The sequence below is a fragment of the Halorubrum aidingense JCM 13560 genome, from assembly GCF_000336995.1.
Classification (GTDB): Archaea; Halobacteriota; Halobacteria; order Halobacteriales; family Haloferacaceae; genus Halorubrum; species Halorubrum aidingense.
Genome location: NZ_AOJI01000019.1, coordinates 110,231 through 167,807, shown reverse-complemented (window position 1 = coordinate 167,807; position 57,577 = coordinate 110,231). Strand labels below are relative to the sequence as shown.

48 protein-coding genes, 1 tRNA gene, 2 rRNA genes and 1 pseudogene (1 of these 52 only partly in view) are annotated in these 57,577 nt (G+C 68.2%); 25 read left to right on the top strand and 27 right to left on the bottom strand.

Annotated features, from left to right (window positions below):
* The 3 genes from C461_RS15945 to C461_RS06760 form a co-directional block, all read left to right on the top strand.
* Positions 1–172 (top strand): 23S ribosomal RNA (locus C461_RS15945); the annotation flags it as partial.
* A gap of 142 nt (positions 173–314) precedes the next feature.
* Positions 315–436 (top strand): 5S ribosomal RNA (gene rrf, locus C461_RS06765).
* 282 nt (positions 437–718) lie between these two features.
* Positions 719–1,600 (top strand): hypothetical protein, encoded by an 882-nt coding sequence (locus C461_RS06760; RefSeq protein WP_152418360.1) that lies wholly within the window; start codon positions 719–721, stop codon positions 1,598–1,600.
* 30 nt (positions 1,601–1,630) lie between these two features.
* Here C461_RS06760 and C461_RS06755 read toward each other — a convergent pair whose 3' ends face one another.
* Positions 1,631–1,912 (bottom strand): hypothetical protein, encoded by a 282-nt coding sequence (locus tag C461_RS06755; protein WP_007999794.1) that lies wholly within the window; start codon positions 1,910–1,912, stop codon positions 1,631–1,633.
* 113 nt (positions 1,913–2,025) lie between these two features.
* On the opposite strand from C461_RS06755, the gene C461_RS06750 reads away from it, so the two are divergent.
* Positions 2,026–2,913, top strand: a complete 888-nt coding sequence (locus tag C461_RS06750) for a DMT family transporter (protein ID WP_007999793.1) — start codon at positions 2,026–2,028, stop codon at positions 2,911–2,913.
* Between the two features lie 48 nt (positions 2,914–2,961).
* On the opposite strand, the gene C461_RS06745 is transcribed toward C461_RS06750, so the two are convergent.
* Positions 2,962–3,459 carry an SRPBCC family protein gene (locus C461_RS06745; RefSeq protein WP_007999792.1) on the bottom strand — a complete coding sequence of 166 codons (498 nt, stop codon included), beginning with the start codon at positions 3,457–3,459 and terminating at the stop codon, positions 2,962–2,964.
* A gap of 99 nt (positions 3,460–3,558) precedes the next feature.
* Here C461_RS06745 and C461_RS06740 point away from each other — a divergent pair, with 99 nt between their 5' ends.
* Positions 3,559–4,485, top strand: a complete 927-nt coding sequence (locus tag C461_RS06740; protein ID WP_007999791.1) for a DNA-3-methyladenine glycosylase family protein — start codon at positions 3,559–3,561, stop codon at positions 4,483–4,485.
* A 75-nt stretch (positions 4,486–4,560) separates the two neighbouring features.
* Positions 4,561–4,932 carry a DUF555 domain-containing protein gene (locus C461_RS06735; protein ID WP_007999789.1) on the top strand — a complete coding sequence of 124 codons (372 nt, stop codon included), beginning with the start codon at positions 4,561–4,563 and terminating at the stop codon, positions 4,930–4,932.
* Positions 4,933–5,049: 117 nt separating this feature from the next.
* Here C461_RS06735 and C461_RS06730 read toward each other — a convergent pair whose 3' ends face one another.
* The 6 genes and pseudogenes from C461_RS06730 to C461_RS06705 form a co-directional block, all read right to left on the bottom strand.
* Positions 5,050–5,283, bottom strand: a complete 234-nt coding sequence (locus tag C461_RS06730; RefSeq protein ID WP_007999788.1) for a UPF0058 family protein — start codon at positions 5,281–5,283, stop codon at positions 5,050–5,052.
* A gap of 207 nt (positions 5,284–5,490) precedes the next feature.
* Positions 5,491–5,670 (bottom strand): DUF7836 family putative zinc-binding protein, encoded by a 180-nt coding sequence (locus tag C461_RS15090; RefSeq protein WP_080506266.1) that lies wholly within the window; start codon positions 5,668–5,670, stop codon positions 5,491–5,493.
* Positions 5,671–5,732: 62 nt separating this feature from the next.
* A pseudogene (locus C461_RS06725) lies at positions 5,733–6,817 on the bottom strand (transcription initiation factor IIB).
* Between the two features lie 275 nt (positions 6,818–7,092).
* A complete protein-coding gene (locus tag C461_RS06715) occupies positions 7,093–8,049 on the bottom strand; it encodes a mechanosensitive ion channel family protein (RefSeq protein ID WP_007999782.1) in 957 nt (318 codons plus the stop codon).
* A gap of 57 nt (positions 8,050–8,106) precedes the next feature.
* The gene (locus C461_RS06710; RefSeq protein WP_007999781.1) at positions 8,107–9,414 is read right to left on the bottom strand and encodes a Zn-dependent hydrolase; all 1,308 of its coding nucleotides are present in this window, start codon (positions 9,412–9,414) and stop codon (positions 8,107–8,109) included.
* 68 nt (positions 9,415–9,482) lie between these two features.
* Positions 9,483–9,827 (bottom strand): hypothetical protein, encoded by a 345-nt coding sequence (locus tag C461_RS06705; protein WP_007999779.1) that lies wholly within the window; start codon positions 9,825–9,827, stop codon positions 9,483–9,485.
* 96 nt (positions 9,828–9,923) lie between these two features.
* Between C461_RS06705 and C461_RS06700 the strand changes: the two genes are divergently transcribed.
* Positions 9,924–10,127: a PLDc N-terminal domain-containing protein gene (locus tag C461_RS06700; RefSeq protein ID WP_007999777.1), complete on the top strand. Its 204-nt coding sequence runs from the start codon at positions 9,924–9,926 to the stop codon at positions 10,125–10,127.
* Positions 10,128–10,202: 75 nt separating this feature from the next.
* On the opposite strand, the gene malQ is transcribed toward C461_RS06700, so the two are convergent.
* The 3 genes from malQ to malA form a co-directional block, all read right to left on the bottom strand.
* Positions 10,203–11,690 (bottom strand): 4-alpha-glucanotransferase, encoded by a 1,488-nt coding sequence (gene malQ / locus C461_RS06695; protein ID WP_007999775.1) that lies wholly within the window; start codon positions 11,688–11,690, stop codon positions 10,203–10,205.
* A 75-nt stretch (positions 11,691–11,765) separates the two neighbouring features.
* Complete coding sequence (gene gghA, locus C461_RS06690; RefSeq protein ID WP_007999773.1) at positions 11,766–14,516, bottom strand: glucosylglycerol hydrolase; 2,751 nt, start codon at positions 14,514–14,516, stop codon at positions 11,766–11,768.
* Positions 14,513–16,612: an alpha-amylase MalA gene (gene malA / locus C461_RS06685; RefSeq protein WP_007999771.1), complete on the bottom strand. Its 2,100-nt coding sequence runs from the start codon at positions 16,610–16,612 to the stop codon at positions 14,513–14,515. Before malA ends, gghA begins: the two co-directional genes overlap by 4 nt.
* Positions 16,613–16,840: 228 nt before the next feature.
* Between malA and C461_RS06680 the strand changes: the two genes are divergently transcribed.
* On the top strand, positions 16,841–21,571 hold the full coding sequence (locus tag C461_RS06680) for a glycoside hydrolase family 15 protein (RefSeq protein WP_007999769.1): 4,731 nt from the start codon (positions 16,841–16,843) through the stop codon (positions 21,569–21,571).
* A gap of 47 nt (positions 21,572–21,618) precedes the next feature.
* Here the strand turns inward: C461_RS06680 and C461_RS06675 are convergent, their stop codons facing one another.
* The 6 genes from C461_RS06675 to C461_RS06650 all read right to left on the bottom strand — a co-directional run bounded on the left by C461_RS06675 (position 21,619) and on the right by C461_RS06650 (position 28,826).
* Complete coding sequence (locus C461_RS06675; protein WP_007999767.1) at positions 21,619–22,107, bottom strand: hypothetical protein; 489 nt, start codon at positions 22,105–22,107, stop codon at positions 21,619–21,621.
* On the bottom strand, positions 22,100–23,977 hold the full coding sequence (locus C461_RS06670) for a MutS-related protein (protein WP_007999765.1): 1,878 nt from the start codon (positions 23,975–23,977) through the stop codon (positions 22,100–22,102). The genes C461_RS06675 and C461_RS06670 overlap by 8 nt, the downstream gene beginning before the upstream one ends.
* A gap of 67 nt (positions 23,978–24,044) precedes the next feature.
* Positions 24,045–25,193, bottom strand: coding sequence for an acyl-CoA dehydrogenase family protein (locus tag C461_RS06665; RefSeq protein WP_007999763.1), 1,149 nt, complete (start codon positions 25,191–25,193; stop codon positions 24,045–24,047).
* Positions 25,194–25,254: 61 nt separating this feature from the next.
* Complete coding sequence (locus C461_RS06660) at positions 25,255–27,096, bottom strand: AMP-binding protein (protein ID WP_007999761.1); 1,842 nt, start codon at positions 27,094–27,096, stop codon at positions 25,255–25,257.
* A gap of 42 nt (positions 27,097–27,138) precedes the next feature.
* Positions 27,139–27,573 (bottom strand): universal stress protein, encoded by a 435-nt coding sequence (locus tag C461_RS06655; RefSeq protein ID WP_007999759.1) that lies wholly within the window; start codon positions 27,571–27,573, stop codon positions 27,139–27,141.
* A gap of 110 nt (positions 27,574–27,683) precedes the next feature.
* Positions 27,684–28,826 (bottom strand): transcription initiation factor IIB, encoded by a 1,143-nt coding sequence (locus C461_RS06650; protein ID WP_007999756.1) that lies wholly within the window; start codon positions 28,824–28,826, stop codon positions 27,684–27,686.
* 331 nt (positions 28,827–29,157) lie between these two features.
* Here C461_RS06650 and C461_RS06645 point away from each other — a divergent pair, with 331 nt between their 5' ends.
* Both C461_RS06645 and C461_RS06640 read left to right on the top strand, forming a co-directional pair.
* Positions 29,158–29,556, top strand: coding sequence for a hypothetical protein (locus C461_RS06645; RefSeq protein WP_007999754.1), 399 nt, complete (start codon positions 29,158–29,160; stop codon positions 29,554–29,556).
* A 4-nt stretch (positions 29,557–29,560) separates the two neighbouring features.
* Positions 29,561–30,184 carry an METTL5 family protein gene (locus tag C461_RS06640; RefSeq protein WP_007999753.1) on the top strand — a complete coding sequence of 208 codons (624 nt, stop codon included), beginning with the start codon at positions 29,561–29,563 and terminating at the stop codon, positions 30,182–30,184.
* A gap of 47 nt (positions 30,185–30,231) precedes the next feature.
* Here C461_RS06640 and C461_RS06635 read toward each other — a convergent pair whose 3' ends face one another.
* The 3 genes from C461_RS06635 to C461_RS06625 form a co-directional block, all read right to left on the bottom strand.
* On the bottom strand, positions 30,232–32,058 hold the full coding sequence (locus C461_RS06635) for a rhomboid family intramembrane serine protease (protein WP_007999751.1): 1,827 nt from the start codon (positions 32,056–32,058) through the stop codon (positions 30,232–30,234).
* A gap of 111 nt (positions 32,059–32,169) precedes the next feature.
* A complete protein-coding gene (locus tag C461_RS06630) occupies positions 32,170–32,448 on the bottom strand; it encodes a UPF0058 family protein (RefSeq protein WP_007999749.1) in 279 nt (92 codons plus the stop codon).
* Between the two features lie 121 nt (positions 32,449–32,569).
* Positions 32,570–32,785, bottom strand: coding sequence for a ribbon-helix-helix domain-containing protein (locus tag C461_RS06625; protein WP_007999746.1), 216 nt, complete (start codon positions 32,783–32,785; stop codon positions 32,570–32,572).
* Between the two features lie 309 nt (positions 32,786–33,094).
* On the opposite strand from C461_RS06625, the gene C461_RS06620 reads away from it, so the two are divergent.
* Together C461_RS06620 and C461_RS06615 are read left to right on the top strand one after the other, a co-directional pair.
* Positions 33,095–33,775 (top strand): sulfite oxidase-like oxidoreductase, encoded by a 681-nt coding sequence (locus C461_RS06620; RefSeq protein ID WP_007999744.1) that lies wholly within the window; start codon positions 33,095–33,097, stop codon positions 33,773–33,775.
* Positions 33,776–33,852: 77 nt separating this feature from the next.
* Entirely contained in the window at positions 33,853–35,202 is a 1,350-nt protein-coding gene (locus C461_RS06615) for an isochorismate synthase (RefSeq protein WP_007999743.1), read from the top strand.
* A 32-nt stretch (positions 35,203–35,234) separates the two neighbouring features.
* Here C461_RS06615 and C461_RS06610 read toward each other — a convergent pair whose 3' ends face one another.
* Complete coding sequence (locus C461_RS06610; protein ID WP_007999741.1) at positions 35,235–35,975, bottom strand: proteasome assembly chaperone family protein; 741 nt, start codon at positions 35,973–35,975, stop codon at positions 35,235–35,237.
* Between the two features lie 106 nt (positions 35,976–36,081).
* On the opposite strand from C461_RS06610, the gene C461_RS06605 reads away from it, so the two are divergent.
* Positions 36,082–37,014 (top strand): RsmB/NOP family class I SAM-dependent RNA methyltransferase, encoded by a 933-nt coding sequence (locus tag C461_RS06605; RefSeq protein ID WP_007999739.1) that lies wholly within the window; start codon positions 36,082–36,084, stop codon positions 37,012–37,014.
* A complete protein-coding gene (locus C461_RS06600) occupies positions 37,011–37,541 on the top strand; it encodes a DUF7122 family protein (RefSeq protein WP_007999737.1) in 531 nt (176 codons plus the stop codon). Before C461_RS06605 ends, C461_RS06600 begins: the two co-directional genes overlap by 4 nt.
* An 894-nt stretch (positions 37,542–38,435) precedes the next feature.
* On the opposite strand, the gene C461_RS06595 is transcribed toward C461_RS06600, so the two are convergent.
* On the bottom strand, positions 38,436–39,953 hold the full coding sequence (locus tag C461_RS06595; protein ID WP_007999736.1) for a DUF790 family protein: 1,518 nt from the start codon (positions 39,951–39,953) through the stop codon (positions 38,436–38,438).
* A 78-nt stretch (positions 39,954–40,031) separates the two neighbouring features.
* A complete protein-coding gene (locus C461_RS06590) occupies positions 40,032–41,327 on the bottom strand; it encodes a glycosyltransferase family 2 protein (RefSeq protein WP_007999734.1) in 1,296 nt (431 codons plus the stop codon).
* An 89-nt stretch (positions 41,328–41,416) separates the two neighbouring features.
* Here C461_RS06590 and C461_RS06585 point away from each other — a divergent pair, with 89 nt between their 5' ends.
* From C461_RS06585 to C461_RS06565, 5 genes are all read left to right on the top strand, one after another.
* Positions 41,417–43,165: a tRNA uridine(34) 5-carboxymethylaminomethyl modification radical SAM/GNAT enzyme Elp3 gene (locus C461_RS06585; RefSeq protein WP_007999731.1), complete on the top strand. Its 1,749-nt coding sequence runs from the start codon at positions 41,417–41,419 to the stop codon at positions 43,163–43,165.
* A gap of 100 nt (positions 43,166–43,265) precedes the next feature.
* Complete coding sequence (gene rqcH, locus C461_RS06580) at positions 43,266–45,461, top strand: ribosome rescue protein RqcH (RefSeq protein ID WP_007999729.1); 2,196 nt, start codon at positions 43,266–43,268, stop codon at positions 45,459–45,461.
* A gap of 94 nt (positions 45,462–45,555) precedes the next feature.
* On the top strand, positions 45,556–45,951 hold the full coding sequence (locus C461_RS06575; RefSeq protein WP_007999727.1) for a DUF5820 family protein: 396 nt from the start codon (positions 45,556–45,558) through the stop codon (positions 45,949–45,951).
* Between the two features lie 215 nt (positions 45,952–46,166).
* Positions 46,167–47,666, top strand: coding sequence for an amidophosphoribosyltransferase (gene purF, locus C461_RS06570; RefSeq protein WP_007999724.1), 1,500 nt, complete (start codon positions 46,167–46,169; stop codon positions 47,664–47,666).
* Positions 47,667–47,893: 227 nt separating this feature from the next.
* A complete protein-coding gene (locus C461_RS06565) occupies positions 47,894–48,589 on the top strand; it encodes a halocyanin domain-containing protein (protein WP_007999722.1) in 696 nt (231 codons plus the stop codon).
* Between the two features lie 102 nt (positions 48,590–48,691).
* Here C461_RS06565 and C461_RS06560 read toward each other — a convergent pair whose 3' ends face one another.
* A complete protein-coding gene (locus C461_RS06560) occupies positions 48,692–49,252 on the bottom strand; it encodes a DUF420 domain-containing protein (RefSeq protein ID WP_049906403.1) in 561 nt (186 codons plus the stop codon).
* Positions 49,253–49,474: 222 nt separating this feature from the next.
* Between C461_RS06560 and C461_RS06555 the strand changes: the two genes are divergently transcribed.
* Positions 49,475–49,559 (top strand) — tRNA-Leu (locus C461_RS06555).
* 546 nt (positions 49,560–50,105) lie between these two features.
* Positions 50,106–51,989 carry a Glu-tRNA(Gln) amidotransferase subunit GatE gene (gene gatE, locus C461_RS06550; protein WP_007999719.1) on the top strand — a complete coding sequence of 628 codons (1,884 nt, stop codon included), beginning with the start codon at positions 50,106–50,108 and terminating at the stop codon, positions 51,987–51,989.
* A gap of 154 nt (positions 51,990–52,143) precedes the next feature.
* Here gatE and C461_RS06545 read toward each other — a convergent pair whose 3' ends face one another.
* Complete coding sequence (locus tag C461_RS06545) at positions 52,144–52,626, bottom strand: Lrp/AsnC family transcriptional regulator (RefSeq protein WP_007999718.1); 483 nt, start codon at positions 52,624–52,626, stop codon at positions 52,144–52,146.
* A gap of 183 nt (positions 52,627–52,809) precedes the next feature.
* Here C461_RS06545 and C461_RS06540 point away from each other — a divergent pair, with 183 nt between their 5' ends.
* Positions 52,810–53,751: a DMT family transporter gene (locus tag C461_RS06540; RefSeq protein ID WP_007999717.1), complete on the top strand. Its 942-nt coding sequence runs from the start codon at positions 52,810–52,812 to the stop codon at positions 53,749–53,751.
* A 127-nt stretch (positions 53,752–53,878) separates the two neighbouring features.
* Here the strand turns inward: C461_RS06540 and C461_RS06535 are convergent, their stop codons facing one another.
* A complete protein-coding gene (locus C461_RS06535) occupies positions 53,879–54,433 on the bottom strand; it encodes a hypothetical protein (RefSeq protein WP_007999716.1) in 555 nt (184 codons plus the stop codon).
* 211 nt (positions 54,434–54,644) lie between these two features.
* On the opposite strand from C461_RS06535, the gene C461_RS06530 reads away from it, so the two are divergent.
* Entirely contained in the window at positions 54,645–55,682 is a 1,038-nt protein-coding gene (locus tag C461_RS06530) for a biotin--[acetyl-CoA-carboxylase] ligase (RefSeq protein WP_049906402.1), read from the top strand.
* A gap of 62 nt (positions 55,683–55,744) precedes the next feature.
* On the opposite strand, the gene C461_RS06525 is transcribed toward C461_RS06530, so the two are convergent.
* Positions 55,745–56,305 carry a universal stress protein gene (locus C461_RS06525; RefSeq protein ID WP_049906401.1) on the bottom strand — a complete coding sequence of 187 codons (561 nt, stop codon included), beginning with the start codon at positions 56,303–56,305 and terminating at the stop codon, positions 55,745–55,747.
* Between the two features lie 197 nt (positions 56,306–56,502).
* On the opposite strand from C461_RS06525, the gene C461_RS06520 reads away from it, so the two are divergent.
* Positions 56,503–56,958, top strand: a complete 456-nt coding sequence (locus C461_RS06520; protein ID WP_007999712.1) for a 6-pyruvoyl trahydropterin synthase family protein — start codon at positions 56,503–56,505, stop codon at positions 56,956–56,958.
* Positions 56,958–57,577: the 5' portion of a 7-carboxy-7-deazaguanine synthase QueE gene (locus C461_RS06515; RefSeq protein ID WP_007999710.1), read on the top strand. The gene runs 238 nt beyond the window's last position; only the first 620 of its 858 coding nucleotides appear in the window; it begins with the start codon at positions 56,958–56,960; the stop codon falls past the right edge of the window. The genes C461_RS06520 and C461_RS06515 overlap by 1 nt, the downstream gene beginning before the upstream one ends.

Here is a 57,577-nt window from a genome sequence, read left to right as displayed (position 1 = left end):
GTAGCCACGCGACACGGGGTAAGAGCTGAACGCATCTAAGCTCGAAACCCACATGGAAAAGAAGTACCGATGAGGTCACTCGTAGAAGACGAGTTCGATAGACTCGGGATGTACGCACCGAGGCAACGAGGTGTTGAGTCCACGAGCACTAACAGACCGAAGCCACAGTCATACGGCACTGACACCACAGTTCGTATGAGTTCAGGCGGTAACTGGATCGCACATATACACGGTCGGCAGACGAACCACCGACACAGGCGTCTCATCACGCGACAGCGCGTGATGAGTCTCGGTTCGAGTCCGAGAGTCGGCGTGAAGGCGGCCATAGCGGTGGGGCGACACCCGTACCCATTCCGAACACGGAAGTTAAGCCCACCAGCGTACCGGGAAGTACTGGAGTGAGCGATCCTCTGGAAACCGCGGTTCGCCGCCTACCCATTCATCGGGAGACATCTCCCAGACACAGCCCACGGACATCGCGTCCGTGGGCTGTTTGTATTTATAGAGCGAGCGAGAGCGNGCCTACCCATTCATCGGGAGACATCTCCCAGACACAGCCCACGGACATCGCGTCCGTGGGCTGTTTGTATTTATAGAGCGAGCGAGAGCGCAGAGGAGTCAACACACCCACACCGCGACCGCAATCGTTCGATCAAATTTCAATATTGAGAGTGACACCCATAAGTTTATGAATTTTGTAGCTGAAGTCAACGTATCGATGGCCGTTCCGAAAGCACGTGAGCCAACCGTCACGCTACGGGTATCCGGCGACAGCCGACCACGTGTTCGTGAGGGCCCAATCCCGGAACGGGTGATTACTGTGCTATTCAACGAGGGGGTTGAGGGATGGCGCCGCGGGTGGCGTCAGTACGGCGGGATGCCCACTCGCGAAGCGGTCGTCGCTGCGAGCGATCTCACACGCGGTGCCGCGGCGACGACACAGATCGCACCTGACGGACGTCTTGCGTACACTGTGCTTGGAGCCCCGGTTGGGACCGATCGCGTGCTCTCGTCTGTCGGTGATCATCTCTCCGGCACTGACGCGTCCGACGTCCACCTGATCGTCGACGATATCGCCCCGGTGTTGGCCAATCGCGGGGCCGCTGCAGTCGAGGCGTTCATCTGCAGACTTCGAAATCAGTTTCCGGATTCGATCGGAACCGTCACGATCGGCTGCTCGATCGATGCCGAAACGGATCCGGAATTTGCTTCGATCTTTGATCTGGTTGATACTGTCACGGGCAGTGAACCGATAATCGGCGAGAATATCGGAAAACTGAGACGGGATGATCCGACGACTTTCGGCTACGTCCGCCGACATTGGGCGGAAGCCCAGCGAGGAATAGAGGCGTGTAACCGCAACTATCCGCAATCAAAACAGATCCACGCGATGCTGTCGGAGCCAGAGACAACACCGCGGACGCTCGGTGCGACGCTGTCCGGATTGGTGACGCTTGATGTGCTTGAGACGTGGAGTGAGACGGTCGGACCAACCAGGTACGATCTCACTGCGTATCGCGCGAAGCGCTTGTGGGAGGTCGGAATTTATTTTGCCCGATTAGCGAGCAGTCGGGGTCTCGAGCACACCGAAGGAGAGTAACCGCTTCTCCCAGCGGCCGTCACCGCCGAGCTACGGCTCTGCGGCTGGGACCGTGAGATCGTGAGAAACGACAGTCCCGTCCGGTTCCAGCGAAACCGTTCCGAGTGTCACGGTATCTCCGGTTTCGAAACGGCTTGCTATCGTTTCGAGCACCTGCTGCTGGTCGAGTTGCGACCACACCGTTTCCGCGACGAGTGATTGGAACGCTTCTGGATCAGTCCACCCCGAGTCGACCTCCGATGGAACGTGGACGACGACTTGGAGTTCGGTGTCCGTCAGATGAATTCCCACGCCGAAGGTGTCCGCACACATAGTACACCGTTTGCACCGGCCGCTCAAATTCCCGTCGAACGGCCGAATACGGTCTGCAGAGAGAGTGGGTCGAAACCGGTAAACCGTGTCAAATAAATCGTCCACCAGAACCGATGGCGACCGATCCCCGCGTCTCACCAAGGGCGGGGCTCCTCCTGGCGATTGTCGCGGTGAGCGCTGGAGCAATCCTCGTCAGACTGAGCGACGCTCCGAGTTCTGTCGCCGCATTCTATCGGGTTCTGTTCACGACACTACCGTTGATACCGATCGCGGTATGGCGCTACTGGGACCACTTCACGCGCATCACGCGCCGAGATCTGCTGTTTGCGGTGTGTTCTGGTGTCGCTTTGGCGCTCCACTTCGCGGCGTGGTTCGAAAGCTTGTCTTGGACGAGTGTCGCCGCGAGCGTGACGCTTGTTCAGGCGCAACCCGTGTTTGTCGCGCTCGGCGCATGGCTCCTGCTTCGGGAGCGAGTGACCCGCCGGATGGTTGTCGGCATTCTCGTTGCCGTGATCGGAATGATCAGCATGTCGGTCGGGGACTTCGTCGGCGGAGTTCGTATCGGACCACGACCGCTATACGGCAACACGCTCGCGCTGTTCGGTGCGGTGATGGCTGCGGGATACGTTCTCACTGGTCGATCGCTTCGACAACGACTCGCGCTCGTGCCCTACGTAGTGGTCGTGTATAGCGTCTGCACCGTTTCGCTGTTCGCGATCGTGTACGCTGAAGGGCATGCACTCAGCGGGTATCCGCCTCGAGAGTGGGCGATCTTCGTCGGCTTGGCGATCGGTCCGGGGCTGTTCGGGCATACTGTTCTCAATTGGGTACTCGGCCATCTCGAATCGAGCGTCGTCTCGGTATCGTTGCTGGGTGAACCCGTCGGAGCAACGATCCTCGCGCTCGTGTTCTTATCGGAGGTCCCAACGCCTATCACGATCATCGGTGGAGCTGTCGTGCTCATCGGAATCGCGATCACGTCGTCTGCAAGCGGTACGTAACGGAACCGAACAGGGTGTATTGAGGTGGCGGGCGCGGGCCGACTCAGACTACGGCTCGAACCGCGCGATCGTCCGTTTGTGTCGATCCCGAAACATGCCCTCGAATCCGATCTTCGCGAACGGGCCGACCGCATCACCGAGCGGACCAAGAGGGAGGCGGTACCGAACGGTGTCGACGAGAAGCGTCTCGTCGCCGTCCGCGTAGAACGCGTGCGTGTGCTCCCACCTGCGGAACGGCCCACCGATCATGGTGTCGACGAAGTGTGCGCTCGCTTCGACCGGTGCGTCGCCGTCGGGCTCACGTTCGACGATCCGTGAGGTCCAGCGTTGTCGCGGTCCGACACCGAAAGGCTGCAGCGACATTTCGATTTCCGACCCCTCTGCGAGCACGTCGGGGTCGGGGGTCCCGTCTGGTCCAACGACCTCGCCGACTCGAAGGTGCATCCAGTCGGGTGTGAGTTCACGAAGTCCGTCGATCGTGGAGTGAAACGCCCACACCTCGCCGATGGGGGCCGGCACGCGAGTCGTCCGCCGGTACGTCGGCATGCGTCTACTCAGGGGCCGACCGGACAAAAACCCCTCCACGGCTGTCGGTGCCCGCCGCTACCGAAACCGGAATACGGTCGCCGCCCTACCCGATCGATAATGGAACGAGGCGCGGTCGATATCGGCTCGCTGGCCGGTCCGTTCGACCTCCAATCGACGGTCGAGAGCGGGCAGAGCTACCTCTGGAACCGCGCCGACGGTGGAACCTATGACGAGCTCCACGCGCAGGGCGGTGACGACTGGTACGAAACTGTCGTCGACCCGATTCCGAATGTGAGCGACGAACGCGTTCCGCTTCGAGTGAGACAGACCGGGAGCGTCCACGACGGAACGCTACACTGGGAGTCGACGACCGACGCCGTCCCCCTTCTCGAACACCTCTTTCGACTCGACGACGATCTCGACGCCATCCTCGATGCGACCCCGGACCTGCCGCTTCTCGAACGCGCGTACGAACGGTACGAGGGGATGCGACTCACTCGCGATCCCGTGTTTCCGTGTCTGATATCGTTCATCTGTTCGGCGCAGATGCGAGTCGCTCGGATCCACGGCATGCAGCGTCGGCTCCGGGAGACGTACGGTGACGCCGTCGAACTCGACGGCGAGTCGTACCACGCGTTTCCCACGCCCGATCAGCTCGCCGCCCGCACTGAGTCGGAGCTGCGCGACCTCGCTTTGGGCTACCGCGCGCCGTACGTCCAGCGGACCGCCGAGATGGTCGCGTCCGGGGAGGCCCATCCCGCAGAGGCGGCCGACCTCCAGTACGAGGCGGCTCGTGAGTCGCTGACGCGGTTCGTCGGCGTCGGAGACAAGGTCGCCGACTGCGTGCTGCTCTTTTCGCTCGGATTCCTCGAAGCGGTACCACTCGACACGTGGATCCAAACGACGATCGAGGAGTATTATCCCGATTGCGAACGGGGCACCTACGCGGAGACGTCGCGAGCGATTCGCGAGCAGTTCGGTGGCGAGTTCGCCGGCTACGCGCAGACGTACGTCTTTTATTACCTCCGGGCCGGCGGCGAATAGTCGTACGGTCGCAGCCGCTCGGATCGCCGATGCGGCCGAACTTTCATACGAACGCGTGTGGTACCAGTAGCCGTGATGAACTGTCGAGTCGTCGTCGAGGCCGCCGTTCCCGTCTACGACGTGGAGACCGCCGAAGAGGCGGTCCGGATCGCCATTTCGAAGACCGGCGAGATGCTCAACCCCGATCTCAACTACGTCGAAATCGAGACGGGAACCCGGACCGCTCCGAGCGGGGAAGAGCTACCGCCCGCGTTCGTCGCCGCCGACGAGGCGCTCGTTGCGCTCGAACTACAGATGGACGTGTTCAACGTCGATCGAGAAGAACACGCGAGACGGGTCGCCCGCAAGGAGATCGGGAAACGGCTTCGAAATATTCCGCTGTCGGTGCTTGACGTTGAGGAGATCGAGCCCCAGTCCGACGGGACCGACTCCGACGGAACGGCTTGAGGCGACACCTGCAGGGACCGATCTGTCCGCTTCGGGGATTCTGTTTCTGTTGAGAGCGATAGAGCGTAGTCACTCGGACTGTACTGACGGACGACGCTCAGCGGCGAAGGCTTCGGGTTAGTCCGCGGTCGGGGCCAGCGGCTCCGATTCGGACTCTTTCATCGGCTCGGTAATTCCGTCGGTCAGCTTAAAAACAGCGGCCTTGTGGTCAGTTTTCGACTTGTGAATGGATGTCGGTTTGACACCAAGTTCTTCGTAGGCTTCGAGGTCGATGTCCTCGTTCCAAAACTCACACTGTTTTCGTACTTCCGCGAGGAGACCGTGCAGATGGATGAGCTCCTGCTTTTTCATGAGTAACAGTCCGTTGCTACCGGAGGCTTATATTATTATCTTGAGTAACGTTATCATGGGTTATTGCCTGATCCCCGTTCTCCGCCCCTAGACGCGTCTTTTACGTTATCGATCGAGATAGATCTCGGCGACAGTTTTCGAGTCTCGGGCGGGGCCGCGCCGCCGACGATCTCGTGATGTGGCTCCAGATCGCTGCCGTTCCGCCACCTATTGGAACTGTTTGACAGCTTCGAGATCTCGTTCGGTCCGCATGAACTCCGTCAGGCGGCGGGTCGCATGACAGGACGGACAGCTAAAGTTCGAACGGAGGCTCTGTAGCTCCGAAGGGTTATCTTCCCACCCTTTACCGCACTCCGGACAGGCAAGTCTGACGAACGCATCAACCATGGTATCGATGTACACGCCGGTACGTTAAAAACGTGGGTGGCGATTCGCTGTGACGCCCGTGATTAGGCCGCCAGCCCCTCGCTCGCCTCGAGTAGCTCCTTGTACCGGTTCCGGATCGTCACTTCCGAGATGTCGGCGACGGCCGACACCTGGCTCTGGGTCACCTTCTCGTTCGAGAGGAGCGCCGCGGCGTACACTGCCGACGCCGCGAGCCCGACCGGGGACTTCCCGCTCGTGATCCCCGCGTCTTTCGCGCCGTCGAGCAACTCCCGCGCGAGCCGCTGGGTCTCTTCGGAGAGCTCTAGCCGTGACACGAACCGCGGGACGTAGCTCTCGGGGTCTGCGGGCTGAACGCGCAGACCGAGTTCGCGGATGATGTAACGGTACGTCCGGGTGAGCTCCATTTTGTCGACCCGTGACACCGCGGTGAACTCGTCGAGGCTCCGTGGGTTGCCCACCTGCCGGGCGGCGGCGTACAGCGCCGCGGTCGCGACGCCCTCGATGGAGCGGCCGGGGAGGAGGTTCTCACTCAGCGCGCGGCGGTAGATCACGCTGGCGGTCTCGCGGACGTTGTCCGGGAGCCCGAGCGCCGACGCCATGCGGTCGATCTCGCCGAGCGCCTGTTTGAGGTTGCGCTCTTTCGAGTCGCGCGTGCGGAACCGTTCGTTCCACGTGCGCAGCCGCTGCATCTTCTGGCGCTGACGGCTCGACAGGGACTTGCCGTAGGCGTCTTTGTCCTGCCAGCCGATGTTCGTCGAGAGCCCCTTGTCGTGCATCATGTTCGNGACAGGGACTTGCCGTAGGCGTCTTTGTCCTGCCAGCCGATGTTCGTCGAGAGCCCCTTGTCGTGCATCATGTTCGTCGTCGGAGCGCCCACCCGCGACTTGCTGTCGCGCTCTCCGGAATTGAACGCGCGCCACTCCGGCCCGCGGTCGACCGAATCCTGCTCGACGACGAGGCCGCAGTCCTCACAGACGGTCTCGCCGTGCTCCGTGTCCGTCACGAGGCGGCCGCTGCACTCAGGGCACGTCGTCGCGCGCTCGTCAGCCGTCGTTTCCGTCTCGCTCCCGACGGACTCGTCCGTCGATTTGGTTGGTCGCTCCCGCTCCGTTTCCCCGTCGTAGCCGCGTATGTGTGTCTCGGTCATGGGTTCTCTCCGATTCGAACTCCCGACGGAAATACTGGGGCCGGGCTCGCCGATTCGTTAACCCATGGTAAGTCTCCAGACTATATAAATATATCGTGGTCCGTGGTGTCGTGGGGCTCGATATTGCGGTGTGAGGAGGCTGAAAACACCGATCTTGATGAGGAGCTTGCGGCTCGCCGTATCTCACCAACACGTGAGTGCCCTAATCGAACTATATAAATGTAGGAGATGATCTGACGCCGGGAGCTGTGCGCCTCGCGACACCGCTGTGCTCGCTACCGGCTCCGGCTCACAGGGAACGCCACCCGATCCGGATCCTCGTTGAATCGGGCGAGTATCCGCTCGTACAGTCGATTTTTAACGCGCTGTCCGCGGCGGGGATGCGTGAGGTACCGGACGCGGAGCTCGACCCACGACTCGCCCTGTGACACGTTCACCGTCGGTCGGTCGTGGACTTCCAGTTCGACGGGAGTGTCGGCAAGCGCCTCGCGGTACGCCGCGATGCCGGCGGCCATTTCCTCACCTACCAGGGCCGTCGTCTCCTCGATCATGACCGCTTTCGCGAAGTCGAGATCGGTCTCGTAGGCGACCTGCACGCCGACCTCGTTCCACACGTACGGCGACCCGCCCCCGCCGAAGTTGACCACGTTCGAGGAGAGCACGACGCTGTTGGGCACCGTCACCACGCGGCCCGACGGCTGGTTCGTCGTGACGAGGTCGCCGTTGATCTCCCAGAGCGTCGTCACGAGGAAGTCCACGCCGATCACGTCGCCTTTCGCGTCGTCGATCCGGACCCGGTCGCCGATGCCGTACGGCTGCTTAATGGTGATGTACACCCACGCGATGAGCGACAGGAGCGGCTGCTGGAGCGCGAACGTGATCGCGAACCCGACGATCCCGAGCGAAAAGAGGAGCCCGAGCCAGTTCTCCGTCACCACTGCCAGCGTCGCGATCGTTCCGATGAACCCGAACGCGAGACGGAGGACGTTCCGCGTGTTGTACGCGCGCCGCTTGTTCGTCATCCGCATCACCACGCCAACTACGAGGAGATACGATCCGTACAGTATCGACACCACGGCGACGACGAGGAGCGCCCGTCCGACGACGAGCGTCGCCGCGTACCCGAACAGGTCGGGCCAGCCGCCCAGAATATCGGTCGTCGTCGCGAGCCCGCCGGCGGCTCCGGCAACGAGGCCGAGTGCGACGGCGCCGAGCGCGAGGGGTCGTCTCACGGTCGCCGGTCGGGGCGAACCGGGAAAACGGTTGTGACGGTCACCCGTCGGGACGGATTACTCCTCGCCGCCGGACTGCGCCGTGGCGCCGGCCGATCGGGCCACCGCGCCGGCGAGCACTTCGGTCGCGGCGGCGCAGTCCTCCCAGTCGGTCCACTCGCGCGGGTTGTGCGACACTCCGTCGCGGGACGGCGCGAACAACAGCGACGCGTCTGTCACGCGCGCGACGCGCATCGCGTCGTGGGCTGCTCCCGAGTGGAGATCGATCGCCGTCCGCCCGGCCTCGTCAGCCGCGTCGTGGGCGGCCTTTCGGAGCCGCTCGCTCATGGGCGTCGGCGCGACGTCGAACGGCCGTTCGATCGACGTCTCGACTCCGCGTTCGCGCTCCAGTCGGTCGAGCGAGTCGCGCGCGGCGGCGACGATCGTCTCCATGGACTCGGACTCGACGTCACGGACGTCGACGCCGGCGTCGACGCGGCCCGGTACCACGTTCGTCGCGTTCGGCGAGACGGACAGCGAGCCGACCGTACCGACGGCGGAGTCGCTGTCGCGTTCGACCACCTCGTTCGCGGCGGCCTCCACGTCGAGCACGAACTCGCTCGCGGCCGCGAGCGCGTCCGTGCGGTCGCCCATCGCCGTCGCGCCCGCGTGGTTCGCCTCCCCCTCGATCGTCGCCTCGCAGTGGGTAATTCCGGTGATAGTCGTCACGACGCCAGCGTCCGCGTCGGCCGTCTCCAAGACCGTGTCCTGCTCGATGTGCAGTTCGTAAAACGCCTCCCACGTCGCGGGCTCGACGGCGTCGTCGCCGCGGTAGCCGATCCGGTCTAACGCCTCCCCGAGCGTCTCGCCGGCGACGAGGCCGTCGATCTCGTCCGCACTCGTCAGTCCGAGCGCGTCCTCGGCGGCGAGTTCGCCGGTCGCCACCGCCGAGCCGAGCAGGCCGTTTCCGAACGTCCCGCCCTCCTCTTCGGTGAAGCCGACGACGGCGACCGGGCGATCCGGCTCGACGCCCGCGTCCTGCATCGCTCGGACCGCTTCGAGCGCGGCGTACACGCCGAGCGGTCCGTCGAAGATTCCGCCCTCCGGAACGCTGTCGAGGTGGCTACCGCTCACGACGGGCGCGGCGTCCGGATCGGCCGAATCGGCCGTCCACGTCCCGAGCAGGTTCCCGACCGCGTCCACGGCGATGTCCAGTCCGGCGTCTTCGAACCGTGCCACGAGCCGGTCTCTGGCGGCCCGATTCGCCTCCGTGCCGGTCCGGTTCGTGCGGCCCCGCGTCTCGGAGTCGCCGTCCTCGATCCGGCCGAATTCCGCGTTCGCTTCGATATCGGCTCGGAGCCGGGACGCGTCTACTGGAAGTTCCATGCACGGATCGCGCGCCGGACGACCAAAACCGTTCGTGGTCCGGCGATCCCGGATTGACCACGGGCCGATCACCCGTCGCGACGGACGAGCCGGTACCCGAACGAGCCGAGCGCGAATCCGGCACCGACCGCGCGTCGCGCCGCGGCACCGTCGACCGAGCGGTCGACGGCGACGGCGAGCGCGGCCCATGCGAGCGTGATCGAAACGGACCGGACCGGCCCCTGTCGGAGGCGTCTGCACCCGGCCGCGAACCGGGCGTGGCGGTAGAGGAAGCCGGACGCGAACCCGACGGCGAGGTGTCCGGCACGGGTGTCTCCGTCTCGCGACCGGGCCGACGCGAGGAGCCCCACCGCACACGCGAGTTCGGCCGCGCTCTCTGCCGTGGTGCCGACCGCGAGACGCCGTTCCACCATGTCTATTGGTTACATACAACACAACTTGTGGGTTCCGGCGCCGCTGCCGACGCGATGCCCAAAGACACTTATCGCCTCCGCGATTCGAGAGAATCGATGCTTACCATACCCCTCCAAGCGGCCGGCGCAATCGCGTTCCTGTTCGGGCTCGTGAGCCTGATCGTCCACCTCGCGATCATCCTGTGGGTGTACTCCGACGCCCAGTCGCGCAGCGACCAACCCGCGTTCCTGTGGGCGATCGTCGCCTTCCTCGCACCGCTTCTGGGGCTGGTGTTGTACCTGCTCCTCGGCCGGAAGTAACGCTTCGCGAACGCGCTTTTCTCACCGACGTCCCGTTTCCTCAACCCCGTTCTTCGATCACTGTTCGCTCGCCCGTCAGCGAACGTGTTGTCCCCCCAGCTCCCACAGCCGGTCGGCGAGGTCGTCCGCGAGCGCGTCTCGACGGACGCGCCAGTCCCAGTTGCCGTCGAGGGTCCCCGGCTCGTTGAACCGAGCGCCGCTGTCGAGTCCGAGCAGGTCCTGGAGCGTCGTCATCGCGAGCACCGCCTCCGATCCCCACACCTCGTCGATGATCTCCCATTCGACTCCCCGGTCGCCCTCGGCGCCGACGTTAAAGCGGAAACAGTCGCGCTGGCGCTCCGGGAGGTCCTCGAAGTAACCCACCCACGTGTCGGTGTCGTGCGTCGAGGTGTACCCCACGACGCCCTCCGGATAGTGCATCGGCTGGTACTGGTCGCCCTCTGCACACCAGTTCGCGTACTGCGGGACGCGCATTCCGGGGAACCCGAACTCCGCCATCAGCTCGTCCATCGCCGGCTCCTCGAACCCGAGATCCTCGGCGATGAAGGGGGCCTTCCCGAACTCGCGTTCGACCGCCTCGAAGAGGTCGCGGCCGGGGCCGTCGCGCCACTCGCCGTCGGCCGGGTCGCCGTCGGCCGGGATCGCCCAGTACTTCACGAACCCGAGGAAGTGGTCGAGCCGAGCGACGTCCGCGAGGTCGAACAGCCGGCGGAAGCGGGCCATCCACCAGTCGTAGTCGCGCGCGGCGAGCTGCTCCCAATCGTAGACGGGGTTCCCCCAGCGCTGGCCGTCGTCGCCCGCGTTCGGCGGGACGCCCGCCACTGCAGCCGGTCGATTCTGATCGTCGAGATGGAACGCCTCCGGGTTCGCCCAGACGTCCGCGGAGTCGAGCGCGACGTAGATCGGCACGTCGCCGACGATCGAGACGCCCTCGTCGGCGGCCGCCTCGCGGAGGTCGCGCCACTGTCGGTCGAACGTCCACTGGACGAACTCGGTGAACCGGATCTCCGTGGCGTGTTCCACGCGCGCCGCCGCCAGCGCGTCCGGCTCTCGCGTTCGGAGGGGTTCGGGCCACTCGGCCCACGTGCCTTCGGGCCGCGCGTCCGAGAGCGCCCGGAACAGCGCGTAGTCGGCGAGCCACGGCTCCCGTTCGCGGAACGCGTCCAGTTCGGCCGCTTCCTCGGCCGATTTCGACGCGTCGAACCGGTCGAACGCGGTTCGCAACAGCGGGAGCTTGTACTCGCGGACCGCACCGTAATCGACGCGGTCACGGGGGAAGTCGGGGACCGGTTCGAGGTCGGACTCGTCGAGCCACCCGTCCGCGACGAGCCCGTCGAGGTCGATCAGGAGCGGGTTGCCGGCGAACGCCGACGGCGACTGGTACGGTGACTCGCCGGCGGCGTCCATGGTCGGTCCGATCGGACAGATCTGCCAGTGGCCGACGCCGGCGTCGCCGAGGAACGAGCAAAATGCCTCAGCGCCCTCACCGAGATCACCGATCCCGTGATCGCTCGGGAGCGACGTGACGTGACAGAAGATGCCGGCGGAGCGGTCGAATCGCATAATCAACCCTGCGATCCCCACCGACTCAAGCGTTGTGTCTCCGAGATGACGGGACCTCCGCGGGTCCCGACCGGCTCACTCGCTGCGTCGCCGCCAGACGACCGCGTCCGCGGTTTCGAGCGTCACCGGTCCCGCGTCACCGTCGGCCGCACTGTCTCCCGCCTCGGCGTCGATCCCGGGCGCCGCGACGGCGACGGTCCAGTCGTCGGCCGCGTTGTCTGCGTCACGGGTGCCGTCGGCACCGCCGGCGTCTAGGTCGTCGAGCACGCCGGCGGGCGACACCTCGACCGGCGTTCCCTCCACGTTGCAGGCGATGAGCAGGGCTTCCTCGCCGTCGGGGTCCCGTCTGAGCGCCTCGTACACCACGGTCCCCTCGGTCGGGTGGCGGTAGCCGAACGCCTCGCCGCGTTCGGGGTCGACGTCCGCGCGGAGCCACGGCCGCGCCTGCCGGAACTCCCGCACCTCGCGGTCGAACGCGGTGCGCGTCTCGTCTTGCGCGTCCTCCCACCGGTCGAGCACGACGTACTCGCTCACGTCCGCGCTCCACGCGAACGAGAACCGCTGAAGGTCGTCGGCCGTGAGTTCGTCGCCGCTGTGGTCGTCGCGGTCGCCGCGGTTGCTGTGGTCGTCATCGTGACCGTGGTCGTCGCCCGCGAGCGACATCCCCTGTACCGACAGCAGCTCCGCGATCAGATCGAGGTCGAAGTCGGTCGCCTCCACGAAGGCGGCGAGCGTCGTGACGAACTCCTTCAACTCCTCGCGCGTCTCGAACCCGAGCTCTTTCAGTCGGGCGAACGCGTCGCCGTCGGCGAACGCGCCCTCCGGGACGTGCCAGTCGATCCACGGCGCCTCCTCGGCGACGACCTTCACGTTCCACGTCGGGTCGGTGTCGCGGACGAACCCCCACGGCGCGCGGTAGTTCGCGTGGAGGAAGTCCATTGGGACGCCCGGCATCGCGACGTGGAACCAGACGAGCGCCGCGGGGCTGTCGTACGCCTCGCGGATCGTCTCCGGCGGCGAGTCGGCGAGGTAGGGGTTGATCAGCGCGCCGCCCCAGTCGTCGGTCACCTCGACCTGCGAGCCGCGGCGCAGCGTGTCGTGGTTCGCGACGCCGGTGATCCACTGACTTCCCATCTCGGCGACCTCGCGCATGCGCCACCACTTCGTCGCCCAGAACGTCAACAGCGCGGGCTTGTTGTGCGCGAACGTCACGGGCGACCACTGGAACGCGTGGGGGTGCTGGTCGATCAGCGTCCGGTACGTCGAGGCCAACTCCCAGTCCTCGCGGGGCCACGGTCGACCGTCTTCGTAGATCATCCACGGGCGGAACGCCGTCCCCGCGACCTCGTGGACCACGCGGTCCATCTCCGCGAGGAACGCGTCGTCGTGGACCTGTTCGCCGGTCTCGGCGTCGTGGTACGTGAAGTCCTGGGCGCCGTCGATGCGGATCCCGTCGGCACCGAAGTTCGCCTTGCGCCGCTGGAGTTCGAGCAGAATCGCCCGCACGACCGGCTGTCTGTAGTCGAGGTGGAGCCCGTACATGCCCGGCCCCTCGAAGAAGGGGTCCGGCAACAGCTCCGCCGCGCCCTCGTCGGCGTGGCCGAGCGCGACGTCGAAGACGACCCGGATCGGGTCCGGCATCGCGTGGCAGGCGGCGATGAACTCGACGAGCTCGTCGGGCCGGCCGGTCTCCAGTATCGCCGGGTTGGCGGCGGAGAACGCGCTCACGACCACGTCGTAGCCCCAGTTCGTCTGGTCGGGACGCTCGACGCCGACGGTCACGCGCTCCGCGTCACGCTCGCGGTCGAACGCGGCCGCGGGTGCTGGCGCGGGCGCGGAATCGACATCACGCTCGTCACCGCCGCTGTGAACGTCGTCGGCCCCGCCATCTGTGCCGTCGATCCCGCCGGGCCGCCAGTACCACTGCCGGCCGTACGCCTGCGTGAGCGGCTCGACGGGCATGAGCTGAACCGCGTCGTAGCCGGTGTAGTTCCGTTCGTGCGGGTCGAGTGGCTCGTCGGCCCGCAGTTTCTCCCCGACGGTCTCGAACCGCTCCGCGAGCGCGGCGAGCGACCCCGCCTCGGTCGAGGTCCCCGGGTGGATCTCCAGCATACTCGTCGCGGGATCGACACGCGGGAGGCCGTCGTCCTCGGTCGTCGGGAGCGCCTCGTCGTCGCCGCCGAACGAGTCGAAGTGGTCGCGGTCCGGACGGGTGGCGTCGAGCCGCGGCCAGTCGTACGCTTCCGCCGGTGCGAACGCGCCGAACGGGACCGAGTACGCGAGCGGGTCGCGGACCGTCTCCCACGCGTCGCCGTCTGGGGTCCGATACACGAGCTGGTAGAGCGCCCCGAGCCGGTCCGCCGTACCCACTGGAATCCCTTCTACCGCGACCCAGTGGAACTCGTCGTCGCGCTCCACCGCGAGTCGGTCGACGCGGAACTCGACTTCGCGCAGGTCGTCGCGTCCGGGGTCGATCGCCCCGTCTGCTCCGTCCGGTCCGTCTGCTCCGTCCGTACCGCCTGCGTCGTCCGTCTCGTCCGATTCGCCGGCTCCGCCTCCGATCGGCGTGAACAGCTCGAGCCGGACATCGGCGAGGGGGACGCCCCGCTCGATCAGATCCGGGGTCCAGAAGCCGAACGCGACCCCGTCCGGCGGGTCCGTCGCGGGGTCGGCCCCGTCCGCTCGGATCGGGTGTGCGCCGAGTCGGTCGGCGATCGATCTGGCGGCGCCGAATCGGTCGTCGGCCGCCTCGCGATCGCGACGCGATCGCTCGACGAGCGCGGCGGTTTCGTCCGGGAGCCGACTCGGCGACTGTGCCCCGCTCATCGGTCCTCCGCGCGGACGACGGCGACGTCGGGCACTCGGATCCGCTCGGTCCCCTCGCCGTCCACGACGACGCACGGCTCGCCCGTCACGAGGTCCGTCTCGGCGTGATCGGCCTCGACGGCGACGCTCGCCTCGTCGGGAGCGAAGTTGAGGACGACGACGAGCGACTCCTCGTCGGTGCGGCGGCGGAACGCGACCACGTCGTCCGGGTGGATCTTCCCGCTAGCGACGATCGGGCGCTCGGAGATGTCACCGCTCGCGACGTGATACCCCACCCGTTCGAGGTCTCCAGCGGGACCGAGCGCCCGGTGGTCCGCCCGGGTCGAAAGCAACCGCTCGTGGTGTTCGCGGATCTCCTCTCTTGCGTGGTCCCACGCGATCGCGTCGCGTCGGCCCTGCTGACCGATCTCCTGGCCGGCGTACACCATCGGAACGCCTGGAAGCGTCATCGTCGCCGCGGCCGCCGCGGCCGCGGCGGCGTCGCCGCACTCGACGCGGTACCGCGTCTCGTCGTGGTTCTCGATGTACTGGAGGAACCCGGCGTGGTCCGGGAAGCCGATCTCCGCGCGCTGGTCGATCGCGTCGAGCACGGATGCGGCCGGCTCGGCCCCGCGACCCACCTGCCGGAGCTGGAAGTACAGCGTCGCGTCGAAGTGAACGTCGAACATCCCCTCGTGGAAGCCGGGGATGTACGGGATCGTCTCGTCCATCAGCAGGAACTCCCGGTCGATGTCTTTCACGCGGTCGCGAAGCTCTCGCCAGAATGAGTCCGGCACCGCCCACGCCATGTCACAGCGGAAGCCGTCGACGATCGGCGCCCACTCGTCGATGACGTCGAGGAGGTGTCGCCGGACGTCGAGGTTCGCGTGGTTCAGGTTCGCGATCAGCTCCCAGTCGAAGTAGGTGCCCGGCTCGCCGGATTCCTGCCACTCGTAGCGGTCGCGGTACGGCGAGTCGGGGTTCCGGTACGCGTCTTCGAACCACTCGTGATCGCGGGCGGTGTGGTTGGCGACGAAGTCGAACAGCACGCGCATGCCGTGGTCGTGGGCCGTCTCGACGAGCGACTCGTACTCCTCGCGATCGCCGAGGTCGGCGGCGATCTGGAAGAAGTCGGTGATGTTGTAGCCGTGGGGCTTCCCGTCGTGTTGGAGCACCGGGGTGAGCCACAGGGTGTCGACGCCGAGATCGGCGATGGTCGGGATCCGTTCGGCGATCGCGTCGAACGTCTCTCCCTCCTCGCAGTCGGCGAACGTTCGAACGTACACCTCGTAGACGGCCGCGTCGTCCGTCCACTCGGGCGGCTGATTGAGCCGCACGATCTCGAAGGTGGGGTCCGCCGGCGCGGCCAGATCCGGGTCGCTCGGGTCGTCGCTGTCACTCCCTGCCGGGAGATCGCCCTGCTCGACCCGCTCGACTGCGACCGCGTCGGCGACGCTGACGCGCGGCTCCCGTCCGGCCTCGTGGGCGACCGCGACGCCGTGGACTCGGAGCCGGTCCGGAACCACGTCGGCCGGCAGCCGGAGCTCCCGTCCGTCGTCGGTCGTCCGCAGCGCGTCTCGGGGGTTCTCTCGTCCCTCTGCGACCGCCGCCTCGACGTCGCGGTCGTCGACGATGAACGTCACCGACAGGTCGTCGGCGTCGAGGTCGGAATCCGGGTTCGGCTTCGGGGTCGCCCGGACGGCGATCTCCGGGCCGTCGGCGTCCCCGTCGTGTTCAACCGTCGCGTCGAGTCGGACCCGGGGGCGGCCGACGCCCTCGTGGGCGCGCTCCGCGCCGTAGTCGATCGGGGCGCTGTCGGCGTCGCGGTCGCGGATCGCGGTCCCGCTCCCGCCGGCCACGTCGACTCCCTCGTAGCTCGCGGCGAACGCGTGAACGGTCAGCAGATGATCGCCGTCCGGGGCGTCGAGGCCGAGCGTGAATCGCCCGGGAACGTCGGGGGTGAAATCGGTCACTGGGCCGGTGCCGACGGTCGCCTCGCTGTTCGGCGGCGCGGCGACGACGCGCCATTCGTAGGTCCCGTTCGGGTCTGGATCCCGCGGTGCCAGCTCCGTCGTCTCGCCGGTCGAGAGGAATCGTGGGGGTCCGGGATGGTGCATGTGAGGCCCATCGGCACCCGGGGTCTTCGGTGTTGCTCTTCGGTCAGGTGTCGGGGGTTGTCACTCACCGTCGCGGTCGGGAGCCGCGGTTCGCCGCTGCAACGGACGGAAGCGGTCGTTTTCCGCTTCTGTCACTATTTCCACTTCTACCATTGCATTCGTTATCGCGCGTACGCGAGGGGTCGCCTCGTTCGTCAAGGCTTTTAGGCCGGCAGTCGCAGGTTGACTATGCGACTGCGAACCGCTCTCACAGAGCACGAACGTCGGCGCGGCGAGCGCTACCCGGCGGAGCGACCCACGACCGCCGGCGCGTTCACGGGCGACGACGGTCGTCTCGTCCATGTCGGACCTGACGGCACCGTCCACGACTGTTCGTACTCCCTGTCGGGAGTCGGCGGGGCCGACCGGCTCCGGATGGGTATCACGGCGGGGCGGGGCGTTCGTTGGTTCGACGACCTCACCACAACTCGGCAGCACTACGACGGCGACACCCCGCTCGTCGAGACCGAGTACGACGCCGGCAGGTACACGATCCACCAGTTCGACCTCGTCGTCGGCGACACGCACCTCACCCACGTCGAACTGCGCGGCGCGCCGCCGGCGGACGCGGAGCTCGTCGCCGCCTGCGCGTTCTCGCCGGACATGGTCGAAGGCCGCGTCGGCAACCTCGTCCACGAGGAGGCGGGTCCCGACGACGGGAGCGTCGTCGAGGTGTACCATCGGACCGAACACGACTTCCTCACCGCGTCGACCGGGCTGTCGGCCGCTCACGGCCAGCGGCTTCGGACGATTACCGAGCTGCTCGGCGAGGACGAGAACGGGTTCCCCCACCGCGGGGAGATCGACCAGCGCGAGGACTCCCGGCTCACGCCGGACGTCGTCGTCCGCGCGCCGTTCGAGCGCGACGGGCGCACCGAGCGCGTCACGCTCGCGAGCCGTGCCGTCGTCGACCGGCGCGAGACGCGAGAGACCGGCGACGACGCGCTCGACGCGCTCACCGACGGGCCGGACCGACAGCGCCGCATCGACGAGCTGTCGCGGATCGCGACCGCGTACCCCGACGCCGACGACCTCCGCGAGGCGGCGGCCGGGCGCGGCCCGACCGTTCCCGAGGGCGTACCTCGGCGGGGGATAATCGCGAGCGACCTCCGTGCGCTCGATCTGCTCACCGCCGAGTCGGGCGCCCGGATCGCCGCGCCGGAGTTCGACGCGTTCTACGCGACTTCCGGTGGCTACGGCTACACGTGGTTCCGCGACGAGGCCGAGACGTCGATGGCGCTGCTCGGCGCGAGCGAGGAACTGGACCTCGACGCCGACGAGGAGTTGCTCGCGACCGCCTCCTTCTTCTGTCGCACGCAGGACGCCGACGGGTCCTGGCCGCACCGCGTGTGGGCGGACTCCGGCAAGCTCGCCCCCGGCTGGGCGAACGCGCGGATCGAGGGTGCCAACAGCACTCCCGGCCCGAACGACCAGCTCGACCAGCCGGCGTCAGTCGTCGCCTTCCTCGCCCGGCTCCGTCGGACGACCGATCTGCCCCCGGAGTGGCGCGACCGCGTCGACGCCACCATCGCCGACGCCGTCGACTTCCTCTGTGAGACGACCGAAGACGACGGCCTCCCGCGTCGGTGTCAGAACTGCTGGGAGAACGCGCTCGGTCGATTCACTCACACCGGTGCGACGTACCTCCGCGCGTTCGCCGCGGTCGCTCGCGCGCCCGTCGACGACGAGATTCGGACGAAGGCCGCGGACGCCGCGGCAGCGGCGCTCGTCGGTCTCGACGGCCGCTGGAACCCCGACACGGGACGGTTCCCGCAGCGCGCGAGCGCCGACAGCCGCGACGACCGAGCCGACGCCAGCACCTTCGCGCTCGCCAGCGCGGTGGTCGAGTTCGCGGCGCTCCGCGACGACGAGGCGACCGACGGCGGCACCGCCGGAAGCGGAGTCGCGCTCGGCGACGCCGGGTCGATCACCGACGCCGACTTCGACGCGTTCCTCAACCGCGTCGCGACCCACGTCGAGGAATCGATAGACGCGCTCCGTCGGGAGACGGCCGACGTCGAGGGGCTCGTCCGATTCACCGGCGACGACTGGCGAACCGCAGAACAGGGCGCCTCGAAGGTGTGGTCGATCGCGACGCTGTGGGGGGCGACGGCGGCCGCCGAACTCGGCGGGCTCCAAAGCGAGCGGGACGACGACGCCGGATCGCTGTTCGCGGCGGCCCGCGAGCTGTACGCGATCTGTGAGCCCGGCGGGGCGCTCGTCAACGACGCCGGCCTCTTCGCGGAGCAGGTGTTCGACGACGGCGACCTCGACAGCGCGACGCCGATCGGCTGGTCACACGCGCTCCGGATCGACGCGACGGTCACGCTCGCGAAACACGGTGCGCTCCCGGCGCCGCACGAGCGCCCGCAGGGCCCGGACGAGGCGCCACACTGGACGACCGGCCGGAAGTTCGGCGTCGGCACGCCCGCGGACCACGACGCCGCCGACCCCGTTCCGGTCTGGTTCACGCTGACGGAGGGAGCACTCACCGAGGCGCGGTTCCCCCGGATTGACGTCATGAACGTTCGGACGTTCGATTTCCTCATTGCGGACCCCGAGACGGGCCACACCGTTCGAACGTTCGACGAGACGGCTCACGTGACGACGACCGAGACGGTCGAACGCGTCACCGAACCGAGCACCGACGACGCGCTCGCGTACACCCAGACGATCCGCGAGACCGGCGACGGCCACGGCCACCGCTGGACGCTGACCGTCGAGTACGCGGTCGACACCGACGGCGACGCGATCCTCGCCGACGTCGAGTTCGAGGGCAGCCGCGAGTACGACGTGTACGCGCTCGTGGACACCACGATCACGAACGTCGGTACGAACGACCGCGGCGACCGCGTCGGCGACGACGACGGCTACCACTTGCTCGCGCGAAACGACGACGCCGCGGAGCGGCCCACCGGAAAACTCGTCGACGACGACAAACAGCCGTTCGAGGTCGCGCTCGCGCTCGCGAGCGCCGACCGGTTCAAATGGGCGAGCGCGCTCTCGGCGGGCGGCGACGAGGCGGACGCCCTCTTCAGCGAGGGTGAGCGCGGAGACGGCTCGGTCGAGGCCACCGGAAACGTGGTGCTCGCGGGACTCGTCGGCAGCGGCGAGACCGTCTCGGACACCGTCGCGCTCGGCTTCGCCGAACGGGCCGACACCGCGGCCGCGCTCGGCGAAGCGCGCGGCGCGATCTCTCGCGGTTTCGCGGACGTGTCCGACGCGTACGTCGAGACGTGGCGCAACTGGCTCGCCGACCGGGAGTTCCCGTCGTCGGTCACCGGGGACGCGGACCTGGAGACCCAGTACCGGTTCGCGCTGATGACGCTGGCGGCCGTCGAGGACAAGCGCCACGACGGCGCCGGCATCGCCAGCCCGTCCGTACCGTGGGGCGAGACGGAGTACGCCGCGGAGGACCGCGGCTACGGCTACAACTTCGTCTGGTCGCGCGACCTGTACCAGGTGTTCACCGCGCTCATCGAGGTGGGCGAGGTCAAGCGCGGCGCGGACGCGCTCGCGTACCTGTACAACACCCAGCAGGACGACGACGGCTTCCTCCCGCAGAACACCTACATCGACGGGCGCACCCGATGGGGCGGCGAACAGATGGACAACATCGCGTTCCCGTCGGTGATGGCGTGGCAGCTGTACGAACACGGGATGACGCCCGCGGACGCCGATTACACCTACGATCAGGTCCGGCGCTCGCTCGGCTATATCGCAGAGAACGGTCCGGAGACGGCCCAGGAGCGCTGGGAGGAAGAAGCGGGATTCTCGCCGTCCAGCATCGCGGCGGAGATCGCCGGACTCTGCTGTGGCGCCGCGCTCGCGCTCGCGGAGGCCGACCGGATCGAAGACGCTCCCGCGACGGCGACCGCCGAGGCCGACCCCGAGTCGCTCCGCGGCGACGCGCTCGCGTGGCTCGCGCTCGCGGACGACTGGACCGAGCGCGTCGAGGAGTGGTGCGCGACGTCGACGGGGACCGAACGACACACCGAGACGCCCTACTACCTTCGGGTCACTGCCGACGGCCACCCCGAATCGGGGCGACCGCGAACGATCGCCAACGACGGCCCCACCTACGACGAGCGGGAGATCGTCGACGGCGGCTTCCTCGAACTCGTCCGACTCGGCGTGAAGCCGGCCGACGACGAGACGATCCGCAACTCGGTCTCGGTCGTCGACGAGTCGATCCGCGTCGACACGCCGTACGGGCCCGGATGGTACCGCTACGTCGGCGACGCCTACGGCGAGATCGCCACCGGAGACCCCGGCGCGCCGTGGGCCGGGACCGGTAACGGCCGCGGGCGCCTGTGGCCGATCTTCACCGGCGAACGCGGGGAGTACGAACTTCGCGCGCGCGGCGACGGCCCCGACGCCTTCGGCGGCACCGACGAGGACGCCCTCGAACCCGACGCCCTGCTGGAGACGATGGCCGGGTTCGGCAACTCCGGGCGGATGCTCCCCGAGCAGGTGTGGGACCGCGAGCACCCGACCGACTACGGCTGGGAGTTCGGTGAGGGCACTGGGGGGGCGACCCCGCTGGCGTGGTCGATGGCCGGCTATATCCGGCTCGCACACGGCGTCGAGGCCGGCGAACCGGTCGAAACACCGACCGTCGTCCGCGACCGATACGTGGAGAGCGACCGCCCCGACGGACCGGAACTCGACGCGACCGTCGAGTACGTCGGTGGGGACCTCGCCGTCTCCGGGGAGACCACCGGCGACGTCGTCGCCGTCTACACCGTCGGCGGCGCCACGCTCGTGACGCCCGACGACGGCGACTACGAGGTCCGACTCGACGCCGACCTCGACGCGGACACGGTGATCGTCGCGGCCGCGGAGGGTGAAACGGCCGCCGACGCCGTCGCCGGCGAGTTCGACCGGGCCGGCACTACGGTCGAGCGACTCCGACTGTAGGTCGGCGCTCGCAGTCCGTTTCGAACCTCATTTTTCCGACCGGTCGGCTATCCCAGTACGACCACGTCGATCTCGCGTGTCGCCCCGCCGTCGCCGTCGATCGTGACCGAGGCGACCACCGAGCGTCGCACCCGCTCTCGCCACGTCTCGACGGCCGCCCCGTGTCGCTCGCGGCGTGTTTCGACGTCGGCGTCGGGGTACTCCGCGGCGGTGTCGTCGACCTCCGGGTAGGGGGGGACCTCGTCGACGAGATCCCGGGGATCGATGTGAATCGGTTCGCGGTCGGCCTCGTTCGCGGCTTCGCTCTCTTTTGCGGCTTCGCTCTCGTCCGCGGCGTCGTCCGACGTCGCTTTCGCGGACGAGTCCGATCCCAGGCTATGCAAGCGAGCGCGCATCCGTCCGGAGAACGGCGGCGTCACGCGCAACACGACCGTCCGGTCGCTCCGAAGCGTCGCCTCCAGCGCGGTCGCCACGTCCTCGCGGTGGACCGCGATCGACCGTATCCGCCCCGGTCCCGTCGGCCCGGCGTCAGTCATCGGTACCCGTCCATTCGGCGTCAGAGAGGGTCCGTTGGACGGCCTCCTCGCCGACGGCCCCCGCGAGGTGCTCGAAGCCGGCTCTGACGCTCCGATCCCGCGCGTTCGCGACGAGCCGCGAGACGATGAACTCCGGCGTCGACTTGCCGACCGTGCCGAACCGCGGCTGGTAGTCGACGCGGAGGTCGAGGTCGTTCGTGAGCCCCTCCGCGAAGATCCCGTCTATCCGGGCCGCGCCAGGCAGCGGGCTCAAGTCCTCCGCGAGGTGCGTGACGTACACCCCGAGCGCGCCGCGGTCGACGGTGAGCGTGACGAGCCCGTTCAGCAGGTCGGCCGCTCGCCCCGGCTCCGTGATCGCCTCGAACTCGTCGACGAGCATCAGCGTCCGGCCGTCCTCGACGAGGGGCGGGACCACCGACTTCAGCGTCGACTCCAACACCCCGGCGTTGAACGAGGCGTGCCGGCGGTGGAAGACGATCCGGTCGAACGCCCCCACCTCTGCGGCCGCCGCGGGGACCGGGAGCCCCATCGACGCCAGCAGCGTCACCGCACAGAGCGTCTCCAACAGCGTCGTCTTCCCGCCGGAGTTCGCCCCCGTGAGGACGCTCACTCGATCTCCCGTCGGCGGCGTCGGCGCGTCGGCGCTCGTGTCGCCGGCGTCGGCGAGCGAGTGCGACCCGATCGCGTACGACACCGGTTGGGCGTCGGTAATAAACGGGTTCCGAGCGTTCCGGACGGCGACGCCGTCCTCGACGAACGTCGGGCGAACGAGGTCGCGGTCGGCCGCGAACCGCGCGAGCGACAACAGGAACGCGGCGTCCGAGACGGCGGTGACCGCGCGGGCGACGTCGCCCCCGGCGCTGCCGTCAGTGGAGTCATCTGCCACAGGATCACTGTCTGCGGGGCCGTCGTCCGAGGAGTCACCGCCGTCCCCCGGCGCCCGAACCGCGCCGATCCGCTCGCGGATGTCGGCGGCGACCGTCGCCTCTCGCTCGGCGACCGACGCCTCGAGCTCCGCGACGAGCGCGCGCAGGGTGCCGGAGACGAAGTCGGCCGCGTCGAGCGCGTCGTCCGGCGACGCCGCCCGCACGGTCGCCCGGTCGACGCCGGTCTCCGCGGCGACGTGGTCGATCGTCGCGGCCTCCAACGCCTCGAAGTCCCGCAGCGAGCCGTCTCGAACCGCGTCGAGCACGTCGAACGCGGAGTTCGAGAGGTCGCGCGCGGCGACGAGTTGGTCCCGTCGTCGGTCCAGCGTCTCGTCGGCGCCGCGAGCGATCTCGATCGCACCGTCCGCGCCCGGACTGATCTCCCCGCGCACGTCGGCGAGGGCGTCGGCGGCGTCGCGGAGTGCCGCGTCGTCGAGCGCGCCGATCGCGTCGAACGGGTCGTCGGTGAGCCCGGCGTCGCGCAGCGCGAGGGCGGTCTCGACGGCAGCTAGGTCGGAGCCGTCCGCCTCGTCGTACGCGTCGAACGCCGCGCCGACGGCGTCGCGGTCGTCGGCCGTGAGCCCCGCCCACGCGTCGCGGGCCGCGACCACGTCGTCAAGCCGTGACTCGGCGGCTTCTCGGTCGAGCAGCGGCGTCAACACGCGGATCCGGTCGGCGGCGTGGGCGGTCAGCGCGTGGCCGGCCGCGAGCGAGAGGAGGTCGTCGTACACCGAGCGCGTGTCGGCCGTGGCGAGGACGTCCATGCCGGCCTCGCCGTTCGCCCGGCGGAGGATGCGCGTCGCCCGACCGCGGTGGATTCCCGCGTCGACGAGCGCCCGGACGTCGGCCGACTCGATCGCCTCGACCGCCCGTGAGGTGCCCAGCGCCGAGACGAGTCGCTCGCTCGTCTTCGGGCCGATCCCCCAGTAATCCTCGAGTCGCATACGCGGTACTGTCGGCCCGGCGTCTTGGCGTTTTCGTCGCCCGCCTCGGATCGAATCTACGCGTCCGCTACCGCGACTGCCGGTAGATCAGGTTCCGCTGGATGTCGTTCGCGCCCTCGTAGATCACCGGGATGCGAACGTCGCGGTAGACGCGGGCGATCCGGCGGTCGGTGAGGATCGAGCGCCCGCCGTGGAGCTTCATACCCTTCTCGGCGCAGTCGGTGGCGACCTCGGTCGACTTCGTCTTCGCCAGCGCGGCCCAGTAGCCGGCGTCCTCGTTGTCGGCGACCTTCTCGCAGGCGCGCCAGTTGAGCGCGCGCGCCGACTCGAAGCCGATCCGCATGTCCGAGAGCGTGTGCTGGACGGCCTGGAACTCGTTGACGGTGCGCCCGAACGCGTTGCGGCCGTGCACGAACTCCTCGGCCTCCTCGATGGCGGCGGCGGCGAGTCCGAGCCCGTGACCGCCGACGACGATCCGGCCGTGGTTGAAGAAGTCCGCGAGCACGTAGAAGCCGCCGCCCTCGCTGCCGACGACGTTCTCCTCGGGGACGAAGCAGTCGTCGAAAACGATGTGGCCCTGCTTGGAGGCGCGCATTCCCATCTTCTCGGGGATGTGTTCCGCCTCGTACCCGTCGGAATCGGTCTCGACGATGAACAGCGTGTAGTTGGAGTACCGGTCATCGCCGTCGCCGGTCTTCGCGTAGACGGTGAGCCAGTCGGCCTCGACGGCGTTGCCGACCCAGTACTTCTCGCCGGTGATCTCGTACCCGCCGTCGACTTTCTCGGCGGTCGTCGTCATCCCCGCGAGGTCAGATCCGGTCTCGGGCTCCGAGACCCCGAGTCCCGATATTTGGTCGTTCTCCGCGACGGGGCGGAGGTACTCCTCCTTCTGTTCGTCCGTCCCGTACTGTTCGACCATCTCACAGCCGAAGCTCGCGAGCTGGAGCGTGAGCGCGATCCCGGCGTCGGCGCGGTAGAACTCCTCCGCGATCGCGAGAATTTGCGCGAGGTCGTACCCCTTCCCACCGTACTCCTCGCCGATGTCCTGGGCGACGAGCCCGGCGTCCATGCCGGCCTCCAGCACTTCCCACGGATAGTCGCCCGAGTCGTAGTACTCCTCGGCGTTCGGGGCGATGTGCTCGGCCGCGAACTCGCGGGCCTCTTGTTTCACCGATCGTGCGTGTTCCGGCACGACGCTGTCGTCGAGCAGATCCATGGTCGGTCTGTGGACCCCGTGGTCAAAACAGTCGTGGAACAACGAAAAACAGCGGGTGAGTTTACTCGATCGTGTCGCCGTCGCGGTCCGTCGCGTCGCCGTCGCGGTCCGTCGCGTCGCCGTCGGGCTCTCCGCCGTCGGAATCGTCGTTCCGATCCGTCGCGTCCTCGGAACGATCCCCGTCGGCTGTTTCCGTCGGCTCAGACGGCTCAGTCGAATCGACTGACCCGATCGTGTCGGCCGAATCGGTTGAATCGGTCGAACCGATCGGATCTGCCGGCTCGAACCCCGCCGTCTTCAGATCGCCTTCGGTCCCGTCGCGCGGCTCGTGTCCCTCCTCGCGAAGCAGCGCGCGCACCGCTTCCCGATCGATCGTTCCGGAGACCGTTCGAGGCAGCTCCTCGGCGTACGCGACAGTTTTCGGGATCTTGAAACCCGCGAGGCGCTCGCGCGCGAACGCGACGAGATCCGCTTCGTCGAGGGGTGCTAACGCCCCGCCGCCGGCCTTGAGCACGCCGGTCTCGCTCCCCTCGTTACTCCCGCTGTCGTCGGACTGACGCCGGTTCTCGACGACGATGAGCGCCGAGACCCGCTCGCCCCACACGTCGTCGTCGAGTCCGACGACGGCGGCGTCTTCGACCCCGGGAAACCCCCGCAGCACGTCGACGACCTCGCCGGGTTCGACGTTCTCGCCGCCGCTGATGATCCGGTCGTCGAGGCGGTTGAGGACGTACAGGAACCCGCTCTCGTCGACGCGCCCGACGTCGCCGGTGTGGAGCCCGTGCGCGCCGAACGCCGACCGGTCCAGTTCGCCGGTCTCCCCGTCGATGTACCCGGGAGTTATCGTCGGGCCGTCCACGACGACCTCGCCCGTTTCTCCGGGGTCGACGGGGTCGCCGTCGTCGCCGACGATCGTCACGTCCGTTCCGAACAGCGGTCGGCCGACTGTGTCGAGCCGATCACGCGTCTGTCGCGGCGTCGCGGTCGCGACTTGCGAGGCCGACTCGGTCATCCCGTAGGTCGGGTACACCGGCACCGAGTAGTCGCGGCACCGTTCGAGCAGTTCGTCTGGGGCCGGCGCGCCGCCGAGTAACACCGCGCGGAGCGAGTCCGCGAGCGTCCCCCGCCGGTCGAGCATCTGCTGGAGCATCGTCGGCACGAGCGAGACGCCGGTCACGTCGTAGGTGTCGATGTCGTCGGCGGTTCCCCCCGGATCGAATCCCTCGCGGAGAACCAGCGTCGTCCCGTAGAGGACGGAGCGGTACACCGGCGCGAGCCCGCCCATGTGGTGGAGCGCGAGCGACACCAGCCAGCGATCGTCGGGGTCGACGCCGAGCCGGAACGCCGACGCAACGGCCGAACTGTACACGTTGCCCACGGTGAGCGGGACGGGCTTCGGATCTCCCGTCGTTCCCGACGTGAACAGGATACAGAGCGTATCGGAGAAGCCCCACTCCGCGGGATCGACCGGGTCGGGGTCGAGGTCGTGGACGCCGGCGACGGCGTCGACCGCCGGCTTGTCGACGGAGAACACCGGCACGGGCTCGGACCGATCGGCGGCCGCGATGGCCGCGGTTTCGGTCGACTCGGCGCAGACGACCGCCGAGACGTCCGCGCTGTCGATCCGTTCGGCGAGTTCTCGCTCGGTGAGCCCCTCACCGAGCGGGACGAACGTCGCCCCGATCCGCATCGCCGCGTGAATCAGCCCGACCGTGCCGACGTACGGCGGGGTCACCACGCCGAGCCTGTCGCCCGCCTCGATCCCGTGGGCGACGAGTCGGCCGGCCGTCTCCGAGACGAGATGTTCGAGGCCCGTGTACGTCCACGACTCGCCGTCTTCGGATCGGACGAGGGCCACGCTGTCCGGCGAGGAGACGACGCGGTGGGATAGCCAGTCGCGCATCGGTGTCACCCTCTGTCGGGGCGCGATCGCTCCGGCCGACGCTCACTCATCGGCCGGCTGTCTGACGGTCAGTACCGGCACCGTCGCGGTCCGAACGACCCGCTCCGTGACGCTGCCGAGCAGGTATCGGTCGAGCCCCTTTCGGCCGTGAGTCCCCATCACGATCATGTCGATCGCGTGCTCCTCGACGTAGTCGCTGATGGCGCGATAGGCGGTTCCCGTGGTCACCGTCGTCGTGCACTCGACGCCCGCGTCGGCGGCGGTTTCGGCGATGTGCGCTGTCGCCTCCTCTCCTTCGGACTCGAGCGCCTCGACGACGATCTCCGCGCCGGCTTCGAGCGTCGAGTACGCCGCCCCGTCGACGACGTAGAGGGCGTGTAGTCGGGCGTCGTACTGTCGCGCGAGGTCGATCGCGTGGTCGATCGCGGCGGCCGACGCCGGGCTCCCGTCCGTCGGCACGAGGATCTCGGAGTACATCTCGTCAGCGAGTACGCTCGGTACGGATTAAAAACCCGATCACAGAACCGCACGGGGAATTCACCGACCCGGCCGCGACTACCGACGACCGACCGTTCCCGCGGTCGCCCCTACCGGAACCCCATCGCTTCGATCTGCTCTTGGTACCGGTTGCGGATGGTGACCTCGGTGACCTGCGCGACGTCGGCGACTTCGCGCTGCGTCTTCTTCTCGTTACACAGAAGCGAGGCGGCGTAAATAGCGGCCGCGGCGAACCCGGTCGGAGACTTTCCGGAGAGCAGCCCCTGCTCGGCGGAGACGTCGATGATCTCCGTCGCCTTCGACTGGACCTCCTCGCTCAGCTGCAGCGCGGACGCGAATCGAGGAACGAACTGTTTCGGGTCGACCGGTTTGAGCTCCAAACCGAGCTCCTGAGAGATGTACCGATACGTCCGACCGATCTCCTTTTGCGGCACCCGCGAGACGTCGGCGACCTCGTCGAGGGATCGCGGGATTCCCTCCTGTCGACAGGCGGCGTAGAGGGCGGCGGTGGAGACGCCCTCGATGGAGCGCCCGCGGATGAGGTCCTCGTTGAGCGCGCGTCGATAGATGACNCGACAGGCGGCGTAGAGGGCGGCGGTGGAGACGCCCTCGATGGAGCGCCCGCGGATGAGGTCCTCGTTGAGCGCGCGTCGATAGATGACGGAGGCGACCTCGCGTACCGAGCGGGGGACGCCGAGCGCGCTGGCCATGCGGTCGATCTCGGAGAGCGCGAACTGGAGGTTGCGCTCGCCCGCGTCCTTCGTGCGGATGCGCTCTTGCCACTTGCGCAGCCGNAGCGCGCTGGCCATGCGGTCGATCTCGGAGAGCGCGAACTGGAGGTTGCGCTCGCCCGCGTCCTTCGTGCGGATGCGCTCTTGCCACTTGCGCAGCCGGTGCATCTGCGACCGTTTCTCGGAGGAGAGCGACCGCCCGTAGGCGTCCTTGTCCTTCCAGTCGATCGTCGTCGTCAACCCCTTGTCGTGCATCGTCTCGGTGATGGGGGCGCCGACGCGCGATTTCGACTGCCGCTCGGAGTGGTTGAACGCCCGCCACTCCGGGCCGCGATCGATGTTCCGCTCGTCCAGCACCAGCCCGCAGTCCTCACAGACGAGCTCCTGATCGGCGTCGGTGACGATGTCTTTCGACTCGCACTCCGGGCAGGAGAGCGTTTCCTCGTCCGATTCTCGCTCGGTGTCCCGCTCCTGTTGGCGCTGGCGGCTCGGACGTTCCATTATAAGGTTTCTGGTTATTGTCGCATTTAAACCTTTGTCCCAGTTCCCGATCTGTTGTCCCGCGCACAGATCGCTCAAACCCGCGAATATCTCGAAGAGGGGGCCTGTGTCCGCTGAAAAACACAGGTTGAGACGTCGATACCACCGATGAGACCGTCGCTCGCAAACCCGCCGTGAACACGAAACGTGACCGTCGCGCGCGGTCGGAATCCGCTCGACGTCTTCCGGGATCGGTCGTCCGCCTCGCTCCCGCGAACGCGTCACCCCGCTATTAATTATTACTACTGGACATTCAGTAATACTTTTGTATTACTATCGTATATGAGGGTGTATGAGCACGACGCAATCCGGCGGGATCGAAGCGGCGCTGCGCGGCTGTCGCCCGGCAGAAATCGACCCGATCGTGATCGACGCCGACGACATCGACAGCACGGCGCCGGCGCACCTCCGCGATCTCAAAGCCGAACTGTCGGCCCGCGGCTACCAGCCCGCGACGCTGTCGGTCGCGGCTCGCTTCGACGCGGGCGACACGCTCGCCACCCAGCGCGAGGCGGACCGGCTCCGCGAGTTCGTGCGGGCCGCGGCGTTCCTCGGCGCCGGTCGAGTCGAGGTCCGGCTCGACGAGGTCGCCGACCCGGACGTGGCCGAGCCGGCGCTGTCGGCGGTCGCGGAGCGCGCCCGCCGCGAAGGCGTCGAACTCGTCCGGACCGGCGACGGCATCGACGCCTGAGCGGATGGCGAGCAAACGCTCGCTCGCGACGAAGCTGGGGGTCGTTACCGGGTTCGAGACCCCGCGCGTCGCGCTCGAACAGTACCCGACACCGCCGGACTTGGCGGCGCACGTCGTCCACCTCGCCGACCTCCACGGCGACGTCGACGGACGCACCGTCGTCGACCTCGGCACCGGGACGGGGATGCTCGCGCTCGCCGCCGCCCTTCGCGGCCCCGCACGCGTGTTCGGTATCGAACTCGATCGGGCCGCGCTGACGACCGCGGTCGCCAACGAGCGACGGGTCGCCGCCAGCGCTCCCGTCCATTGGATCCAGGCCGACGCGACGCGGCTCCCGCTGGTCATCCCTGACGCCGTCACCGTCGTCATGAACCCGCCGTTCGGCGCACAAGACGGGAATCGCAACGCGGATCGCGGGTTCCTCGCGACCGCGAGCGAGATCGCTGACGTGTCGTACTCGGTTCACAACGCGGGCAGTCAGGCCTTCGTGGAGGCGTTCGCCGACGACAACGGGGGCGAGGTGACCCACGCGTTCGCCGCCGACTTCGCGATCGACGCGCAGTTCGATCACCACGCGGACGCGTCCCGCGACGTCGACGTCGAAGTGTTCCGGATCGAGTGGGCCTAACCCCTTCGAGCGTTCCGGGTGTCTCCCGCTCCGCCGGTCGACGGCAGCTACTGCCGCCCTTCGTATCGCTCCCGCTGGGCGATCTGGACCCGCGTCTCGCCGCGCTCTGCCACCACCCTGTCGTTTTCGCGGACGAATGAGACGCCCTGGAGCGTCACGGACTCGTTGGTTCCGGGCAGCGCCCCGGTCTGGTTCGTCCCGTCGTGTTCGACCCGGAGCTCGAACCCCGCGTCGACGGCGGCGACCGTCACGTTTCGGCCGTCGACGCGCGGCTCCGCTCGCGCCGGCTCGCTCGTGAACAGCGTCGACCGCGTCTCGTCGCGGATCCCGTCGACCCGGTACGCCGTTCCCCCGTTCGTCGTCTCCCAGCCCGTGCGCTGGACCCAGACGGTCTCGCGCCAGCCGGTTCCGCCGACGTCGATCGCGCGGTACCCCCAGAAGGCGAGGTTCCCCCGCGAGACCGCCGTGGTCCAGATCTCCCGGTCGGGGTTCGAGACGATCACCCCCGAGGTGTTGACGACCGTCGATCGGCCGAACGCCTCGACGTCGACGACGCTCACCGTCTGGTCTTCGACGTTCTCGGCGTAGGTCACCTGGTACCCGTTCACCTCGATCGGGTCGCCGGGGAGGTCGCCGTCGTTGACCGTCGTGAGGTTCGGGACGATTCCGGGGCCGGCGACGACCGCCAGCGCCGAGACGAGGAGCAGGAGCCCGACCGCGGCCGGCGTCGCAGACCGGACGCCCTCTCGGAGCGTCGCCGGGCGTCGGACGGCGCGAGTCGGCCAGAACGGCTCCTCGCGGCCGGCGACCGCGAGGGCGACGAGGGCCGCGAGGAGGGCGAGCAGCCCGACGCCGAGCGCGCGGTACAGCTCGTACTGCTCGTTCCCGAGGTACCAGTAGACGGCCCAGAGCCGGCGCGACGCCCCGAACAGGAGGATGGCGCCGAACGCGGCGAGCGCGGCGGTCTCGGTTCGCTCCCGCGTCGCCGAGAGCGACCGGCGACGGCGGCGGCGACGACGCCGGCGCACCACCCATACCGCGGCGATGACGCCCGAGATCAGCCCGATCGCGTGGCCCTGAACCGCGATGTTCGCCCAGCTCGGGGCGCCGTACGACCCGCTCGCCGTCGCGGTGACGACGGGGCTCCGAAGCGTCTCGTAGACGACGTTCGCGAGCGTCGCGCCCGTCAGCGCCGCCACCGTGCCGATCGGGTAGTGAATCAGGGCGAACCCCCAGAGCGCGAAGACGACGCCCGAGAAACCGATCACGGGTCCGAGCGCGAACAGCGACGAGACGAAGCCGAACAGCAGCATCGCGCCGGGAACGACGAGGAACGCTCGGACGTAGGGGTTCGACACCGCTCGACCCGCGGTGAGGGACGCCCGCAACGCGTCGCGGTCGGGGACCGCGTCGCCGATCGCCTCGCGCCAGTCGGATGCCGGGAGGTGCGATCGAACCGTCCCGGTCTCGTCGTCGACGTTGCGACCGTCCGGGAAATGGCCGTAGGCGTACTCGGCGAGCGTCCCCGCGACGAGCGTCGAGAGCAGGTTCCCGGTGATGTGTCCGCGACTCGAGTGGGCGAATCCCGACCAGAACATCCCCTCCGGGTAGAAGTACGACCACGATCGGAACGGGATCACGACGGGTCGGTTCGGGTTCTCGATCCCGCGCTGGACGAACAGGTAGACGGCGACGACGACGGCGACGACGACGAGCGTCCCCCAAGGAACGCCAAGGAGCAACCGCGACCGAAGCGACCGCGTCCACGCGCCGTCCGGTCGGTCGATCAAGTACACGACGGCGAGCGCCACGGCGACGAGCATCCCGCCGACGGCGAGGTGAACCGCGTCGGCCGTCACCGCGTCCGCGATCATTTCGTGGAAAAAACGGGCGGTCGCATATCAATCCGCGGGTCTACCGAGTCCGTGGGGTTCGACTCGTCGTCTCCGACTCTCCGGTCCTTCGGTCCTTCGCCGTCCGCGGCCTCAGATCTTGTTTTCGGCGTCGTCGGCGAGCTCCTCCATCCGCTTGCCGACGCGGCCGGCGGGCGAGAACTCGTCTTCGCTCATCGCGTTCGCGAGGGCGTTCCCGAGCACGAACACGGCGTGTTTGTGTTCGCTCTTCGATTTGTGGACGTGCGAGGGGTCGACGTCGAGCTCGTCGTACGGATCGAAAAGCGAGCTGTCGACCGTCTCGTGGCTGCGGAAGTGCTCCATGATCGTCACCATCTGTTCGTGGAGTTCGAGCAGTTCGTCCTTGTGCATACGCTGAAGTACGGGTCGTACTCCCTATAAGGGTTGTTGAGGGGTATACGCACAGCTCTCGCGCGCGAAGCCCGCTCTCGGCGGTGATGAACAGCCGTGAAAACAGCGGCGACACCGACCGTTAGAAAACGTACTCGTCTTCGTGGCCCATCATCCCTTCGTCCTCGAAGCCGCTGGAGTCGTCGTCCTCCATCGGGCCGCTCGTTTTGTACGCCTTGATCCCCGTCGACAACAGCTCCTCGACCGCCTCTTCGCGATTGAGGAATTCACCCTGCTCGACCATCTGGGCGATCTGCATCTCCAGATGCTCCGGCACGGTTATTTTTACTCGTGGCATTTTCTGCCCGAGAGTAATGGGAATGGGTATATAAATGTGACGTCGAGGATACGGTGTTGGGAAAGCTGAGATGGGTGATATTATAATATCTATTTTATTCTTCAAAACTATTGTTTTATACTATGAAAGACATTCCGAACGGTATGACACGTAACGGCACCTGTTACGGCGCCTGATACAGCACTCGTCGCGGCGGTGGTCGAGCGTCACAACCGTTTCTGAGACGGCGTGCAGGCGATGAGGCGGTGGTCTGCGGGCGCGAGTCGGAGGAGCGACACCGATAGGTGGACGGGATCCTTACGCTGGGGTATGACCGAATCCGGTGCCGTCGACGACGGGGAGGCGACGGCGGGCCACGCTGACACAACGGACGCAACGGACACGACGGACACGACGGACGCGACAGACCTCACGGACATCTACCGCGAGTACGGCGACGACCGACTCCCGCCGGGACAGCGGGAGACGGACCGGTTCCCGGTGCTCTCGAAGAGCGGGACGCCGTCGGCCGACGCCGACTCGTTCGCGTTCGAGGTGTGGGGCGCCGTCGACGAGCGGTTGAGCTACTCGCTCTCGGAGTTCCGCGACCTCCCCGCGGTCACGCAGCGACAGGACTTCCACTGCGTCACCGGCTGGAGCAAGTTCGACTGCGCGTTCACCGGCGTCGAGTTCACCGAGATCGCCGACCGAGCGGGCGTCGACGACGACGTAACGCACGTCCTGTTTCACGCGCTCGACGGTTACACGACGAACCTCACGCTCGACGAGTGCGCCCGCGACGGCGTGTTGTTCGCGTACGGTTACGACGGTGAGGACCTCCCCGCGGACCACGGCGGCCCGATCCGCGTCGTCACGCCTCACAAGTACGCTTATAAAGGGGCGAAGTGGGTCTCCGGCGTCGAGTTCCTCACCAACAAGGAGCTCGGCTACTGGGAGAAGCGCGGCTACAGCGACACGGCGAACCCGTGGAACGAGGAGCGCTACAGCTGAACCCCGCCGATCGTATCGATCCGCGCGGACCCCCGTGATAGTCAGGATAAAGGCCCCCCAGCCCCGACTCAGAGCCAATGGAACAGGCGCGTTCGACGTCGTCACCCCCACTCGTCAGCCGCACGACCGGGATCGAGGCGCCAGCGTTCGCGGCCGCCTTCGACGCGCTCCCGGCGCCGCGGACGACGTGGAGCGCGCCCGATGACGCTCTCGTGCTCGGGAGCGGCGCGGCCGCGACGCTGACCGCGAGCGGCCCCGACCGCTTCGCCGAGATACGGTCGGCCGCGACGGCGCTGTTCGACTCAGGCGACGTCCACGCCGGCACCGAGGCCGCTCGACCGCGGCTCTTCGGCGGCTTCGCGTTTCACGAGGGAGGGTGCGACGGCGACCCGTGGGGACCGTTCCCCGAGGCGCGGTTCGTCCTCCCGCGCGTGCAGGTGACGTTCGCCGACAACGGCGTCTGGCTCACGGTGAACGCGACGGGGACCGACGCCGACGTCGCCGACGTGGAAGCCCGGCTCGCGCGGGAGGTCGACCGGATCGACGCGGCCGACCGCGCGGCGGACCCGGAGACGCCCCGGCCGCCGCGGCCCGGGATCACCGAGAGCCGCCGGACGACGAGCCGAGCGGCGTGGCGCGACAGCGTCGAGGCCGCGGTCGGCCGCATCCGCGGCGGCGATCTCCAGAAAGTCGTCCTCGCGCAGGCGCTGGAAGCGGACCTCGCCGCCGACTTCCCGCACGCCGCGACGCTCGACCGGCTCGCCGAGAAGTACCCCGACTGTCACCGCTACTACTTCGAGCCCGACGCCGACGGGAGCGCGTTCTTCGGCGCGACCCCCGAGCGACTGGTCGCGCTCCGCGGCCGCACCGTCGAGACGGACGCGCTCGCGGGAACGACCGGCCGCGGCGAGACGCCGGCCGAGGACGAGTGGCTCGCACGGGAACTCCTCGACGACGACAAGAACGTCCACGAACACGAGCTCGTCGCCGACACCGTTCGCGAGCAGTTGGAGCCGTTCGCGGCGTCCATCTCCGCCGGCGAGCGCCGGGTGCGCCGGCTCGCCACCGTCCAACACCTCCACACGCCGATCACCGCCGAGCTGAACGCCGAGAGACACGTTCTCGAACTCGTCGAGGCGCTCCATCCGACCCCCGCGGTCGGCGGGCTCCCGCCGGACCGCGCGCTCGAAACGATCCGGGAGACGGAGCCGTTCGATCGCGGCTGGTACGCCGCCCCCGTCGGCTGGATCGACGCCGCCGGCAACGGCGCGTTCGCGGTCGCGATCCGTTCTGCGGTCGCGACGCCGCGCCGCGCCACCCTCTTTGCGGGCGTCGGCCTCGTCGCCGACTCCGACCCCGACCGCGAGTGGGACGAGATCCAACTCAAGTACCGGCCGATCCTCGACGAGTTGGAAGCGGAGAACTAACGGGCCGCGTCCGGTCGGGAGCGCGGCCGAACCTACTGAAACATTTTCAGCGGCTCCGCCTGCGAGCTCTCTTCGGTCGCCTCCTGCATCCGCTTCGCGAACGACTGTTTCGCGTTCCGAATCTCGGTCGCCTGCTCGACGAGCCCGTCGGTGGGCGTCTCGGTGCCGGCGATCGGATCGATCCCGTCCTGAATGAGTATCCGCGCCGCCTCCGGGTCGGGGAACTGCGGGTCCGACTCCACGACCAGCCCGACGGCGTCGCGGTCCCGCTCCAGCGACTCCGCGAGCATCGCTCCGGTCGGTCCGGAGACGAGCCCGGACTCGGGCGGGGCGCCTATCTCGGCGCCCGTCAGGGCGTCGTCGCCGTCGCCGGTCGCGATCCCGTACAACGCGGGCGGCTCCTCGTCCTTCTCCCGGCCGAGCCCGGAGAGGAACACGGGGAACGTGTCGGTCTCGTCGAACCAGCCGTCGAGACAGCCGGCGACCTCGGTTGCGGCGTCCGGGGCGACCGGGATGTCGCTCCGGAGCGCGACGAGGTCGGCCTCCGGGTCGACGTACAGGCGGACCGGCGTGGTCAGCGACGGGTCCGAATCTTGGTAGACGGCCACGCGGGGGATCCCGTCGCAGTGGACGTTCGCGTAGTGGGTCATCTCGTGGGCCTCGATCAGGTGGTCCGTCGCGATCTTGCCGACGAGTCCGACGCCCGGGAACCCCTCGACCAGCGTCGGGCCGTCCAGCTCGATACCGTCGTCGAGAACGGTTATCCGTGCCATGTGCTCGCGTACGACGGGCACCGACCTAAAGGTGGGGCGCGATGGCGGACGGAGCGTCGTCAGCCCGTCCCGAAACCGACTAACGGGCCGGCGCGAAAGGGGAGGCATGAATCCGCTGGAGCGGTACGAACCGCTCGTCGACGACGCGGCGGCGTTCCGCGCGGCCTGCGACCGACCGCTGCCGTCGGTCGTCCGCGTGAACGGGATCGCCGCGTCACCGGCCCGCGTCCGCGAGGCCTTCGACGAGGAGGGAGTCGCCTACGAGCCGGTCGAGTGGCACGACGGCCTGTTTCGGCTCCCCGACGGGAACCCCGGCGGCAACTGGCCGTACGTCCACGGCTGGACGCACGGCCAGGAGGAGGTCTCCGTGCTCCCCGGGCTCGCGCTCGACCCGCAACCCGGCGAGCGCGTCTGGGACGCCTGCGCGGCGCCCGGCAGCAAGACGACGCAGATCGCCGACGCGATGGACGACGACGGGACGGTCGTCGCCAACGACAACAACCTCGGGCGGCTCTCCGCGCTCCGGCACAACGCCGAGCGGCTCGGCGTGACGAACGCGATCGTCACGAACCAGGACGCTCGGAACTTCTCGACGAAGCCGCTCGCGTTCGACGAGTTCGACCGCGCGCTCGTCGACGCCCCCTGCTCGTGTGAGGGCACCTGCCGGAAGAACCCGGACGTCGTCGACCAGTGGACGCTCGACCACGTTCACGGCGTCGCCGGCATCCAGAAGGGGATCTTGGCGCGCGCCGTGCAGGCGACTCGCCCCGGCGGCACCGTCGTCTACTCCACGTGCACCTTCGCGCCCGAGGAGAACGAGGCGGTGCTCGATCACGTCCTCGCGAACGAGGACTGCGAGATCGTCGACGTCGACCTCCCGCTCGACACGGTCCCCGGCGTCACCGAGTGGGACGGCGAGACGTTCGACGACAGCGTCACCCGCGCGCATCGGATCTACCCGCACCATAACGACACCGGCGGGTTCTTCTGCGCGAAGTTGCGCGTCGGCGGGGAGGAGAACACGGAGGTCGGAGCGTGACCGACGCCAACCCCACCAACGACGGTCAGCGGTTCGCTCGGCTCCCCGAGACCCCCGCCGACCGCGAGGTCGAGGGCCGAGCGAGCCGGCGCGAGGTGCTCGACTGGTGGCACGAGCGGTTCGGGATCGACCCGAGCGTCTTCGAGGGGTACAGCTTCTGGGAGAAGGGCGCCGGCAAGGTCTGGATCTTCAACGGCGAGGCGACCGACCCCAGCGAGGTGGAGGCGATCGGGATGACGTTCCTCCGGACGCGACAGGAGCACTGGAAGCCGACGGGGCGAGCGGTCTCCCGGTTCGGCGCGCACGCGAGGACGAACGTGATCGAGCTCGATCCCGCGCAGGCGTCCCGCTTCGCGGCCGGCGAGGACCAGGACCTCCCCGAGTGGGACGGCGACTGGGGGTACCTGATCGCGACCCACGAGATCGCCGGCGGGCAGGCGCCGATCGGCGTGGGGCTGTACCTCTATGACGAACTCCGTTCCGTCGTACCGAAGGGGAGTCGGGCGGACCTGCCGGTCGTGGAGTAGCGGGAGCGCGGCGGCGAATCGCTCGCTCGTTTATAAATAGGAGATCGTGGATCGGCGCTGAATATTTTCGGCTCTGTTGAATCCCTCAGAAATTGACATTCTTTGTTCTCAATCGCTCAGTACAGGTGTCCTACTGACTACAGCCTTCGAACGCCGAATCGGACGGCATATCTCTGAATCGTCCGTCCGTCCCAACACGAACGGTCACCGAATAACAGTCTCCGCCCTTCGTTGGATACGTTCTCGATATCGAATCTTCCCCTCCATCGAGCGTCGCGGAAACCGTGTATTTTCGGAGTTCAGTCGGTAGCCCATCGTCAGGAGTAATAACGGGCTGTTCTTCGCTCGACGGAGGGATCTCCTTGCTCGTGTCGTAGAGCGTCTCACCTGAAGACTGAACCTGTACTCGAACTGTATAGTCCTTGTCGTCCATATTTAAGAGAACGATTTCACCGATACGCGTTCGAGATTGCTGGAAGGGAGAGGCACACCCTGCGATAGCGAGTAAGCCGGGACTCAAACCGGTGAGGAAAGTACGACGAGAGGGGGACACACCTATGCGACCGGTGGTGATAGTGTAAACACTTCTGATGCGGGACAGCGCTTGGAACTATTGATAGATACGCAGTCTGCGACGACTGGCTGTTTCAGCTCATCTTATATGTGATAAGTAAGATCCCAACAGAACCACATTTTCAAATTTCCAGCCGCTCGCTTATAAGCGATTGATGACCAGTTGACGGAGAACACCGCCAAAGCCCCAGCCGCAAGGACTCGCGTGACTCGCTGTTGCCCCTTTGAGTCCACCCGGCCCCGCACTGCAACCGCACCTCACGCCTCCCCAGCCTCGTCGGTGGTCCTCCGCGTCGCTCCGGACCACCGACTCCCTCGCGCCTACTCCTCCTTCTCCCGCAGCGTCCCGCCGCCGAGCCCCTCCCACGCGACGCGGTACCCGAGCCGCGAGAGCGCGGCGCTCGCGTCGTCGATCCCGCGCTCGTCGAGCGCGGATTCCGCCTCGGAGAGCGCCATCCCCGCCTCGATCGATTCCGCCGCCGCCGCCAGCACCGCGGGGCGCACGAGCGTCCGCCCGACCAGTTCGTGGTCGGGGAACGCCTTCCCCTCGATCGCCTCGACGCTCACGCCGTGCTCGTCCGCGAGGTCATCGAGCCCGATCGCGTCGGCGTCGGGCGACAGCGACTCGGGGAGGTCGGCGGCGGCGTCGGCGACGAACTCGGCCTCGTACTCGCGGAGCACGTCGACCACGTCTTTCACCCGGACGCTCCCGGTGTACGTCACCACCCGATGGTCGCGGGCGGCGATTTCTTCCCCGACGCCCAGCGTCTCGTCGACGGCGACGAGCAGGTCCACGTCCTCCACGTCGGCGAGCTGGCCGAGCTTCTTCGCGACGTATTCGGGCGTCCAAAACCCCATCACCTCGAAGAACAGCCGGAAGTCGGCGTGGTCGTAGTCGAACGCGAAGTCGGGGATCATCACCCGGGTCCCGGTTTCGAGGGGCTCCGGCTCCCGCACCAGCGTCCAGTCGAGGTCGAGCCCGCGAAACCGCCCGGCGAAGTCGGCCTCGACGCCGCTGTCGAAGTCGGGCTCCGCGACCGGTTCGACGCCCGGCACGGTCACGTCGCCCTCGGAGAGGCGCATGGTGCGCTCGCGGCCGCGGTCGTCGATCGTCGCCGTCAGCTCCCACTCGGCCGACTCCGCGACCGTCCGGAGGAGCCGGGAGAACGCGGTCCCGTACCGCCGGGTGCGCGAAAAGAGCGCGTCCGGCCCGGTGACGACGAGTTCGCGGCCGGCCGGGGTCCGTTCCACTTCGTACATCAGCCGGAGCCGCTTGACCGCCGAGACGAGCCGCTTCGGGTCGTTCGAGCGCACCCTGACCTCGGTGGCGTCGAAGAGGGCGGTCTGCGCGAGCGAGAGGTCGTACTGCGCGAGCAGCGAGTCGGGGCCCCAGCGCACGTCGGCGTCGACGAGGATCTCGTTGACGTCGCGGTCGGCGTACAGCGACGCCTCCACGTCCTCGCTCGCGAGCCCGAGCGCGTCGGCGGCGCGGTCGATCGCGGCCGTCCGCTCGTCGCTCGTGGCGACGCCGACCGCCTCCGCGGCCTCGAACGCGGCCCGGCGGACGCGACGCGGAGGGACCGGCGCGCGCGTCTCGAAGGTACACTCCCGCTCGACGAGCGCGGCGAGTCCCCGGACGAGCTTGAAGTCGCCACCGCGTTCGGCGGCGTCAGACTCCAGCGCCGCCAGCGCGTCGTCGAGGTCGCCGCGACGCTCCCCGACGTGGGACTCGAACGTCTCGAGTACTCGCGCCGCGAGCGGGCGGTGCTCGCGGGTCGCAAAGCGCGGGTGGAACCCGCCGCCGGCCCGGGACGCGCGCAGGAGGTCCTTCCGTAACACGTTCCGCCGCTACGTCGCCGTCGAAGTAAAGCGGGGGGTTTGTCTGCAGCGGGAAGCCTCCGTCTCCGGGCGGCCTGGTCACTTGGGGGTGATCTCGAAGTCTATCTCCTCGCCGCGGGCGAACCGCAACAGTGCGCCGACGATCGGAACCACCCAGATCGTCGCGTACAGAACCTGTGTAAGCGGGTTCGACAGGAGGTAAAAGAGAAGTTTGTCGCGGCGAGACTCGAACTGCACGGCGTCACGAGTCGCGGCGTAGGTCCGAATGGAGTAGTAGAGCCAGGTCGCGAAGTTCACGACGACGATGGCGGTCAACACTCCGGTGAACTCGAAGGGAGTCCCCCTGACCGTCCGCCAGAAAACGAATGCCCCCGCCGGAACACCGATGAGATTCGTGAGCGAGAGCATCTGGTTTGCGACGGTGAACGTCGTGAACCGAGTCCGGTCGCGCCAGGTCAGCCGCTCGTCGAGCAGATGCTCGTACGGGCCCATCACCCAGCGACGCTTTTGCTTCCGCCAGTCGCGAAATCTCGGGGGACAGAGGTCCTGAACGTATCGATCGATGACACCGAGCTCGTAGCCGCGCAGATACGCCTCGACGCCGAGGGTCATGTCCTCGGTGATCGCGTTGGCGTCCCAGCCGCCGAGCGCGTACAATTTTCCGATCTCGAAAAAGTACCCTTTCCCCAGCAGCTGATACGGTCCCTTGCTGGCGCTCGCGTAGATGACGTGCGACCAGGCGGCGATTCCCATCGCTTCAAGCGCCGGGAGCCACCCGCTGGCGTGGTTTCGAACCGTCTGTTTCGCTTGCACTACGTCATACTCTTGTAAGCCTCGGACGGCCAACGCGAACGTATCCGGCGGCAGTTCGGTGTCGGAGTCGTAGACGGTGATGACGTGCTCCGGCTGTAACGACAAGGTCGCGAACGCGTACGTGAGGGCCGCCGCTTTCGACCGCGGGAGCCGGCCCCCCTCGATCATGCGGCCGTCGGCCTGGAGATAGTACTGGAGGCTCTCACGATCGACGCCGACCGAGACCACGTCTCGGTCGTGCTCCGACGCCTCTCGGATGAGGTCGTTGATGTACTCCTCAACCACGGCGTCGTCCTCTTCGTAGACCACGAACACGTGAATCAGATCATCGGGATACTCCTGTTCGAATATCTCTTCGATGGTCTCCTCGATTATCTCTTGTCGCTCTCCCCGGATCGCGATCAGTACGTCGATAGGTCGGTACTCGGTGGGATCCTCATCGGGAACGGCGTTGGGCGTTCTGACGTAGAGCAATCCCGCCACCGCGAGATTGACCACGAAGTACAGCGCCTGGGTGAACACGAACGCTGCGAACACCCACGAGACGAGGTGGCTACTCACACATTGTATCCAATTACTAACCACATGATGCTGTCTATTCCCACCCGGGTGCGACACGCTTAACTCCGAAACCCGTCGATCGGAGGGTAATGAGTACCGACGCGGCGAGTGACGCGGACGCCGATGCAGACGGCGAGGGCGGCGCCGAGAAATCCGGCGAACGCGACGAGCCCGAGGCGTTCACCCGCGCCTGCGAGGCGTTGGTCGATCGGATCCTCGCGGGCGAGATCGACCGCGACGACCTCGAGTCCGCGAAGCTCGACGCCTGCTCGGAGTTCTCCTCCCCGAAGGTGCCGAAGAACACCGAGATCCTCGACCACACGCCCGCCGAGGCCCGCGACGACGTGATCGAGGTCGTCCAGCGGAAGCCGGTCCGCACCGCGTCCGGGGTGTCCCCCATCGCGATCATGACCTCGCCGAAGCTGTGTCCCCACGGGAAGTGCCTCTACTGTCCGGGCGGTCCCGCCTCGGAGTTCTCCTCGGCGCAGTCGTACACGGGCCACGAGCCCGCCGCGGCCCGCGGCAAGCAGAACGACTACGACCCGTACGGGCAGGTCACCCTCCGGCTCGAACAGCTCCGGAAGATCGGCCACCCGGTCGACAAGGCCGAGCTCATCCTGATGGGCGGCACGATGACGGCGCGCTCGCACGACTACCAGGAGTGGTTCGTCAAGCGCGCGCTGCAGGCGATGAACGACTACGACCTCGACAAAGAGCCCGAACCCGCCGAGGGAGAGTCGTTCGCGCCCGACCCGGAGGCGGCCGAGTTCGAGTACCTCGAAGACGTGATCGCCGAGAACGAGACCAACGAGATCCGCAACATCGGGACGACGTTCGAGACGAAGCCGGACTGGTGTGACCCCGAGCAGATCGACCGCATGCTCGATCTCGGCGGCACCAAAGTCGAGGTCGGCGTCCAGACCACCTACGAGCGGATCAACCGCGAGATGCACCGCGGCCACGGCAACGAGGCGTCGCGGAACGCCAACCGCCGCCTGCGCGACGCCGGCTTCAAAGTCGGCTTCCACATGATGCCGGGCCAGCCGGGGATGACCAAGGAAATGTGCGTCGAGGACTTCCGGCAGCTGTTCGCGAACCCCGAGTGGCGGCCCGACTACCTGAAGATCTACCCGACGCTCGTCGTCGGGGGCACCCGCGTGTACGACCGCTGGCGCCGCGACGAGTTCGAGCCGCTCTCCAACGAGGAGGCGGCCGACGTCGTCGCCGAGGTGATGGACCTCATCCCGAAGTACACCCGGCTCCAGCGCGTCCAGCGCGACATCCCCGCGGACTTCATCGAGGGCGGCGTCTGGAAGTCGAACCTCCGTCAGCTCGCCGACCAGCGGGCCGAGGAGAAGGGGATCGTCCAGCGGGACATCCGCGCCCGCGAGGTGGGTCACAACGACGCCGACCCCGACCCGGACGACGTCGAACTCGACGTGTTCACCTACGAGGCCGGCGGCGGAACGGAGCACTTCATCTCCTTCGAAGACCCCGTTCGCGATCTGCTCGTCGGGTTCTGCCGCCTGCGGTTCCCCTCGTTTTCGCCCGACCAGCCCGGTGCGCCGGGCACCGAAACCGACGCGACCCGCCGCGAGCTCGCGGACGCCGCGCTCATCCGCGAGCTTCACGTGTACGGCACCGAGGTCGCCATCGGCGGCGACGGCGACTGGCAGCATCAGGGGTACGGACAGAAGCTCCTCGAACGCGCCGAGGAACTCGCCCGCGACGCCGGCTACCGCAAGCTGGCGATCATCTCGGGGATCGGCGCCCGCGAGTACTACCGGAATAAGCTCGGCTACCACCAGGACGGGCCGTACGTCTCGAAGCGGTTGTAGTCGACACCGGACGCGACCGCTCTCGGTTCGTCTCTCCTCGCCTCGACGGCCCGTCCGCACAACGACACGCCTTTTTCCGGGCCGACTGTCTCTGTCGAGTATGGACCAGAAGCGGGAGCTGTCGAGCATCGACCTCGGCGCGCTCGTCACCGAGCTCAATCGGTACGCGGGCGCGAAGGTCGACAAGGCGTACCTCTACGACGACGACCTGCTCCGGCTGAAGCTCCGCGACTTCGACCGCGGGCGCGTCGAACTCATGATCGAGGTGGGCGACGTCAAGCGCGCTCACGTCGCGGACCCCGAGCACGTCGCGGACGCGCCCGGCCGCCCGCCGAACTTCGCGAAGATGCTGCGGAACCGCCTGTCGGGCGCCGACTTCGCGGGCGTCGAGCAGTACGAGTTCGACCGGATCCTCACGTTCGAGTTCGAGCGCGAGGACGAGAACACGACGCTCGTCGCCGAGCTGTTCGGGCAGGGGAACGTCGCCGCGCTCGACGAGACCGGCGAGGTCGTCGGGTCGCTCTCGACGGTCCGGCTCAAGTCGCGGACCGTCGCGCCCGGCGCGCAGTACGAGTACCCCGCCTCGCGGCTCAACCCCCTCGACGTGAGCCTCGGCGGGTTCAAACGCCACATGCGCGAGTCCGACAGCGACGTGGTGCGGACGCTGGCGACCCAGCTCAACCTCGGCGGGCTCTACGCCGAGGAGGTGTGCACCCGCGCGGGCGTCGAGAAGACGCTCCCGGTCGACGAGGCGACCGACGACCAACTCCGGGCGCTCCACGAGGCGCTCTCGCGGATCGGCGAGCGGCTCCGCTCCGGCGACATCGACCCGCGCGTGTACGAGGAGGCGCTCGACGGGGACGGGGAGGAAGACGGGAACGGAGACGCCGGCTCCGACACGGACCGGGACCCCCGGGTCGTCGACGTCACTCCGTTCCCGCTCTCGGAACACGAGGGGCTCCCGAGCGTCGGCTTCGACTCGTTTAACGCCGCCGTCGACGAGTACTTCTACCGGCTCGAACACGAGGACACCGACGCGGGCGAAGCCCCCGCCGACGCCAGCGCGTCCCGGCCCGACTTCGAGGAGGAGATCGCCAAACAGGAGCGGATCATCGAACAGCAGCGCGGGGCGATCGAGGGGTTCGACGAGCAGGCGGCACAGGAGCGCGAGCGCGCGGAGCTGTTGTACGCCGAGTACGACCTCGTCGACGAGGTGCTCTCGACGGTGCGGGACGCCCGCGCGAACGACGTCCCGTGGGACGAGATCGCCGACACGCTGGCCGCCGGCGCGGAGCGAGGCATTCCGGCCGCCGAAGCGGTCGTCGACGTGGACGGGAGCGACGGGACCGTCACGGTCGAGTTGGGCGACGACGGCACTCGCGTCGAGATCGACACGGGCGCGGGCGTCGAGGTCAACGCTGACCGGCTGTACCAGGAGGCCAAGCGGATCGAGGACAAAAAGGCGGGCGCCGAGCAGGCGATCGAGTCCACCCGGGCGGAGCTGGAGGCGGTCAAAGAGCGGAAAGCGGAGTGGGCGGCTCAGCAGGCGGCGGCCGACGACGACCAGTCCGACTCCGAGGAGGACGACGACGAAGAGGAACACGAGATCGACTGGCTCTCGCGCTCGTCGATCCCGATCCGACGGCCGGAAGACTGGTACGAGCGGTTCCGCTGGTTCCACACCGCGTCGGGGTATCTCGTCATCGGCGGCCGCAACGCCGACCAGAACGAGGAGTTGGTGAAAAAGTACATGGGGAAACACGACCGGTTCTTCCACACGCAGGCGCACGGGGGGCCGGTGACCCTGCTGAAGGCCGCCGGGCCGTCGGAGTCGGCGGACCCGGTCGACTTCTCCGAGCAGACGCTCCGGGAGGCCGCGCAGTTCGCGGTGTCGTACTCCTCGGACTGGAAGGACGGCCGCGGCGCGGGCGACGCGTACATGGTCGAGCCCGATCAGGTCTCGAAGACGCCCGAGAGCGGCGAGTACATCGAGAAGGGGAGTTTCGTGATCCGCGGCGACCGAACCTACTTCGAGGACGTGCCCTGCCGGGTCGCCGTCGGCGTCCAGTGCGAGCCGGTGACGCGAGCGATCGGCGGGCCGCCGTCGGCGATCGTCGACCGCGCGGCCGCCTCGGTGACGCTGGAGCCGGGGATGTACGCCCAGAACGACGCGGCGATGATGGTGTACCGGGAGCTGAAGAGCCGCTTCGCCGACCAGTCGTTCGTGCGCAAGGTCGCGAGCGCGGACCAGCTCCAGGAGTTCCTGCCGCCGGGCGGCTCCGACATCGTCGACTGAGGCGGTCGAGGCCGGCTTCGACCGCCGTCTCCGTTTCGCCGTCGCGATCGGGCCGGAGCGCGACCCTTTCAAGCCTCCGCGACCGAGTCGGCGTATGAGCTTCGAGGCGCTGCCGGACGGCTGGCGGGTGTGGAACGAGGAGCCGAGCGGTCGGGCCATCCTCGTCTACCGACCGGACGTCTTCAGCGGCGACGACCTCCCGCCGGAGTGTCTCCCGACGATCTACCTGACGAACGGCTCGCGAAACGCCCGGCCGGGCGCCGGGCAGTACGCCACCGACGAGTGGCACGTCGTCCTCTTTTTAGAACCCGAGATCGAGGCGGTCGCGGAGACGCACGACGGTCGCGAGGCCGGCGCGGCCAGCGCCGTCGACGTCGCGGCGCGGTTCGCCGCGGGCGAGATCGACTACCGAGCCGCGTACCAGGTGCCTCGCGAAGACTACTTCGAGCGGCTCGACGAGTACGTCGGCGGGGAGTCAGCGGCGGAGTGAGGCGAGCGCCGACGGGATCGGACCGGGTGTGAGCACGGGAGATCGGACAGAATCGAGCCGATTGTGAGCGCGGGACGATGGACGCGACCGAGGCGCCGTCGGCCAGCGCATTTCCCTCGATCGATCCACGTTTGTGGATGTTTTAACGGTTTAAAGGGGCTGTAGATGCCACGAACACGAGGGTTTTTATCGACTCACGCCCCAGCGGCGTACATATGCAAGCCGGTGGGGACTACACCTCCGACGAGCCGCGAGAGAAGTGCGGTGTCGTCGGCGTCTCGCTCGCGGACCGAGAGGCCGCACGGCCGCTGTACTACGCGCTGTACGCGCTCCAACACCGCGGGCAGGAGTCCGCGGGGATCGTCACCCACGACGGGTTCCAACAGCACAGCCACGTCGAGCGGGGGCTCGTCGGCGACGCCTTCGACGAAGAAGACTTAGCGTCGCTGTCGGGCGGCACCGGAATCGGCCACGTCCGGTACCCCACCGAGGGGAGCCTCGACAAGAGCTGTGCACAGCCGTTCTCCGTCTCGTTCAAGTCCGGCTCGCTAGGGCTCTCGCACAACGGGAACCTCGTGAACGCCGACGAGGTCCGCGAGGAATTGGCCGCGGCCGGCCACGCGTTCACCTCCGACGGCGACACCGAGGTGATCGCCCACGACCTCGCGCGGAACCTCCTGGAGGAGGACCTCGTGCGAGCCGTCAAACACACGATGAACCGCATCCACGGCTCCTACTCGCTGGCCATCACCCACGACGACACCGTCCTCGGAGTCCGTGACCCGCTGGGGAACCGCCCGCTGTGTCTCGGGAAGGTGGACGGCGGCTACGTGCTCGCCAGCGAGTCCGCCGCCATCGACACGCTCGACGGGGAGCTCATCCGCGACGTGCGCCCCGGCGAACTCGTCGTCTTGGACCCCGACGGCGCCGGCTACGACACCTATCAGCTCGTCGAGAGCGAGTCGACGGCCCACTGTTTCTTCGAGCACGTCTACTTCGCCCGCCCCGACTCCGTGATCGACGAGAACCTCGTGTACGAGGTGCGTCGGACGCTCGGCCGGAAGCTCTGGGAGGAGTCCGGCGTCGAGTCTGACGTGGTGATGCCCGTTCCCGACTCGGGCCGGGCGTTCGCCTCGGGCTACGCCGACGCGTCCGGCGAGACCGCCGCCGACGGGAGCCCGCGGCCCGAGGGAGAAGACGGTATCGAGTTCGCCGAGGGGCTGATGAAGAACCGGTACGTCGGCCGGACGTTCATCATGCCGACACAGGACGAACGCGAGCGAGCGGTCCGCCTGAAGCTCAACCCGATCCGGTCGACGGTGGAGGGGAAATCGGTCACCATCATCGACGACTCCATCGTCCGCGGCACCACTTCGACCCAGTTGGTCGAACTCGTGCGCGAGGCGGGCGCCGAGGAGGTCCACCTCCGGATCGGCGCGCCCGCGATCATCGCGCCCTGCTACTTCGGTATCGACATGGCGACCCGCGAGGAGCTGATCGCCGCGGACGCGTCGACCGAAGATATCTGCGAGCAGGTCGGCGCCGACTCGCTGTCGTACCTCTCGGTCGACGCCGTCGCCGAGGCGCTCGGCGAGAGCCGGGCCGACCTCTGTCTCGGCTGTGTCACCGACGAGTACCCGTTCGACGTCGAGGGCGAGAAGACCGATCGCGAGATCGCGAGCCCGTCGCCGGATTCGACGCTCGCGGACGACTGATAACCCCCGTTCGTCGGCGGATCGAATTCTTTCACGCTCCGTCCCCCGCCGTCTCCCGTCCCCCGCCGTCTCCCGTCCCCCACCGCCTCCCATCCCCCGCCGTCTCCCGTCTCCCACCGCCTCCCATCCCCCGCCGTCTCCCGTCTCCCGCCGCCGGTACCCCCCGGTGTCACGAGTTAGCGTCGCGTATCGGGAGCTTAAATACGCGCACGACGGGACGTAGACGTATGACGTTCAACGCCGACGACACGACGATGAGCCGTCGCGGGCTGTTCAGGGCCGGCGCCGCGGGCGCCGCCGTCGCGGCCGGCGTCACCGCCGGAACCGGGAGCGTCGCCGCCCAGTACGACGGCTGGCTCGACGACGTCGACAACTACGACGGCACGCACGACTACACGGGCCAGGACGAGGTCACAGTCGAGGTCGGTGCCGGGGACAACGGGCTCCGCTTCGGGCCGGCCGCGATCCTCATCGACCCCGAGACGACCGTCGTCTGGGAGTGGACGGGCGCGGGCGGCGCGCACAACGTCGTCGCCGACGACGAGACGTTCGACAGCGGCGACCCCGTCGACGGGGAGGGCGAGACGTTCGAGTACACCTTCGAGGACGCGTCCGACGGCGACACGTTCAATTACCTCTGTGTCCCCCACGAGGCGGTCGGCATGAAGGGGGCTGTCGCGATCGGGTCCGTCGACGACGACCTCGTGACGCCGGGTGAAGGCGGCGACGGCGAGGGCGGCGAGGGCGGAGACGACGAGGGAAGTGAGAACAGCAGCGACGGCGAGGGCGACGACGGCGGGAGCGGCGGCCGTACCCTCTCCGCCGGCGACATCGGCGCGCTCGCGCTCAGCCTCGGCTTCGCCGGAGCGCTGCTGATCCCGCTGTTCTACGCGGCGCACAAGATGGCGACCGACGAGGAGTAGTCCGCGAGGCGGCGCGACGGTTCATCGCGACTGCGGCGGGCCGCTCTCGTCCGGACCGGATCGGCGTGGAGAGAGAAGGCGTGCAAACGGCGTTTTTCCGAGCTAGTAGAGATGATACAGCATGAGGTACACGCCGATTCCCATGGTGAAGGAGATCAGCCAGAGCGCGGCGGCGACGGAGCCGATCTGCGCGTGTCGCGTGTGGTACAGCTCCCGGTACGGGCGGGTCGCGGCCAGCAGGAGCGCGTAGAAGACGAACGGGACGCAGACGATCGCGAGCAGGATGTGGACCGCCAGAAACGGGAGGTAGACGTAGCTGTACACGAGTTCGGGACCCGGGAACTCGGCGGTACCCACGAGGATCAGCCGGTAGAGGTACCCGGCGAGGAACGCGGCGAACAGCCCGAACGACGTCAGCATGAACGCTTTGTGTCGCCGCACGTTCCCCCGTGAGATCGCCCGCCAGCCGAGGAGGATCGTCGCGATCGCGGTCGCGGAGATCGCGGCGTTGAGGTGCGGGATCGCGGCGAGGACGCCGTCGCTCGCGCGCGGGAGGAGGCCGCTCGGGATCGCGCCGCCGACGGCGCCGAACACGAGCGCGAGCGCGACGGCGGACAGGAGGGCGGTCAGTGCCGGTACGTTCTCGCGGGCCCACTCGGACATGAGCGATCGGACGGGCGCCACTCCCAAACGCGTGCCGGTTCCGTCGGCCGCGACGGCGGCGTCGGTGGCGTCGGTGGCGACGTCGACACGCCGATGGCCGCATACGACACCGCGTCTCTCACCCCCGCGGCCGGGCCGGTGGCATTCGCCGACACGGCGGTGGCGAATGGAAGGGCTTTTAATTGGGGGAAGGGTACATGGAGATGCGACAGAACACCGCGAGCGTGGGTAGCCAAGCCAGGCCAACGGCGCAGCGTTGAGGGCGCTGTCCTGTAGAGGTCCGCCGGTTCAAATCCGGTCCCACGCATCGCTCGGCGGCACACCCGCCACACCGATGCACGGTGTTGTCTCTACGACAGCACCCACGCACAATTCCTTTCGAACGCTACGCGCAGAGTGGTTACTTTGTACTGGGCGCTGAGATGGTGAGTGCTTCCAAAGCCACGGTCATTCGCTTATAAATTGCTGATTACGGATCGACGGTGAACACCTCCAAAGCCCCAGCCGCGAGGACTCGATGGGCTCGCTGCGGTCCTCAGTCGGTCGCTTACGCTCCCTTCTTGCGGTCCTCGTGTCGCCCGTCTTCGTCCTCGCAACTGCCCCTTTGAGTCCCGCCCGCCCGCAACCGCACAGCCTCACACCTCCCCAGCCTCGTCGCTGGCGGCGACAGCCGCCAGCGACTCCCTCGCGCGTGCTCCTCGCGGGCCGATAGCCCGCTCGGAGGCACGCGCCACCGCCTCGTTTATTTATAAATTGTGTCGCGGCGTCGGTCTCCACCGATCGGTGCCGCCGTCGCTCATCGCTCCCCGCGAACTGCCACCCTTTTAGTTCCGGCCTGCCGGAGTAGCGCGTAATGAGCACGGACGCGACCCCCGAGTACGACCACGAGGAGCTGGGGCTCGTCGCCGGTCTGGAGATCCACCAGCAGCTCGACACGGCGACGAAGCTGTTCTGTGACTCCCCGACGACCGAGCGCGACCCCGACGCGGCCGAGCGGGAGATCACCCGCCGGCTCCACCCGACGAAGAGCGAACTCGGCGAGCTCGACGACGCCGCGATGGAGGAGAGCCGCGTCGACCGCGAGTTCACCTACCTCGCGTACGACACCACCTGCCTCGTCGAGGAAGACGACGAGCCGCCCCGCCGGGTCGACGACGAGGCCCTCTCCGTGGCCCTCCAGATCGCCGACCTGCTGGACATCTCGGTCGTCGATCAGGCGCACGTCATGCGCAAGCTCGTCATCGACGGCTCGAACACCTCCGGCTTCCAGCGATCGATCCTGCTCGGCCAGGCGGGCGAGATCGAAACGAGCGAGGGGACCGTGTCGATCGCGGACCTCATGCTCGAAGAGGAGTCGGCCAAGCGCGTCGAGGAGACCGACGACGGCGTCGTCTACTCGCTGGACCGCCTCGGCGTCCCGCTCGTCGAGATCGGGACCGGCCCGGACATCCGGAGCCCGGAGGGCGCTCGCGAGGCGGCCGCGCGAATCGGCATGCTGCTCCGCTCGACGGGCGCGGTCAAGCGCGGGCTCGGCACCATCCGCCAGGACGTCAACGTCTCCATCGCCGAAGGCGCCCGCGTCGAGGTGAAAGGCGTCCAGGACTTACAGGGGATCGAGGACATCGTCCGCGGCGAGGTCGGCAGGCAGGCCGAACTGCTCGCGATCCGCGACGAACTCGACGAGCGCGACGCGAGCGTGGGCGACGTGCGGGACGTGACCGACCTGTTCGCCGACACCGACTCCGGCGTCATCCGGAGCGCCCTCGACTCGGGCGGGAAGGTCACCGCGGTACCGCTGTTCGGCTTCGACGGGCTGGTCGGCCGCGAGATCCAGCCGGACCGCCGGCTCGGCACCGAGCTGTCGGACCACGCGAAGCGCCACGGCGCGGGCGGCATCTTCCACACCGACGAGCTGCCGGCCTACGGCGTGACCGACGAGGAGGTCGACGCCCTCCGCGAGGCCGTCGGCGCCGGCGAGACCGACGCCGTCGCGATCGTCGCCGCGGACCCCGAGACGGCGGACCTCGCGATCGACGCGGCCGCCGAGCGCGCGGCCACCGCCATCGAGGGCGTCCCCGAGGAGACCCGCGGCGCCAACGACGACGGGACGACCCGGTACCTCCGGCCCCTGCCGGGCGCCGCGCGGATGTACCCCGAGACCGACGTGCCGCCGGTCGAGCCGGACCCGACCGACGTCGAACGGCCCGAACTCCTCGACGAGAAGACGGACCGCTACGTCGACGACTTCGGGCTCGACCGCGGACTCGCCGAGCAGGTCGCGTTCGGTCGGCGCTTCCCGCTGTTCGAGACGGCGGTCGAGCGCGGCGTCGACCCCACGTTTGCCGCCTCGACGCTGGAGTCGACGACGACCGAGATCCGCCGGGACGGAGCGCCCGTCGAGAACCTGACCGACGAGCACTTCCTCGCGCTCTTCGACCTCGTGGAGGACGGCGACCTCGCGAAGGAGGGCGTTCCGGAGGTGTTGACGACGCTCGCCGAGGATCCGTCGCTGTCGGCCGCTGAGGCGGTCAAGGCGGCCGGGCTCTCCGGCGTGAGCGAAGCGGAGGTCCGAGAGGCGGTCGTCGGCGTCGTCGAGCGCAACGCCGATCAGGTGGAAGCCGAGGGGATGGGCGCGTTCTCCGGGCTGATGGGCGAGGCGATGGGCGCGCTTCGCGGGAAGGCCGACGGCGAGGTCGTCTCCGACGTGCTGCGCGAGGAGATCGGCAAGCGGTCGTAGGCGTCGCTGCGCGGTGCAGTTGGTCACACGCGCACGACGGCGGCGTCGGTGGGTAACGGCTGCCGCCGTCCCAGCCGCTCGTTTATAAGTAGTCGCTGCGATCGCTCACTTCCTTTTATACGTTGTTACCGACTCGGCGCCGAGCGGCTCGCGATCAGTCCGTCAGCTCTTCGATCAGCGTGTCGAGGTCGTACGTCGCCGGCGCCCGGGGCTCGTCGCGTAAGGTCGCGATCGTGAACGTCGAGTTCGTCCGCTCGACCTCGGGGATCGCCTCGAAGTCGCTGATCAGCCGCTCGACGGTATCCGACGAGGAGAGCCGCGCGAGGACCACGAAGTCGGTCTCGCCCATCGTGAAGAACGCCTCCGTCACCCCCTCGACGGCGAGCAGCTGGTCGGCGAACGCCTCGTACGGGCCCTCGTAGTTGGCGAGCACCTCGACGATGACGGTGACGCCGAGGCCGAGCGCCTCGTGGTCGAGGTCGTACAGGTCGTTCTCGATGATGCCGGCCTCCCGCAGGTTGTTCAAGCGGTAGTGGATCGTCGACACCGGAATCCCCGTCTCCTCGTGGAGCCGCTCCGGACTCCCCGTGCCGAGATCGGAAATCGCTTTCACCAGTCGCACGTCGCGCTCGTCCATACGCCCCTTTTGCGTGAGGGATTGTTGTATATGTCGACCGATATACTTGGAGACGGGTCCAAGATCACGGGGCTATTTCGAGAGCAGATTGCAGCCAATTCGTATGTGTGGTCGTTCATTTCGAACTCGATGCGTCTCGGGAGAATCATTTAATTATCCCCGTCAATTTCGAACTGACACTCAATGAAACTGCGGAATCTCATTTCGACTCCCGAATCGGTCGTCGCCGCCTTCGTCCTCCTCGCCACGCTGTGGGGCACCTCCTTCGTCGCCATCGAGGCCGGCCTCCACTACTTCCCGCCGCTTCTGTTCGCCGGTGTCAGGTACGCCATCGCCGGCGTCGTCGTGTTGGGATACGCCGCGCTCGTCGCGGACCGCTGGATCCCGCGCGACCGCGACGAGTGGTTGGGCGTCGCCGTCGCCGGCGCCTTCGTGATCGCCGCGTACCACGGGCTGTTGTACGTCGGCGAACTCCACATCTCCGGCGCCGTCGCGGCGGTCATCGTGAGCCTCTCACCGGTGCTCACCGCCACGTTCGCGGCCGCGATCCTCCCGAACCACCGGCTCGGTCCCTTCGAGATCGGCGGCTTCGCGCTTGGGATCCTCGGCGTGATCGTGATCGCCGACCCGATGTCGGCGGGGCTCGGAAGCTCGGTCTTGCTCGGCGTGACGCTCGCGTTCGCCGGAGCAGTCGCGTTCTCGCTCGGGGCCGTGCTCCTCCGGCCGCTCCGGACCGACTTCCCGATCGCCGCGCTGCAGGGGTGGGCGATGGTGCTCGGCGCCGGGATGCTCTTCGTCGGCGCCGGGGTCCTCGGCGAATCGCCCGCCGCGATCGTCTGGAACGCCACCTCGATCGCGTCGCTGACGTATCTCACGGCGCTGTCGGGTGTCGTCGCGTTCCTGATCTACTTCGCGCTGCTCGACACCGTCGGCCCGACGCAGCTCCACCTCGTCGGCTACGCGGAACCGGTCGTCGCCGCGGTCGGCAGCTGGGCGCTGCTCGGCAGCCTGATCGGGGCCGAAGCGATCGTCGGATTCGTCGCCATCCTGGCCGGCTTCGTCGTGTTAGAACGCCGCGAGATCGCCGCGTACGTCGGCGTCGACGCGGGACGCTGGACGCGGTAGGCAGTCCGTCAGCTACCCGCTCTGCGGATATCCTCTGCGCTTCGCTCTCCTCGCTGTCACTCGCCGCTTTACTCGCCGTCGCTTTGCTTCGCCGCTGCTTTACTCGCCGCCACTTTGTTCGTCGTCGCTATTCCGCGATCTCGCCGGTCAGCCCCGCGCGGAGGTCCCGGCCGAAGTAGTGCCCGAGCAGTGCCACGACCAGCCCGACACCCGCGCCGACGACCAGCAGCGAGAGCCCCCACTGCTGGAGGTAATCGATGCCGATCGGGAGGAAGCCGACCCCGAGCACGCTCGTCACCGCGGTCCCCGCGCCGGCCGCGGCCCCCGCGATCCCCGTCTCGACGTACCGCCGCGTCGAGAGGGCGAGCCCGACGAGGAACGCGGCGAGGAACACCCCGCCCGCGGAGCCGATCGTCCCCCCGATCAAGGGGATCGCCCCGCCGGCGAACACGCCGACCGCGACCGCGACGAGCGCGACGGCGAACGCCTTCGCCGAGAACCACCGTCCGTCGAGACCGATCCGTCCGGCGTCGCCGCCGGCCGCGGGCCCCGAACTCGACGCGGTCGACGGCTCGTCGGAGCGGGTCGTCTCCCCGCCCTCTGTGAGGTCGTCGTCGAGGAGGTCGTCGAGGTCGTCGAGCGGATCCCCGTCGGACGCCTCACGCTCCTTGGAGGGTTGCATACCCGGATATTCCCCCGTGAGACCTTGTGTCTTGTGTCGAGCGGTCTCTCGAAGCCGAGTGGCCCAGATCTGGGCCGTTCAACGTCTCACCGTGGCCCTCGGTACCACTCGCCGTTTCACCGGAAACGTGGTGTCCTCGGTCCGGGGCCCGCTCGGGTCAGTCCGTCGCGAACCCGGAACGACTTTCGGCGCTCCGGGCGACGGCGTCGGTATGGACACGCGCCGCGCGCTCCTCGACGCGCTGGAGGACGGTCCGGTCTCTGGCCCCGACCTCGCCGAGGCGCTCGGCGTCTCGCGCGCGGCCGTCTGGAAGGCGGTCGAGGCGCTTCGAGAGGAGGGATTCGTGGTCGAATCGACCGGCGAGGGGTACGTCGCTCCGGCGAGCCCCGGCTACTCCGCGGCCGGCATCGAGTTCGAACTCGACGCGCCGTACGCCGTCGAGTACCACGAGCGCCTCTCGTCGACGAACGACCGCGCTCGCGAACTCGCGACGGCGGGCGCCGCCGACGTCGCCGTCGTCGCGGACGAACAGACCGGGAGTCGCGGCCGGCTGGACCGCGAGTGGGTCGCACCGAGCGGCGGCGTCTGGGTCTCTATCGTGGCGCGGCCGGCGGTGTCGCCGGCCCGCGCGCCGCTTTTCACCCTCGCGGCCGCCGTCGCGGTCGCGGACGCCTGCCGCGAGGCCGGCGTGGACGCGCACATCAAGTGGCCGAACGACGTGTTGGTGGGGAGCGACGACGCCGCGGAGGCGGAGCCGGACCGATCCGCGGCGACCGGCCGCGGCGGCCGAAAGCTCGCCGGCATCCTCACCGAGATGGAGGGCGAAGCCGACAGGGTGTCGTGGATCGTCGTCGGTATCGGCGTCAACGCCGACATCGACGCCGCCGCGCTTCCGGCCGACGCGACCTCGCTCCGCGCCGAAGTGGGCGCCGATCCGGACACCGATGCCCGTTCCGGGAACCGTTCGGAGTCCGGTGGCGAGGTCGACCGGCGCCGGATCGCCGCGACGCTCCTCGAACGGTTCGCGGCGCTCACGGGGACGGACGACGGGCTGGACCGGATCCTCCCCGCGTGGCGCGAGCGGTCGAGCACCCTCGGCCGGCGGGTCCGAGTCGAGACCGCGACCGGTCCGGTGGTCGGCACCGCGGTCGACGTGGAGTCGCCCGGCGCGCTCGTGATCGAGACCGACGAGGGGCGGACGCGCGTTCACGCGGGCGATTGCGAACCCCTCCGCGACGCCGACGACTAGCGCTGCCAACAGTACACGACTAGCTCTGCGACGCTACATGACTAGCTCTGCGACGCCGACGACTACCCCGCGTCGCTCGCGGCCTCGCCGTCGGTCGCGGCTCCGGTATCGCTCGCGGTGCCGGCGTCGGACGGCGTCTCCGCTTCGTTCATCGCCGCCTCGACGGCCGCTCCGTTCGGCACGTCGCCGTCGAGCCGGACCGTCACCACCGGGACCGACGCGGCCCGGACGACCTTTTCGGCGACGCTCCCGAGGAGGAGCCGGTCGATTCCGCCGCGCCCGTGGGTCCCCATCACGATGAGGTCGCAGTCGTTGCCCTCGGCGTACCGGATGATCTCGCGGCTCGGCGAGCCGTCGACGACCGCGGTCTCGACGTCGACGTCGACCTCGTCGGCGAGCCGTTCGACGCGCGCGATAGCCTCCCGCGCGTCGCTGCGGAGGAGATCGCCGATACCCTCCCACGAGCTCTCCATCGGCATCCCGGCGTAGCTCGCGGTGTCCACCACGTAGAGGGCGTGGACGTCGGCGTCGTGGACCGCGGCGACGTCGAGGGCGTGTGCCACCGCTCGTTTCCCCTCCGCCGAGCCGTCGGTCGGCACCAGGATCCGGCTATACAATGTCATACGTTCACATAACACATATCTTCGGCGGCATATAACTCTTTGCGGATTTTGCCGGTTCTTTGCAGTCGAGCGGTCAGGCGGTTGGGCGGTCGGGCGGTTGAGCGGTCGGGCGGTCGGGGAGTCGTGTGGGTGATCGGTCGGGAGGCGAGCAGTCGGGGAGTCGTCGGGATTATATATTCGACCCGCGACCTGTGAGTATGAGCCAACGAATATCTGGAGAATCCTCCGGTGTTATTTCTCGGGCCGGAGAGCGCACGCTCCACATCGGTCGCGATCGTCCGATCCGGATCTCGGCGGGGCACCGGCTGCTCCACCACGACGGGAAGTGCAGTCGGCCGCACGGGCACAACTACGAGCTGACGGTGACGGTGCGCGGCGAACTCACCGACGAGGGATGGGTCGTCGACAAGGGCGTCGTCACCGACGTGATCGACGAGTGGGACCACCGATTCCTGCTGGAAGCGGGCGATCCGCTCGTCGCGGGGTTCGAGGCGGCCGGCGACGCCGACGCGACCGTCGTCCTCGACGCCCCGCCGACCGCGGAGGTGATGGCGGCGGTGTTAGAAGAGCGGCTCGCGGAGCGCCTCCCCGACACGGTCTCCTCGGTCGCCGTCTCGGTGCGCGAAACCGGCGAGCTGTGCGCCGCGCCGTAATGCCGGTCACCAGCGACATCGACGGCGACGCGTGGGGCTCGGTCGGCGGCGACGAGGCGGACTCGACCGACGGGGCCGCTCCGGGAGACGACGCGCTCCCGATCAACGAGCTGTTCGCCTCGCTGCAAGGGGAGGGAACGCTGGCGGGTCAGCCCTCGACGTTCGTGCGCACCGCGGGCTGTAACCTGCGCTGCTGGTTCTGCGACTCCTATCACACCTCTTGGGAGCCGACCGGATCGTGGCTCGCCGTCGCCGAGATCGTCGAGGCGGTAGCGGCTCGCGGCCCCGATCACGTCGTCGTCACGGGCGGTGAGCCCCTCGTCCACGACGGGGTCATCGACCTCGTCCGCGATTTGGCCGCCCGCGGCTACCACGTCACCGTCGAAACGAACGGCACCATCGTTCCGCCGCCGGAGACGCCGATCGACCTCGCGAGCGTGAGCCCGAAGCTCGCTTCGTCGACGCCGACCGTCGACCGCCCGCCTGCCGGCGTCGATCCCGCGGACTCGGACGTGAGCGACGCCGATCTCGAGCGGTGGTCCGACGCGCACGAGGCGGCCCGCATCGACCGCGACGCGCTCGCGACGATCGTCTCGCGGTACGAGACGCAGTTGAAGTT

Bases quoted from the DNA above. Each gene is read 5' to 3' on its own strand.
- C461_RS06760 (WP_152418360.1), top strand. From the start codon at position 719: ATGGCCGTTCCGAAAGCACGTGAGCCAACCGTCACGCTACGGGTATCC.
- C461_RS06755 (WP_007999794.1), bottom strand. From the start codon at position 1,912: ATGTGTGCGGACACCTTCGGCGTGGGAATTCATCTGACGGACACCGAA.
- C461_RS06750 (WP_007999793.1), top strand. From the start codon at position 2,026: ATGGCGACCGATCCCCGCGTCTCACCAAGGGCGGGGCTCCTCCTGGCG.
- C461_RS06745 (WP_007999792.1), bottom strand. From the start codon at position 3,459: ATGCCGACGTACCGGCGGACGACTCGCGTGCCGGCCCCCATCGGCGAG.
- C461_RS06740 (WP_007999791.1), top strand. From the start codon at position 3,559: ATGGAACGAGGCGCGGTCGATATCGGCTCGCTGGCCGGTCCGTTCGAC.
- C461_RS06735 (WP_007999789.1), top strand. From the start codon at position 4,561: ATGAACTGTCGAGTCGTCGTCGAGGCCGCCGTTCCCGTCTACGACGTG.
- C461_RS06730 (WP_007999788.1), bottom strand. From the start codon at position 5,283: ATGAAAAAGCAGGAGCTCATCCATCTGCACGGTCTCCTCGCGGAAGTA.
- C461_RS15090 (WP_080506266.1), bottom strand. From the start codon at position 5,670: ATGGTTGATGCGTTCGTCAGACTTGCCTGTCCGGAGTGCGGTAAAGGG.
- C461_RS06710 (WP_007999781.1), bottom strand. From the start codon at position 9,414: ATGGAACTTCCAGTAGACGCGTCCCGGCTCCGAGCCGATATCGAAGCG.
- C461_RS06705 (WP_007999779.1), bottom strand. From the start codon at position 9,827: ATGGTGGAACGGCGTCTCGCGGTCGGCACCACGGCAGAGAGCGCGGCC.
- C461_RS06700 (WP_007999777.1), top strand. From the start codon at position 9,924: ATGCTTACCATACCCCTCCAAGCGGCCGGCGCAATCGCGTTCCTGTTC.
- malQ (WP_007999775.1), bottom strand. From the start codon at position 11,690: ATGCGATTCGACCGCTCCGCCGGCATCTTCTGTCACGTCACGTCGCTC.
- gghA (WP_007999773.1), bottom strand. From the start codon at position 14,516: ATGAGCGGGGCACAGTCGCCGAGTCGGCTCCCGGACGAAACCGCCGCG.
- malA (WP_007999771.1), bottom strand. From the start codon at position 16,612: ATGCACCATCCCGGACCCCCACGATTCCTCTCGACCGGCGAGACGACG.
- C461_RS06680 (WP_007999769.1), top strand. From the start codon at position 16,841: ATGCGACTGCGAACCGCTCTCACAGAGCACGAACGTCGGCGCGGCGAG.
- C461_RS06675 (WP_007999767.1), bottom strand. From the start codon at position 22,107: ATGACTGACGCCGGGCCGACGGGACCGGGGCGGATACGGTCGATCGCG.
- C461_RS06670 (WP_007999765.1), bottom strand. From the start codon at position 23,977: ATGCGACTCGAGGATTACTGGGGGATCGGCCCGAAGACGAGCGAGCGA.
- C461_RS06665 (WP_007999763.1), bottom strand. From the start codon at position 25,193: ATGGATCTGCTCGACGACAGCGTCGTGCCGGAACACGCACGATCGGTG.
- C461_RS06660 (WP_007999761.1), bottom strand. From the start codon at position 27,096: ATGCGCGACTGGCTATCCCACCGCGTCGTCTCCTCGCCGGACAGCGTG.
- C461_RS06655 (WP_007999759.1), bottom strand. From the start codon at position 27,573: ATGTACTCCGAGATCCTCGTGCCGACGGACGGGAGCCCGGCGTCGGCC.
- C461_RS06645 (WP_007999754.1), top strand. From the start codon at position 29,158: ATGAGCACGACGCAATCCGGCGGGATCGAAGCGGCGCTGCGCGGCTGT.
- C461_RS06640 (WP_007999753.1), top strand. From the start codon at position 29,561: ATGGCGAGCAAACGCTCGCTCGCGACGAAGCTGGGGGTCGTTACCGGG.
- C461_RS06635 (WP_007999751.1), bottom strand. From the start codon at position 32,058: ATGATCGCGGACGCGGTGACGGCCGACGCGGTTCACCTCGCCGTCGGC.
- C461_RS06630 (WP_007999749.1), bottom strand. From the start codon at position 32,448: ATGCACAAGGACGAACTGCTCGAACTCCACGAACAGATGGTGACGATC.
- C461_RS06625 (WP_007999746.1), bottom strand. From the start codon at position 32,785: ATGCCACGAGTAAAAATAACCGTGCCGGAGCATCTGGAGATGCAGATC.
- C461_RS06620 (WP_007999744.1), top strand. From the start codon at position 33,095: ATGACCGAATCCGGTGCCGTCGACGACGGGGAGGCGACGGCGGGCCAC.
- C461_RS06615 (WP_007999743.1), top strand. From the start codon at position 33,853: ATGGAACAGGCGCGTTCGACGTCGTCACCCCCACTCGTCAGCCGCACG.
- C461_RS06610 (WP_007999741.1), bottom strand. From the start codon at position 35,975: ATGGCACGGATAACCGTTCTCGACGACGGTATCGAGCTGGACGGCCCG.
- C461_RS06605 (WP_007999739.1), top strand. From the start codon at position 36,082: ATGAATCCGCTGGAGCGGTACGAACCGCTCGTCGACGACGCGGCGGCG.
- C461_RS06585 (WP_007999731.1), top strand. From the start codon at position 41,417: ATGAGTACCGACGCGGCGAGTGACGCGGACGCCGATGCAGACGGCGAG.
- rqcH (WP_007999729.1), top strand. From the start codon at position 43,266: ATGGACCAGAAGCGGGAGCTGTCGAGCATCGACCTCGGCGCGCTCGTC.
- C461_RS06575 (WP_007999727.1), top strand. From the start codon at position 45,556: ATGAGCTTCGAGGCGCTGCCGGACGGCTGGCGGGTGTGGAACGAGGAG.
- purF (WP_007999724.1), top strand. From the start codon at position 46,167: ATGCAAGCCGGTGGGGACTACACCTCCGACGAGCCGCGAGAGAAGTGC.
- C461_RS06565 (WP_007999722.1), top strand. From the start codon at position 47,894: ATGACGTTCAACGCCGACGACACGACGATGAGCCGTCGCGGGCTGTTC.
- C461_RS06560 (WP_049906403.1), bottom strand. From the start codon at position 49,252: ATGTCCGAGTGGGCCCGCGAGAACGTACCGGCACTGACCGCCCTCCTG.
- gatE (WP_007999719.1), top strand. From the start codon at position 50,106: ATGAGCACGGACGCGACCCCCGAGTACGACCACGAGGAGCTGGGGCTC.
- C461_RS06545 (WP_007999718.1), bottom strand. From the start codon at position 52,626: ATGGACGAGCGCGACGTGCGACTGGTGAAAGCGATTTCCGATCTCGGC.
- C461_RS06540 (WP_007999717.1), top strand. From the start codon at position 52,810: ATGAAACTGCGGAATCTCATTTCGACTCCCGAATCGGTCGTCGCCGCC.
- C461_RS06535 (WP_007999716.1), bottom strand. From the start codon at position 54,433: ATGCAACCCTCCAAGGAGCGTGAGGCGTCCGACGGGGATCCGCTCGAC.
- C461_RS06530 (WP_049906402.1), top strand. From the start codon at position 54,645: ATGGACACGCGCCGCGCGCTCCTCGACGCGCTGGAGGACGGTCCGGTC.
- C461_RS06525 (WP_049906401.1), bottom strand. From the start codon at position 56,305: ATGACATTGTATAGCCGGATCCTGGTGCCGACCGACGGCTCGGCGGAG.
- C461_RS06520 (WP_007999712.1), top strand. From the start codon at position 56,503: ATGAGCCAACGAATATCTGGAGAATCCTCCGGTGTTATTTCTCGGGCC.